Annotated in this window: 48 protein-coding genes and 1 tRNA gene; 31 read left to right on the top strand and 18 right to left on the bottom strand. The window is 60.8% G+C overall.

Annotated features, from left to right (window positions below; genetic code table 11):
- From H8S57_RS13290 to H8S57_RS13310, 5 genes are all read right to left on the bottom strand, one after another.
- The coding region (locus tag H8S57_RS13290) for a 3-keto-5-aminohexanoate cleavage protein (RefSeq protein ID WP_186908517.1) at positions 1 to 230 on the bottom strand (230 nt) is incomplete at its 3' end.
- 85 nt (positions 231 to 315) lie between these two features.
- A complete protein-coding gene (locus H8S57_RS13295) occupies positions 316 to 1,329 on the bottom strand; it encodes a cyclase family protein (protein ID WP_186908518.1) in 1,014 nt (337 codons plus the stop codon).
- A gap of 180 nt (positions 1,330 to 1,509) precedes the next feature.
- A complete protein-coding gene (locus H8S57_RS13300) occupies positions 1,510 to 2,439 on the bottom strand; it encodes a 3-hydroxyacyl-CoA dehydrogenase family protein (RefSeq protein ID WP_186908519.1) in 930 nt (309 codons plus the stop codon).
- 77 nt (positions 2,440 to 2,516) lie between these two features.
- The gene (locus H8S57_RS13305; protein WP_186908520.1) at positions 2,517 to 3,326 is read right to left on the bottom strand and encodes an SDR family NAD(P)-dependent oxidoreductase; all 810 of its coding nucleotides are present in this window, start codon (positions 3,324 to 3,326) and stop codon (positions 2,517 to 2,519) included.
- 40 nt (positions 3,327 to 3,366) lie between these two features.
- Positions 3,367 to 3,717 (bottom strand): cupin domain-containing protein, encoded by a 351-nt coding sequence (locus H8S57_RS13310; RefSeq protein WP_186908521.1) that lies wholly within the window; start codon positions 3,715 to 3,717, stop codon positions 3,367 to 3,369.
- A 382-nt stretch (positions 3,718 to 4,099) separates the two neighbouring features.
- Between H8S57_RS13310 and H8S57_RS13315 the strand changes: the two genes are divergently transcribed.
- From H8S57_RS13315 to H8S57_RS13335, 5 genes are all read left to right on the top strand, one after another.
- The gene (locus tag H8S57_RS13315) at positions 4,100 to 4,576 is read left to right on the top strand and encodes a winged helix-turn-helix transcriptional regulator (protein ID WP_186908522.1); all 477 of its coding nucleotides are present in this window, start codon (positions 4,100 to 4,102) and stop codon (positions 4,574 to 4,576) included.
- A 320-nt stretch (positions 4,577 to 4,896) separates the two neighbouring features.
- Positions 4,897 to 6,234 (top strand): MATE family efflux transporter, encoded by a 1,338-nt coding sequence (locus H8S57_RS13320; RefSeq protein ID WP_186908523.1) that lies wholly within the window; start codon positions 4,897 to 4,899, stop codon positions 6,232 to 6,234.
- 143 nt (positions 6,235 to 6,377) lie between these two features.
- Positions 6,378 to 7,223, top strand: coding sequence for a transketolase (locus H8S57_RS13325; RefSeq protein WP_186908524.1), 846 nt, complete (start codon positions 6,378 to 6,380; stop codon positions 7,221 to 7,223).
- Positions 7,224 to 7,226: 3 nt separating this feature from the next.
- Entirely contained in the window at positions 7,227 to 8,174 is a 948-nt protein-coding gene (locus H8S57_RS13330) for a transketolase family protein (protein ID WP_186908525.1), read from the top strand.
- Positions 8,171 to 8,998 carry an HAD family hydrolase gene (locus H8S57_RS13335; protein ID WP_186908526.1) on the top strand — a complete coding sequence of 276 codons (828 nt, stop codon included), beginning with the start codon at positions 8,171 to 8,173 and terminating at the stop codon, positions 8,996 to 8,998. The genes H8S57_RS13330 and H8S57_RS13335 overlap by 4 nt, the downstream gene beginning before the upstream one ends.
- 57 nt (positions 8,999 to 9,055) lie before the next feature.
- Here the strand turns inward: H8S57_RS13335 and H8S57_RS13340 are convergent, their stop codons facing one another.
- Positions 9,056 to 10,396 (bottom strand): MATE family efflux transporter, encoded by a 1,341-nt coding sequence (locus H8S57_RS13340; protein WP_243204829.1) that lies wholly within the window; start codon positions 10,394 to 10,396, stop codon positions 9,056 to 9,058.
- Between the two features lie 75 nt (positions 10,397 to 10,471).
- Between H8S57_RS13340 and H8S57_RS13345 the strand changes: the two genes are divergently transcribed.
- Both H8S57_RS13345 and H8S57_RS13350 read left to right on the top strand, forming a co-directional pair.
- Positions 10,472 to 11,272, top strand: a complete 801-nt coding sequence (locus H8S57_RS13345) for a MerR family transcriptional regulator (protein ID WP_186908527.1) — start codon at positions 10,472 to 10,474, stop codon at positions 11,270 to 11,272.
- Between the two features lie 81 nt (positions 11,273 to 11,353).
- Positions 11,354 to 12,925 carry a PucR family transcriptional regulator gene (locus H8S57_RS13350; protein ID WP_186908528.1) on the top strand — a complete coding sequence of 524 codons (1,572 nt, stop codon included), beginning with the start codon at positions 11,354 to 11,356 and terminating at the stop codon, positions 12,923 to 12,925.
- A 150-nt stretch (positions 12,926 to 13,075) separates the two neighbouring features.
- On the opposite strand, the gene H8S57_RS13355 is transcribed toward H8S57_RS13350, so the two are convergent.
- The 4 genes from H8S57_RS13355 to H8S57_RS13370 form a co-directional block, all read right to left on the bottom strand.
- Positions 13,076 to 14,068: an amidohydrolase family protein gene (locus H8S57_RS13355; protein WP_186908529.1), complete on the bottom strand. Its 993-nt coding sequence runs from the start codon at positions 14,066 to 14,068 to the stop codon at positions 13,076 to 13,078.
- 22 nt (positions 14,069 to 14,090) lie between these two features.
- A complete protein-coding gene (locus H8S57_RS13360; RefSeq protein ID WP_186908530.1) occupies positions 14,091 to 15,377 on the bottom strand; it encodes a TRAP transporter large permease in 1,287 nt (428 codons plus the stop codon).
- Positions 15,364 to 15,858, bottom strand: a complete 495-nt coding sequence (locus H8S57_RS13365) for a TRAP transporter small permease (RefSeq protein WP_186908531.1) — start codon at positions 15,856 to 15,858, stop codon at positions 15,364 to 15,366. The genes H8S57_RS13360 and H8S57_RS13365 overlap by 14 nt, the downstream gene beginning before the upstream one ends.
- Positions 15,859 to 15,925: 67 nt before the next feature.
- The gene (locus tag H8S57_RS13370; RefSeq protein ID WP_186908532.1) at positions 15,926 to 17,032 is read right to left on the bottom strand and encodes a TRAP transporter substrate-binding protein; all 1,107 of its coding nucleotides are present in this window, start codon (positions 17,030 to 17,032) and stop codon (positions 15,926 to 15,928) included.
- 431 nt (positions 17,033 to 17,463) lie between these two features.
- On the opposite strand from H8S57_RS13370, the gene H8S57_RS13375 reads away from it, so the two are divergent.
- From H8S57_RS13375 to tnpA, 10 genes are all read left to right on the top strand, one after another.
- Complete coding sequence (locus H8S57_RS13375; protein ID WP_186908533.1) at positions 17,464 to 18,165, top strand: ABC transporter ATP-binding protein; 702 nt, start codon at positions 17,464 to 17,466, stop codon at positions 18,163 to 18,165.
- A gap of 1 nt (position 18,166) precedes the next feature.
- Positions 18,167 to 20,476, top strand: a complete 2,310-nt coding sequence (locus H8S57_RS13380) for an ABC transporter permease (protein WP_186908534.1) — start codon at positions 18,167 to 18,169, stop codon at positions 20,474 to 20,476.
- A gap of 16 nt (positions 20,477 to 20,492) precedes the next feature.
- Complete coding sequence (locus tag H8S57_RS13385) at positions 20,493 to 21,923, top strand: RND family efflux transporter (RefSeq protein WP_186908535.1); 1,431 nt, start codon at positions 20,493 to 20,495, stop codon at positions 21,921 to 21,923.
- Between the two features lie 194 nt (positions 21,924 to 22,117).
- On the top strand, positions 22,118 to 22,756 hold the full coding sequence (locus H8S57_RS13390; RefSeq protein ID WP_186908536.1) for a corrinoid protein: 639 nt from the start codon (positions 22,118 to 22,120) through the stop codon (positions 22,754 to 22,756).
- 514 nt (positions 22,757 to 23,270) lie between these two features.
- Entirely contained in the window at positions 23,271 to 23,855 is a 585-nt protein-coding gene (locus H8S57_RS13395) for a TetR/AcrR family transcriptional regulator (RefSeq protein WP_186908537.1), read from the top strand.
- Between the two features lie 129 nt (positions 23,856 to 23,984).
- On the top strand, positions 23,985 to 25,760 hold the full coding sequence (locus tag H8S57_RS13400; protein ID WP_186908538.1) for an oleate hydratase: 1,776 nt from the start codon (positions 23,985 to 23,987) through the stop codon (positions 25,758 to 25,760).
- A 193-nt stretch (positions 25,761 to 25,953) separates the two neighbouring features.
- Entirely contained in the window at positions 25,954 to 27,084 is a 1,131-nt protein-coding gene (locus H8S57_RS13405) for an SLC13 family permease (RefSeq protein ID WP_186908539.1), read from the top strand.
- Between the two features lie 85 nt (positions 27,085 to 27,169).
- Positions 27,170 to 29,011, top strand: coding sequence for a TIGR03960 family B12-binding radical SAM protein (locus H8S57_RS13410; RefSeq protein ID WP_186908540.1), 1,842 nt, complete (start codon positions 27,170 to 27,172; stop codon positions 29,009 to 29,011).
- Positions 28,998 to 29,666 carry a TIGR03936 family radical SAM-associated protein gene (locus tag H8S57_RS13415; RefSeq protein ID WP_186908541.1) on the top strand — a complete coding sequence of 223 codons (669 nt, stop codon included), beginning with the start codon at positions 28,998 to 29,000 and terminating at the stop codon, positions 29,664 to 29,666. The genes H8S57_RS13410 and H8S57_RS13415 overlap by 14 nt, the downstream gene beginning before the upstream one ends.
- Before the next feature lie 369 nt (positions 29,667 to 30,035).
- Positions 30,036 to 30,491, top strand: coding sequence for an IS200/IS605 family transposase (gene tnpA, locus H8S57_RS13420; RefSeq protein WP_186908542.1), 456 nt, complete (start codon positions 30,036 to 30,038; stop codon positions 30,489 to 30,491).
- 384 nt (positions 30,492 to 30,875) lie between these two features.
- Here the strand turns inward: tnpA and H8S57_RS13425 are convergent, their stop codons facing one another.
- The 7 genes from H8S57_RS13425 to H8S57_RS13455 form a co-directional block, all read right to left on the bottom strand.
- A complete protein-coding gene (locus tag H8S57_RS13425; protein ID WP_186908543.1) occupies positions 30,876 to 31,457 on the bottom strand; it encodes an HdeD family acid-resistance protein in 582 nt (193 codons plus the stop codon).
- Between the two features lie 192 nt (positions 31,458 to 31,649).
- A complete protein-coding gene (locus H8S57_RS13430; protein WP_186908544.1) occupies positions 31,650 to 32,123 on the bottom strand; it encodes a YbaK/EbsC family protein in 474 nt (157 codons plus the stop codon).
- A 3-nt stretch (positions 32,124 to 32,126) separates the two neighbouring features.
- Positions 32,127 to 32,522, bottom strand: a complete 396-nt coding sequence (locus H8S57_RS13435; protein WP_186908545.1) for a thioesterase family protein — start codon at positions 32,520 to 32,522, stop codon at positions 32,127 to 32,129.
- A gap of 118 nt (positions 32,523 to 32,640) precedes the next feature.
- Positions 32,641 to 33,720 (bottom strand): ABC transporter substrate-binding protein, encoded by a 1,080-nt coding sequence (locus H8S57_RS13440; RefSeq protein WP_186908546.1) that lies wholly within the window; start codon positions 33,718 to 33,720, stop codon positions 32,641 to 32,643.
- A 71-nt stretch (positions 33,721 to 33,791) separates the two neighbouring features.
- Positions 33,792 to 34,658, bottom strand: a complete 867-nt coding sequence (locus H8S57_RS13445) for an ABC transporter permease (protein WP_186908547.1) — start codon at positions 34,656 to 34,658, stop codon at positions 33,792 to 33,794.
- Positions 34,655 to 35,503, bottom strand: coding sequence for an ABC transporter permease (locus tag H8S57_RS13450; protein WP_186908548.1), 849 nt, complete (start codon positions 35,501 to 35,503; stop codon positions 34,655 to 34,657). The genes H8S57_RS13445 and H8S57_RS13450 overlap by 4 nt, the downstream gene beginning before the upstream one ends.
- Positions 35,493 to 36,626 (bottom strand): ABC transporter ATP-binding protein, encoded by a 1,134-nt coding sequence (locus H8S57_RS13455; RefSeq protein ID WP_186908549.1) that lies wholly within the window; start codon positions 36,624 to 36,626, stop codon positions 35,493 to 35,495. Before H8S57_RS13455 ends, H8S57_RS13450 begins: the two co-directional genes overlap by 11 nt.
- A 197-nt stretch (positions 36,627 to 36,823) precedes the next feature.
- Between H8S57_RS13455 and H8S57_RS13460 the strand changes: the two genes are divergently transcribed.
- From H8S57_RS13460 to H8S57_RS13485, 6 genes are all read left to right on the top strand, one after another.
- Positions 36,824 to 37,387 carry an RNA polymerase sigma factor gene (locus tag H8S57_RS13460; RefSeq protein WP_186908550.1) on the top strand — a complete coding sequence of 188 codons (564 nt, stop codon included), beginning with the start codon at positions 36,824 to 36,826 and terminating at the stop codon, positions 37,385 to 37,387.
- Between the two features lie 66 nt (positions 37,388 to 37,453).
- Positions 37,454 to 38,245: a DUF4367 domain-containing protein gene (locus H8S57_RS13465; RefSeq protein WP_186908551.1), complete on the top strand. Its 792-nt coding sequence runs from the start codon at positions 37,454 to 37,456 to the stop codon at positions 38,243 to 38,245.
- 147 nt (positions 38,246 to 38,392) lie between these two features.
- Positions 38,393 to 38,908: a hypothetical protein gene (locus H8S57_RS13470; protein WP_186908552.1), complete on the top strand. Its 516-nt coding sequence runs from the start codon at positions 38,393 to 38,395 to the stop codon at positions 38,906 to 38,908.
- Between the two features lie 668 nt (positions 38,909 to 39,576).
- A complete protein-coding gene (locus H8S57_RS13475) occupies positions 39,577 to 40,194 on the top strand; it encodes a hypothetical protein (RefSeq protein WP_186908553.1) in 618 nt (205 codons plus the stop codon).
- A gap of 67 nt (positions 40,195 to 40,261) precedes the next feature.
- Positions 40,262 to 41,242 carry a stalk domain-containing protein gene (locus tag H8S57_RS17885; protein WP_186908554.1) on the top strand — a complete coding sequence of 327 codons (981 nt, stop codon included), beginning with the start codon at positions 40,262 to 40,264 and terminating at the stop codon, positions 41,240 to 41,242.
- Between the two features lie 70 nt (positions 41,243 to 41,312).
- Positions 41,313 to 41,597, top strand: a complete 285-nt coding sequence (locus H8S57_RS13485; RefSeq protein WP_186908555.1) for a hypothetical protein — start codon at positions 41,313 to 41,315, stop codon at positions 41,595 to 41,597.
- 223 nt (positions 41,598 to 41,820) lie between these two features.
- Here H8S57_RS13485 and H8S57_RS13490 read toward each other — a convergent pair whose 3' ends face one another.
- The gene (locus H8S57_RS13490; protein WP_186908556.1) at positions 41,821 to 42,783 is read right to left on the bottom strand and encodes an RluA family pseudouridine synthase; all 963 of its coding nucleotides are present in this window, start codon (positions 42,781 to 42,783) and stop codon (positions 41,821 to 41,823) included.
- 228 nt (positions 42,784 to 43,011) lie between these two features.
- On the opposite strand from H8S57_RS13490, the gene H8S57_RS13495 reads away from it, so the two are divergent.
- The 8 genes from H8S57_RS13495 (at position 43,012) to H8S57_RS13525 (ending at position 48,835) form a co-directional block, all read left to right on the top strand.
- Positions 43,012 to 43,512: a YceD family protein gene (locus tag H8S57_RS13495; protein ID WP_186908557.1), complete on the top strand. Its 501-nt coding sequence runs from the start codon at positions 43,012 to 43,014 to the stop codon at positions 43,510 to 43,512.
- Positions 43,513 to 43,555: 43 nt separating this feature from the next.
- Positions 43,556 to 43,747, top strand: a complete 192-nt coding sequence (rpmF, locus tag H8S57_RS13500) for a 50S ribosomal protein L32 (RefSeq protein WP_186908558.1) — start codon at positions 43,556 to 43,558, stop codon at positions 43,745 to 43,747.
- 107 nt (positions 43,748 to 43,854) lie between these two features.
- Positions 43,855 to 43,980: a hypothetical protein gene (locus tag H8S57_RS17735; RefSeq protein ID WP_256413631.1), complete on the top strand. Its 126-nt coding sequence runs from the start codon at positions 43,855 to 43,857 to the stop codon at positions 43,978 to 43,980.
- Between the two features lie 219 nt (positions 43,981 to 44,199).
- Entirely contained in the window at positions 44,200 to 45,576 is a 1,377-nt protein-coding gene (locus tag H8S57_RS13505; protein WP_186908559.1) for a DUF512 domain-containing protein, read from the top strand.
- Between the two features lie 40 nt (positions 45,577 to 45,616).
- Positions 45,617 to 46,942, top strand: a complete 1,326-nt coding sequence (der, locus tag H8S57_RS13510) for a ribosome biogenesis GTPase Der (RefSeq protein ID WP_186908560.1) — start codon at positions 45,617 to 45,619, stop codon at positions 46,940 to 46,942.
- 5 nt (positions 46,943 to 46,947) lie between these two features.
- Positions 46,948 to 47,670, top strand: a complete 723-nt coding sequence (locus tag H8S57_RS13515; protein WP_256176051.1) for a glycerol-3-phosphate acyltransferase — start codon at positions 46,948 to 46,950, stop codon at positions 47,668 to 47,670.
- The gene (locus tag H8S57_RS13520) at positions 47,667 to 48,668 is read left to right on the top strand and encodes an NAD(P)H-dependent glycerol-3-phosphate dehydrogenase (protein WP_186908561.1); all 1,002 of its coding nucleotides are present in this window, start codon (positions 47,667 to 47,669) and stop codon (positions 48,666 to 48,668) included. Before H8S57_RS13515 ends, H8S57_RS13520 begins: the two co-directional genes overlap by 4 nt.
- A 90-nt stretch (positions 48,669 to 48,758) precedes the next feature.
- Positions 48,759 to 48,835, top strand: a tRNA-Pro gene (locus H8S57_RS13525).
- The last annotated feature ends 213 nt before the right edge of the window (positions 48,836 to 49,048 follow it).

Raw genomic sequence — 49,048 nt, forward strand, 5'->3', positions numbered from 1 at the left:
TTGGCGCGGAGCAGCTCCACCGTCTTGGCAAAGCGGTCCTTGTCCATGGTGCCCTTGCCCTCGTCGTCGCGCATGTGCAGGTGGGCGACCGCGGCGCCCGCCTTCCAGCAGGCGTACACATCCTCGGCGATCTCCTCGGGCGTCATGGGGACATTGGGGTTATTGGCCTTGGTGGGCCAAGCGCCGGTCGTGGCGACGGTAATGATCGTCTTGTTCTTCAGATCAGCCATTTTGATGCATCCTCTCGTGAATGATAGATGGAAGATACCACGTAAAGCGGCGGGCTGACGCTCGCCGCTTTACGGTGTGGATTTCTTACTTGTTGCGGTTGAACAGCTTCTGCATGTACTCCAGGCCGCTGCCGCCGTGGCCGGACTCGTCGGCGTAGCCGGTACCGCCGTACTTGTAGGTGCGGTCAGCCACGCTCTTGTCGATCTCGTCCTCGTCGATCAGAGCGACGCAGCGGGACATGGCGCCGTCGCCCATGTACCAGCGCAGGGGGAAGCAGAAGAACTGGAACACCTTGCCGGCGGGGATCTTGTCCAGGTCGCCGCCCAGATTCTCCACGCCCACGATGCCGTGGCCCAGCATCTCCTTGTGGCAGGGCTCCCAAGTGCCCCAAACGCCCAGGTTTTCCAGTTCGCCGAACTTCTCGTCATAGGCGGCCTGGCCGTGGATGCGGATGTACTCGAACTTATCGAACTCGGCATAGGCCTCTTCACCGAACAGCTCCTTGTACTCCTCGGTGATGGGCTTGCCGGTGGCGCCCAGCAGGTTCATACGGGTCATGCCGTTGTTGCCCATAGCGGTGTGCAGGGGGTGATCCAGAGCCTGGCTGTCCATCGCCACGCACTTCACGCCGTGCTTGACGAACCACTTGCCGGCGTCGATGCCGGTGCCGATGGAGTAATGATAGTAGGCCTTGGAGTCGTCGAACAGGCGGTGCATGCCGGTGTTCAGGCACAGGACCTTGCCCTTCAGGTCGGCGGGGTTCAGGCCACACTTTTTGCAGGCCTCGTCCAGGTGCTTGTCGGTGATCAGGGTCCAGGGCTCCACGTCCAGCTTCAGCACAACGGCCTCGCCGGTGTAAGCGTCGATGGGCATCTCGTGGGTGTAGCGGGCGCGCTTGCCGTCGAACTCATACTCCATGACGTGGCGGGGCGCGTCGCAGTGGGTGCCGGTGTGCATGGTGCAGGTGATCTTGGAGGTCAGAACGCCGCCCTTGGCCATGGTGTGGGCGTTGGTGATCTCGGGCTTGTCAAAGTAGGGCCAGCGGGGGATCTCAGCGCTGAAGGGGTGGGTCAGGTCAACATAAACTTTCTTGCCCATAAGTAGTTCCTCCTTAAAATGCATGGTGTAGGCCCATCAAGAGCCACACGGGATTCTGCCGCTTTGCGGCAGGCGAACTTCAAAGAATGCGCGGCAGGACACACGGTGAGTGCCCAGGGGGACAGGGAGGACCCTCGGGCGGGCGCGCCTGCGCGGCACAGCTTAAACCGTTTTACGCGCTTACTTGCCGTAGAGCATTTTGATCAGATACTCGTTCAGATCGGCGTTGGATTTGGCTACCTGCTCCGGCGTCCACTTCTGGAAGCCCTCGCCGGTCTTAAAGCCGATCTTACCCTCGTCCCGCAGCTGCTTGAGCAGGGGGGAGGGCTCGTGGGAGTCCTCCAGATCCTTGAGGATATAGTCGTGGATATTGTAGGTCAGGTCGGTGCCGACCATGTCGGCGTTTTCCATGGGGCCCAACTGGGGCAGCCGCAGGCCAAAGGCGTATTTGACGGCTTTGTCCACGGTGGCAGCGTCGGCGATGCCGCGCTCCACGATGGAGATGGCCTCACGCCACAGGGCATGCTGCATCCGGTTGGCGATGAAGCCGGGCACGTCCTTCTTGCACAGGACGGGCTCCTTGCCCACGGAAAAAAGGACCTCCATCACGGTCTGCGCCACCTCGTCGGAGGAGGCGTCGGACTTGACCACCTCCACCAGGGGGATCAGGTGGCCGGGGTTCCAGAAATGAGTGCCCACGAAGCGCTCCCGATGCTTGAGCTCGGCGGAGATCTCGCTGGGGCTCATGACGGAGGAGTTGGTGCAGAAGATGGTGTCGGGACGGCAGCGCGCCTCCAGCTTGGCGAAGGTCTCGCGCTTGATCTTCATGTCCTCAAACACGGCCTCAATCACGAAGTCGGCGTTCTTGACCAGATCACTGTCCATATCGGTGGTGAAGCTGATACGGGAGAGCCGGTCGCTCAGCTCCTGCTCGGTAATGACGCCCTTATCCAGCAGCTGCTTGGTATTGGTGCGGATGCCGGCCTCTACGTCGGTGGGGTACAGATCGTACAGGCCGACCTGAAAGTCGGGGTTGGAGGCAAAGACATATCCGATGTTCTTGCCCATCATGCCCGCACCGCAGATCAGGATATGTTTGATGTTCTTCATATGTTTCACGTCTTCCTTCCCATCAAAAGGCTGTGCAGAAACCATTCTGCCTGCTGTTCCTTCCAGAGGAAATGGGATCAGACGGTCAGATAGCCGCCGGAGCAGTCGCAGTTGCTGCCGGTGATGAAGTTGGAAGCGTCGGAGGAGAGGAACAGGGAGTAACCCACGAAGTCATCGGGCTCGCCCAGACGGCCGATGGGCTCACGATTCAGGAAGTTCTTGTACACGGCGGACTCGGGATCGAACATCCACTCGGTCAGGTCGCTGCGGAACACAGTGGGGCAGATGGAGTTGACGTTGATGTGGTATTTGGCGCTCAGATCGCAGGCCAGGCAGGAGACCATCAGGTCGGCGCCGCCCTTGGAGGTGCAGTAGCCGGTGTAGCCGGCCATGCCGCGCTTGGAGCGCTGGGAGGTCACGATGACCATCTTGCTGCGCTTGGTGTTGTCGGCCTCGTACTGGGCCACCATCTGATGGGCGACGTACTTGGTGACGATGTAGACGCTCTTGCAGTCGGCGTCCATGATCTTCTGCCAGTCGGCCACGGACTGCTCCAGGACGTTCTGGGGCTTGTTGTAGCCGTGAGCCACGGCCAGAATGTCGATGCAGCCGTACTGGGCCACGCAGGCCTTGACCAGCGCGTCCACCTGCTCCTCGACGGCGGGGTCGGCCACATAGTAGGCGCAGTCGATCCCCTCGGCCTTGAACTCCTCTTCCAGAGCCTTCAGCTTGGCGTCGTTGCGGCCGGTCATAAAGACCTTGGCGCCGGCGTAGCCGTAAGCCTTTGCCAGAACGCAGCCCAGAGCGCCGGTAGCGCCGGTGACCAGGGCGACCTTGCCCTTGACGGAGAACATATTCTCAACAAAATCCTTCTTAATGGGAACCATAGTTCGCTTCCTCCTTTATTCAGCTCGAAGATACGGACGATCAGGCGTTGGGATAGTTGATGATGACCAGCATGCGGGCGGGGAGATTGCTCTCGTTCATCAGGCCGCGGCCCTCGTTGGGGGGGAAGGAGATGGACTCGTCCTTGTGCAGAACGTACTTCTTGCCGTCCTTGTCGGTCACGGTCATCTCGCCCTCAAGGATGTAGTAGACCTTCTCCAGCGGGTTGTCCTCATAGGCCCACTCAGCGCCGCCGCCGGGCAGGAAGGTGGAAACACCGATCCAGAACTTTTCGGCTCCGGTCTCTTCCTTGCCGTGGATCCGCATGGCGACCATGTTGAAATGACCGGGGGCGTTGTAAGGCTTCAAATCTGCAACAGTACGCTTGACCATGATAAAACCGCTCCTTTATGATAAAATTTTTTGGAAACGCTGCATATGAGGGATTTGACATCCTCATCTAGCCGTAGTATAGCGAAAAACAAAAATTTGTGCAACACATACAATTACGTAAGTAGATAACCTGGAAGTTTGCACCCACCAAATGGTAAGTATCTTTCGGTTGTGGAAAACGTCTAAAATGACCTGTTAAAATTTAAACAAGATGACGGCAGGCTAAGGGGCAACTCCGGCAGTTTGTCGGAATTGCACAGAAACGGTGCAAAATTTTTGGTAAAAGAAGTCTGAAACTTGTTTTTGTACTTGTGAGGGAAGCACAGGTGTGTTATAGTAAAAACAAGATTTATTTATTTAAATGTAGTAAGAGGTGAACGCCATGCGCGCCGATCATTTTGATCAGCCCACCAATCCTTATCACTATGTGCTGCACTGCATCGGCGGGAAGTGGAAAATGACCATACTCCACGAGATCTACACACACGGCAGCATCCGCTTCAACCAAACGTTGAAGATCCTGCCCATTTCGGAAAAGGTCTTCAGCCAGCAGCTGCGAGAACTGGTGGAATCGGGTCTGATCCGCCGCATCTCCTACGATACGGTGCCCCCCAAGGTGGAGTATGTGCTCACGCCCAGCGGCGAACAGCTGATCCCCGCGCTGGACATCCTGTATATCTGGAGTATCCGCCGCATGAACGACCTGGAGATCCCCATCGATGCAAACGCCTTTACGGTGCATAAGTCCGGCAAATACGTGGACGCCCTGCGCGACATCATGGAGGCCAACAACTTTTGGCCGGATATTGAGCATCAAAGCAGCGGGGAGGTAGGACAGGCCTCCGGGGAAGATCGCTAAGCGAACCTGCGGGCGCAGGCAGGCGCAAAAAATGGAACTATAGCTTCTCCAGCGGCACGTGCGTCGGAGAAGCTGCCCTTCGGCCCACGCGTACGCGAACGGTTGCCTTTGGCGGCCCCCCTCGTGTGCGCGGTGGGCCGAAGCCTTGCCGAACAGAGGCTTTGCCGCCTTTCGACCGTCTCGCAGAGGCCGGTATCCGGCCTCTGTTTTGCGTCCGGGTACCTTTTGGTCAGTCACTGACCAAAAGGTAGGGATTGCGGAAATCGCCGCCGGACAGTACTATACTACAGGAAACAGGAATCAAAATTAGGAGGTGCGTCATGCCCGCCATACAGAACGACCTGACCCAGGGCAGCGTGACCCGGAAGCTGATCCGCTATGCGCTGCCGCTGGTAGCGTCCAGTCTGCTGCAGGCCCTCTACAGTATTACGGACTTCGTCATCGCCGGACACTTTATCGGGGACGCGGGGATTTCCGCCATCAACAACGCCAGCATCATCATGAACATGCTCACGCAGGTGGCCATCGGGCTGACCGTGGGCGGCAATATCCTGGTGGGCCAGTTTTTTGGCCAGGGAGACGAGACGCGGCGGCGCAGGGCTTCCGGCTCCATGTTCACGCTGGGCCTCTGTGCCGGCGTTCTGTTTGCCGGTGTTTTTGAGCTGATCGGCCGGCCGTTCCTCCGCCTTCTGGGCGCGCCGGCGCTGGAGGAGGCCGCGGCCTACTTCAACATCTGTGCCCTCGGCCTGTTCTTTATCTTTGGGTATAACGCCCTGTCGGCCATTCTCCGGGGGGTGGGCAACTCCCGGATCCCCTTGTACTGTGTCATCGTCTCGGTGAGCGTCAACGTGGGGCTGGATCTCCTTTTTGTCGCGTTCTTCCGCTGGGGCGTGGAGGGGGCGGCGGCCGCCACCGTCATTGCGCAGGGGCTCGCCTTCCTCACCGCGCTGATCTTTGCGCTGCGGCACCGGGCGGATCTGGGCCTTACCCCAGGCTGCCTGCGGCCTGCCCGGGAGATGGTGGGACGCATCCTCAGGCTGGGTACTCCCACGGCCGTCCAATGGACCATTGCCAGCGTATCCTGGCTGGTGGTGGTGGCGCTCATCAATCAGTACGGCGTGAGCGTTTCCGCCGGGAACGGCGTGTCCAACAAGATCCGGGATTTCTGCCAGCTCTTTGTCACCGCCATGTGCACCGGCGCGGGCACCATGTGCGCCCAATGTCTGGGCGCGCAGCTCTATGACCGGGCCGAGCAGGTGATGAAGACCTGCATGCGGATCACCCTGATCATGGCGGGGGTCATCATCGCCGTGGCAGAGCTTTTCGCACCCCGGTTTGCCGCCATCTTTACGCCGGATCCCCAGGTTCAGCAGTGGGCGGTGCTCAACCTGCGCATCGAGATTGTCTGCCAGATCTTTTACGCGGGCATGTTCTCCTATAATACGCTGGCGACCGGATCGGGCCACACGATGTTCATCATGTGGAACTCGTTCCTCAATTGTATCGTGGTGCGGCTCATCCTGGCGCTGATCCTGGATCACTTGTTTGGTGTGGTGGGCGTCTATGTGGCCTGCGGGGTGGCCGTGGCCAGTTCCGTGCCGGTGGGGTACTGGTTCTACCGTTCCAGGCGGTGGATGCATCCGCTGAATGTGAAATAACCGCAAAAACAGGGGCCGAGGCCCCTGTTTTTTGCGGTTGGACGGTTGCAACCCCCGCTCTGCTGCGCTATACTAAAGGGCGAATCATACGGCCTGCTTCCGCGCGCCTGCGGCGGAAGCGGGGGAATGGAAAGGTGAATCGGATGGAACAGACGAAAAAGCAAGCGCTGGCCGTCACTGCGGCCCACGCCCGCCTGCTGGCGGTGGATATGGTGCACGCCGCCGCCTCCGGCCACATCGGCGGCTCCTTGTCCGCCATGGATATCCTCACGCTCCTGTATGGAGACGTGATGCATGTGGACCCGGCCGATCCGGCCGACCCGGACCGGGACCGCTTCGTGCTCTCCAAGGGGCACTGTACGCCGGGGCTCTACCCCACCCTGGCGCTGCGGGGTTTCTTCCCGGTGGAGGATCTGAAGATGTTCCGCCGCATTGACGGGCATATGTCCGGCCATGCGGAGATGCACCATGTCAAGGGCGTGGATATGTCTACCGGAAGTCTGGGCCAGGGCCTGTCGGCGGCCGTGGGCATGGCGCTGGCGGGGAAGATGGACCATAAGGATTACCGGGTGTATGCCCTGCTGGGGGACGGCGAGCTGGAGGAGGGCCAGGTTTGGGAGGCCGCCATGGCCGCAGCCAAATTCCGGCTGGACAACCTGTGCGCCATCGTGGATGTGAACGGGCTTCAGATTGACGGCAGGACCGCCGATGTGATGCCCTCCGAGCCTCTGGACAAGAAGTTTGAGGCCTTCAACTGGAACGTACAATCGGTGGACGGCCACGATTTCGACGCGCTGGAGCGCGCGTTTGCGGCTGCGGCGGCGTGCCGGGAGAAGCCCACCGTGCTCCTGGCCAGGACCGTCAAGGGCAAGGGCGTCTCCTTCATGGAGAACGACGCGGGCTGGCACGGCAAGGCGCCCAATGACGAGCAGTATGAAAAGGCCCATGCGGAGCTGGCCGCGACGCTGGCGGAACTGGAGGGGAAGTAAGCCATGAGTGAGAAGATCGCAACCCGCGCCGCCTACGGCGAGGCCCTGGTGGCTCTGGCGGAGGAGTATCCCGAGCTGGTGGTGCTGGACGCCGACCTGTCCGGTTCCACCATGACCAAGGGCTTTGCCAAGGCCCATCCCGACCGTTTTTTCAACATCGGCATTGCCGAAGCCAATATGACGGGTATCGCCGCCGGCCTGGCCGCCTGCGGCAAGAAGCCCTTTACCAACACATTTGCCATGTTTGCCGCCGGACGCGCGTTTGAGCAGGTGCGCAACTCCATCGCCTACCCCCGCCTGAATGTAAAGGTAGTGGGCTCTCACGGCGGCCTGTCCGTGGGTGAGGACGGCGCCACGCATCAGTGCATCGAGGATTACGCCATCATGCGCGCCATCCCCAACATGATGGTGCTCTCCCCCTGCGACGGCCCTGAGATGCGCCTGGCCGTCAAGGCCCTGCTGGACTATGACGGCCCGGCCTATCTGCGCCTGGGCCGCCTGGCGGTGGAGAGCGTCACCGATTCCATTCCCGGCTATTCCTTCCGGTTGGGCAAGGGCGCGGTACTGCGGGACGGAGCGGACGCCACGGTGATCGCCACCGGCATGATGGTGCAGATGGCCCTGCAGGCCGCCCGGACGCTGGCGGAGGAGGGCGTGTCGGTCCGGGTCGTCGACATGCACACCATCAAGCCGCTGGATTATGAGCTGGTGCTGAAGGCCGCGCTGGAGACCCGCTGCATCGTCACTGCCGAGGAACACACCGTCATCGGCGGCCTGGGCTCCGCTGTGGCGGAATTCCTTGCGGAGCACTGCCCGGTGCCTGTGCTGCGCCATGGCGTTCACGACGAATTCGGCCGCTCCGGCAAGGCGCAGGCCGTGCTGGAGGCCTACGGGCTCACCCCCGCCGGTATTGCAGATCAGGTGCGCCAGGCCCTGAAACGGAAGCCGTGACACAGATCCGGCTCATCGCCCTGGATATGGACGGCACCCTGCTGGACGATGACCATGCCACAGTGCCGGCGCGCAATGTGGCTGCGCTGCGCCGGGCGGCGGAGCGCGGCGCAGCGGTGGCCATCGCCAGCGGCCGGGCCTGGGACCTTCTGCACGAGGTGGCGGCCCAGCTGGACATGCTGCACTATGCCGTACTCTCCAACGGCGCTGCCGTGCTGGATGTGACGAGCGGGGAATGGCTCTGGCGGAAGGGGCTGCCCCGGGCGCAGAGCCGGCGCCTGATCGAGCTGCTGCTGGCGCGGGACGTGCCGTTTGAGGTCTATGCCGACGGAGAAAATTATATCCAGGCCGACCGGAGCGGGCGGGTGCTGGCGCGGGCGCTGTCGCCGGAATTTGCCTCGGTCCTGCGGCGGTATTCCCGCTTCCCGGAGGATCTGAACGCTGCCCTGGAGGGGCGCTGTGTGGAGAAGATCCACATCTTTCACGTCCCGCCGGAAGAGCGCGCCGCGCTTCAAGCCGCGCTGGAGGCCACCGGCCCCCTGGCCGTCACAGGCTCCTTCGGGACCAATATGGAGCTGACCGCCCGGGGCGTCAACAAGGCCGCGGCTGTCCAGGCCCTGTGCAGGCGCCTGGAGGTAACGGCGGAGCAGGTCATGGCGTTCGGCGACGCGGACAACGATTTGGAGCTGCTGCGCTGGGCGCGGTGGTCCTTCGCCATGGAGAACGGGGCGGCGTCGGCCAAGGCCGCCGCACGGTATGTCACCGGCGCCAACCGTGCGGGGGGCGTGGGCATGGCGTTGGAGCGGTATCTGGCAGCGCCTTGAACTCAAACGGCGCGGAGCCCCCGTTCAGGGGGCTCCGCGCCGCGGCATGTCCGGGACTCAGGCCGCATCCCGGACGGCCCGGGCGGTCTCCCGCCGCAGGGAGCGGAGGTAGCACAGGACGAACAGACCGGTCAGGACCAGGCAGCAAAGCTCGGCGGCCAGGGGGCTGAGCCACACGCCTGCCTCCCCCAACAGGCGGGGCAGTACCGCCAGGCACGCGCACAGCAGCACCAGACCCCGCCCGAAGGAGATGGGGAAGGAAAAGAAGGGCCGCTCGACCGCAGTAAAGAAGCCGGCCATGATCACGTTGAATCCCATCACCAGGAAGACCCAGGCGTATTGCCGCAGGGCATGGACCGAGTATGTGAAGAGCGCGCTGCCGCGCTCACCGGGCAGGAAGAGCCCTACGACGGCGGGCGCGCCCAGCTGGCCGATGGCAAAGGAGAGGACGGAAAACACCGCGATCAGCCCCAGGCCGCAGCGCAGCAGCTTGTGGCAGACGTCCCGCTCCCCGGCCCCCAGGTGGAAGCTGACCAGAGGCTGGATGCCCTGGGTGGTACCGATCATGGTCATAAGCACCAGGGTGTTCACATAACTGATGATGGTGTAGCTGATCACGCCGTCCTCCCCGATGACGCGGAGGATGGTCAGGTTGAACAGGAAGATGACGATGCCGTTGGACAGCTCGCTGAGCCCTTCGGAGAGACCCAGCGGGAGGATGCGCCGGTAAGCCCGCAGTTCAGGGACGAAGCGGCCCAGGCGCAGACGCTCCCGGTGGGTGAGAAAGTACACCACGAATACGGTGGTAGAGGTGACCTGGGCCAGCCCCGTGGCCAGCGCGGCGCCCCAAACGCCCCAGCCCAGGCGCATGACGAAGAGCCAGTCCAGAAATACGTTCATCAGCGCGCAGGAGAGCACGCCGATGGTGCTCACCTGGGGCGCGCCGTTGGCTTTCACCTGCACCTCCAGGTTGTAGGATACGGTGAAGAATACGGCGAAGCAGGCGATCACGCCCACGTACTGCTTCACATACTCCAGCGTGTCCGGATAGGCCCCCAGAAACAGAGCCACCCGCTCCAGATTGAAAAGCACCAGCAGGGAGAGGATCAGACTCATCGCCGCCGTTACGCAGATGTTCTGGTTAAAATAGGTTCGGGCCTTTTCCAGATCCTTCTGCCCCAGGGCGATGGAGATGACGGTGGATGTACCGGTGGCCAGCAGGATGCCCAGCGTAAAGATCACCGACGTGAAGGGCATGGACAGATTGACGGCCGCCAGCGCGTGTTCCCCCACGCCCCAGGAGACGAACATGCCGTCCACCATGGTGTACAGGGAGAAAATCCACATGGACACAATGGATGGGATCACGAATTGGAAGAAACGTTTGATCAGATTCAAGGGTATGACCTCCTTATTTCCCTTCTATCATAAACCCTCGTATCATACGAGAGTCAAGAGGCGGAGGCAAAAAAGATGAAAGAATTTTACCGCATCCACGAGTTGTCCGGGCTGTTCGGCCTATGCCCGGATACCCTGCGTTATTATGAAGAGAAGGGACTGCTTCACCCCGCGCGTGGAGAAAACCGCTATCGCATGTACGGAATTCAGGACGTGATCACCCTGAACATCGTCCGCTCCCTGCGGGAGCTTGGAATGACGGTGGAGGACATCCGCACCTATCTGGAGCGGCGCTCTGTGGAGGAGACCCTGGCCCTGCTGGAGGAGGAGGAGCGCCTGCTGCGGCGGCGGATGGAGGAGCTGGAGCGCACCCGCCGGCAGGCCCGGCGCCGGCAGGCTCGGCTGGAGCGGTACGCCGCTGTGGAAGCGGAGCGGGTGGAGTTTTTGTACGAGGAGGAACGTTCCTGCGTCTTTTTGCAGGAGGACATCATCCTGGAGGGGGAGATCGACTTCCTGCTGAAAAAGCTGGAACACCGGCATCAGGACTATATCAAGATCATAGGGGACCAGTGCATGGGGGCGGCGGTGGACGGCGAGAGCCTGAAACAAGGCGTGTACAACCACTTTTCCAGGGTCTTTTTCCTTACGGAACCGGGCCTGCCCAGCGACGGCGTCCTGCCTGCGGGGGAGTACGCGCGCCTTTTTTACCGGGGCGGCTACGGCGCGCTGCAGCGGCATTATCAAACGCTGCTCGCGCAGGTGGCGGCGGCGGGCCGCCGGCCGGCCGGGGAGCCGCTGGAGCTCTACCGGATCGACGCCCACGACACCAACCGGGAAGCGGAATATGTCACCGAACTGCAGGTGCCGGTGCGGTAAGATCAGGGGCTTGTTTTCCAACAGGATAAGATGATATAATAACAAATTAGAATAAACGTATGGAAAACGGGGGGAATCGCGGTGCTGGAGATCTCCATCAACATGATCCTGGACAGTCTGGCAGAGTATGGACCGGAACGTTTTTTTTCGGAGGAGGAGCAGCTTTCCTTCAGCGGCCTGCGCCTGTATGAGCTGGGGCAGGAGACGCTTTCCACGTCGAACATCTATATGTGTACCAGCCGTGAGCTTACCGCGGAGGCGGCGGAGAGCGGCTGCTGCTTTTTGTGTATCCACAAAATGGCGCCCGCGCTGAAAAAGAAGCTGCAGGGCAGACGGATCGTACTGCTGGAGGACGAGGGGATCGGCCTGGCGGAGGTGTTCAACACGGTCCAAAGCCTGTTCACCGACCTGCGGGAATGGCATCAGCACATGCACGTCTCCCTGATCCAGAGCAACGACGTGCAGGAGCTGCTGGACCTGAGCGAGAGCGCCATCGGCAATCCCATCGTCCTGGTGGACCTGAGCTTCAAGCTGCTGGCCTACACAAAAAATATCAAGACCGACGATGAGGTCTATAACGAGGTGGTCAGCCGGGGCTATCATACCAAGCAGACCATCGAGCGGCTGACCAATACCCGTCAGGTGGACAGCATCAAGAGGGCCAGCGTCATCGACATCGCCTTTCCGCTGCCGCAGATGACGCAGTATCAGACCATGACGAAGACCTTTTTCATCAAAGGCGTCCCATATGCCTACCTGCGGATGATCTGCAGCGCCCATGCCCCCTCCAAGAGCCTGGAGGAACGGTTCGCCCTTCTGGCGGAGAGCGTGGAATACTATCTGCATAACCACTACTCCGCCGGAAGCATCAACAAATATATGTATGAATACGTGCTGGTGGAGCTCATTGAGAATAAGATCAAGGACGAGGAGGACATCGAGGAGCGCATCAAGTGCGTGGGCCTTCAGCGGGACGCCGAATATCAGCTTTTGAAGATCATTTTCGAAGACGAGGACAATACTTCCCTGAACTACATGCTGGACCAGCTGCTGGCGATCTTTCCGGAATCCCGGCCGTTCATCTACGGCGATTACATCATGATCCTGATGAGCCGTGAGAGCAAATATCTGGGCGCGGAGGAGCGCAAACTGCGGCAGTTTGATCTGCTGCGGGAGCTGCTGGAATACCATAAGGCCCGCTGCGGCATGAGCGAGGTGTTCCGTACCATCCGGCTGGTCAGCGACGCCTACGTGCAGACCACGGTAGCGGTGGAGATCGGCAGGACGCTCCAGCAGAAAGGAATTTTGGTGGAGGAGACCGGCGGCGGAAGGGTCTTCGCCTATCGGGACTGCTACATCTATCACCTGATCACCGCCTGTTCCGAACAGGTACAGCTGCGCAGCCTGTGTGACGAGCAGCTGCTGGCCATCCGCGAACAGGATGAGCAGAAGAGCACCGATTATGCAAATTTGCTGTATACCTATCTCATCAACCAGTGCAGGCCGACGGATACCGCCAAGCTGCTGCATATGCACCGGAATAACGTCATCTATCATGTGGAGCGGCTCTCCGAGCAGCTGGGGGTGGACCTGAACGACCCGGAGACCCGCCTGCGCCTGCTGCTGTCGTATAAGGTCATGGATCTGCTGTAAGGCCGCCCTTCCGGGCGAAAGCGGAGGGAAACGAAAAAGTCATGGGCAATTGCGCGCGACGGCAATTGCCCATGACTTTTTTTCGAAGCTCAGAGAGTGCAAAACTCCCGGTTGCGGCCGGGCATCCTGCCGGCCGTGCGGAGAAACGCATTATACGTGCACGCCCAGAGCCTGCGCGTTTTTATAGTAGAGCATGGAACGCTCCTGTTCCCCCAGGGGGAGGTTCTTTACGTATTCCACCATGTCGGAGGCGTCCTCAAAGGGATAATCGCTGCCGAAGAGAATGCGCTCCAGGCCCAGGACCCGGCGGGTACACTCAAAGGCCTCGGGGGACATGTTGCCGCTGGTGGTGACGTAAATATTGCGGTGGAAGTAGGCGCTGAAATCCTGCTTGTTTTTGGCCTTGGGGTTGGGCAGGAACTTCAGGCGGTTGTCCATGCGGCCCAGCAGGAACGGCAGAGCCTCGCCGAGATGGCCCAGCATGACCTTCAGGTTGGGCAGCTCGTCGAACAGGCCGCCCACGATCATGCGGGTCAGAGTGGTGACCGTGTCCATGGTGAAGCCCAGGCCGGGGCCCGCCACGGGGAAGCCGCAGTCGTCTACCCGGGAGGCGTTGGCCAGCTGGGGGTGGAGGTAGACGTACACTCCCAGCTCGTCCGCCTTCTGGAAGATGGGGCGGTAACGGGGATCGTCCGGGGCGGTCTCGCCATAGTTGGAGTGGGTGTGCCAGGCCACAAAGCCAAGCTCCTTCACGCAGCGCTCCAGCTCCGCCACTGCGGCGGGCACGTCCTTCACCGGCAGGATGGCGCTGCCCAGATAGCGGCCGGGGAAGCGCTGGACCAGCTGGTAGAGAACGTCGTTGGTCCGGCGGCAGATCGCCGCGCTCTCAGCCGGGTCCAGCTGCTCGGCGCCGGGGGAGCAGCTGAGCACGGCACAGTCGATGCCAAGCGTATCCATCAGGGCGATCCGCTCTTCCCCCACCTGAAGCAGCTTCTCCAGCAGAGGCCCCTGGGGCATGGTGATCGCGTCGCTCCAGGTGATCAGGTCGGTGTCTTTGCGGTAATAGGGAGGCTCGGTGCGGGATTCCAGCGCGTCGATCAGGCACTGGTCGTAAAAGTGATTTTCAAAATCAATTAATTTCATATGCAGAACTCCAGAATCAGATTCAAGCGCCCATCAGAAGAGCAGGCAGCGCGGTGGAAAGGGCAGGGACGTACGTGATGATGAGGACCGAGACGATATAGAGGATGATATAGGGCACACAGGCCTTGGAGATCTGGCCCATGGGGCGCTTGAGCACGCTCTGGGCCACGAAGATGTTCAGGCCGAAGGGGGGCGTGAACAGGCCGATGGCCAGGTTGACCACGAAGACCATGCCCAGGTGCAGGGAGGGGATGCCCAGGGCGGCGGCGGTGGGCAGCAGCATGGGCGCCAGGATGAGGATGGCGGCGCTGGTGTCGAAGAAGCAGCCCACGATGAGCAGCAGCACGTTGAGCATCAGCAGGAACTGGATCTGTCCCATGCCGCCGAAGGCCTCGGTGACCGCGGCGGGAAGCTGTGCGATGGTGGCCGCCTGGGAGAACACCGTGCTGCCGGCGATGAGCAGGAAGACCTGGGCGGTCGTGCGCCCGGCATCCTTAAAGATGGGCAGCAGCTGTTTGAACTTGATGTCACGGGTGCCGAAGACCGCCACGATGAAGGAATAGGCCGCGGCCAGGGCGCCGGATTCGGTGGGGGTGCAGATGCCGGTGTAGACGCTGCCCAGGACCAGTACGGGGAGCACCAGCACGGGAAGGCCCTTCCACAGGGCTTTGCCAAAAGCGCGGGCGGAGAATTTCTCCTTCTCCACACCGGGTCTGGGCTTGCACATGATGATCAGGTAGACGCTGACGATGACCACGATCAGGATGCCGGGCAGGATGCCGGCCAGGAAGAGCTTGGTAATGGAGGTCTCAGTGGCTACGCCGTAGATGATCATGGTGATGCTGGGCGGAATGATGGTGGACAGGCAGGCGGAAGAGGTGATGATGCCCAGAGACATGCTCTCGCCATGGCGCTCCGAGAGGGGCTTGTGGACGATCTTGCCGAAGGTGGCGGTCGCGGCCGGACCGGAACCGGAGATGGCGCCGAAAATCGCATTGGCAATGACGCAGGCGATGGGCAGGCCGCCGCGGATGCTCTTCAGGGTCTCGATACATACATTGATCAGCCGGGTGCCCAGGCTGCTGGCGGCGATCAGGCTGCCGGCGACCATGAAGAAGGGCACGGCCAGCAGGGCATTCTTGGTCATGGCCTCAAAGAAGCCGGTAAATACATTGGTCAGGGACATGTGGTTGACAAAGATCTGCAGGTAGATCGCCGAGCAGAGGATGGAGATGTAGATGGGACACTTCAGCAGGGACAGTCCAATCAGAATGATCAGGACCGGAAGCAGAATCTCAAGCATTGTCATGGTCGAAGTCCCCCTTATTGCAAAGCATCAATACCACCCAGACAACCAGGGCGACGACGATACAAATCATAGCGATCGCATACAGGACGCCTTTGGGCATCTGCAGCACATAGGTGACCTGGTTGCGTTTGAAGGCTTTCATCATAACGTCCAGGCCATGGTAGCCCAGCACGACCATAATCACGCTGGTGATAATTCCGCGGATGTAGTTGAGAATGCGCTGACCGGTCTTGCCCTTGACCCAAAGATCAATGGCGGAGATACACAGCTGGTCGCCGGCGCCCTCCAGATAGGGAATGGCCAGATAGACCATGAGCACGATGCAGTAGCTGCACAGCTCCTCAGACCAGGTAAAGCCTTTTCCGGCAAAGCGGACGATGGCGTTGAGGGTGGCCAGGGCGGTAGCCACGGCAATCAGCAGCGCCGAAATCGAAAACAAAAACGTACGGACATAGCGCGTAATTTTAACACACACTTGCATAACCTGTTCTCCTTTTAAGAGGGCGGGGACGCAGCCGTCCCCGCCCGTTGAGGCTGTTGCAGCGAACTCAGGAATTGGCGATGAGTCCCACGAACTCGTCGTAGATGGCGGCACAGTCGGAATCGATGTTCTTAAAGTCTTCGTGCAGAGACTCGGTGGCGGCCTTCATCTCGGCAAGCAGCTCGTCGCTGGGCTCGTTCTTGGTGGCGCCCGCGTCCACCATGGCCTGCATGGCTTCCTCGGAGTACTGGGTCATGTAGGGCACCTCGAAATCGGCGACTACGGCCTTGGCAGTGGACAGGATCAGGTCCTGTACGTTCTGGGGCAGGGTGTCCATCCAGTCGGCGCTGAAGAAGAAGCAGTTGACGAACGCGCCCGCGGGGCAGAGGTTGATGTTCTTGGCGCTCTCATACAGGCCCTGGGTATACCAGAAGGTGCAGTCGTTGAGCACGCCGTCCACGGTGCCGTTCTGCAGGCCAACAGCCACGTCGCCGGGATCCAGGGAGGCGGGGGAAGCGCCGTAAGCGTTCAGGGAGCTGTGCAGGGTGGGAGAGGGCAGGGTCCAGATCTTGTGGCCGGACAGATCGCTCATCTTCTCAATGGGGAAGGTGGACAGGATATAGGAGTTGCCGCCCAGCAGCCAGCCGCCCACTTTGAAGCCATAGTCGTACAGGTAGTCGTCCAGGCTGGTGCCGGCGGAGAGGATGGCCTGGGCCTGGGCAGCGGCAGTGCCGTCCGCGTCAAAGAGGAAGGGCAGGTCCAGAATGGCGATGGCAGGGGCGTAGGAGGCAAAGTAGGAGGAAGGGATGAGCACGCCTTCAATGGTGCCGTTCTGCACGCCCTCGATCATCTGGGGAGCGGTGCCCAGCTGGCTGGTGGGATAGAGCTCCACCGTGATGGCGCCGCCGGAGGCCTCTTCGATGCGGGTCTTGAACTCCTCCATGGTCATGTTCTGCTGATGCTTGCCGCCGGTGGGCGTGCCCAGGCGGATGGTGTAGCTGCCGGTGATCTCGGTGTCGCCGCCGGTGGGTTCGGTGGTGGAAGGAGCGGTGGTCTCGGGAGCGGTGGTAGAGGGAGTTCCTCCAGAGGAGCTTCCGGAGTTTCCGCCGCAGGCGGACAGGATCAGGGACAGGGACAGGGCGATGCTCAGAACCAGAGAGAGTTTCTTTTTCATCGGTGCGTACCTTCCTTTCTTCTGCTTGGAATATTCTTCTTCTTGGAAGAAATGGGGAAAACAGGACAGCAAATAAGGCGATATGACGGAAACCGGGGTCCTGTTCCCGCTCTCTTCTGTATAAAAGACTATCATAAACTACCCGGAGATGCATTAGAGTGTTTGCCAAATTAATCACAAAGTCGGCCAAGCGAATTTTGTAGGAAGTGTAAAGAGAAAAAAGCGGCCGCCGTTTGAGGACACTTGGCCCGTCCCTGGAGCGGTCCCACCAGTTGTTCACGCTTTGTTTTCATTTACAACACAACATTTTTTGAAAAAGTGTTGTGTTTCCGTCAGGCGGTTTTAAGCTGTCGGTTGAAAAAAGCACGTCTGGTCTGTATGCTAAAGATATCCGCAGGGCCTGGAACGGGCTCTGGACTGAGGTGTGTGTTATGGCGGTCATTCAGGCGGAACATTTGGCCCGCGAATATGTTATGGGCAAAAACGTCATCCGGGCGGTGGACGATATCAGCTTTACCATTCAGGAGGGCACCTATACCATGATCCTGGGGGCCAGCGGAGCGGGAAAATCCACGGTGCTGAACCTGCTGGGCGGGATGGATTCCCCCACCTCCGGCAGCCTGAGGATCAACGGGCGGGATATCGCCCGGTTCAACAAGCGCCAGCTGGCGGAGTACCGGCGCAACAGCATCGGCTTCGTGTTCCAGTTTTACAACCTGATGCCCAACCTGACCATGCGGGAGAATGTGGAGCTGGCCAGCCAGATCTGCAAAGATCCCCTGGACGCCCAGGAGACCCTGGAACTGGTGGGCCTGGGGGAGCGCTCCTCCAATTTCCCGTCCCAGTGCTCGGGCGGCGAGCAGCAGCGTGGGGCCATCGCCCGGGCGCTGGCCAAAAATCCCGCCATCCTGCTCTGCGACGAACCCACCGGCGCGCTGGACTACAAGACCGGCAAGGCGATCCTGGCCCTGCTGTACGACTTATGCAAAAAAAGCGGCAAGACGGTCATCGTGGTGACCCACAACGGCGCGCTGGCTCCTACGGCCGATGTGCTCATCCGCATGAAAAGCGGCAGGATCGAGTCTTACGAGGAGAACCCCGCTCCCGTCCCGGTGCAGGAATTGGAGTGGTGATATGATTTGGCGCAACTTCCTGCGGGATCTGCGGCAGACGGCCCCACGCCTGATTTCGGTCATGGTCATTACCATGATCGCCGTGATGGTCTATACCGCGCTCAACGGCGTTTTGTATCATGTGCAGCAGGTCACCGCCGCCTACGGCCAAACGCAGAACGTGGCGGACTACTGGATCTCCGGCGCCGGTTTGGACCGGAGCGACTGCCGGGTGCTGGAACAGATCGACGGCGTCGCCGGCGTGCAGCCCCGCATTACCTGGGAGGCCCAGGAGCGGGGCAACGAGGATGTGCAGCTGCTGGTGTATGCCGTTGCGGATTGGGCGATCAACACGCCCTACCTGGTGGGCGGAGCACTGCCGGCCGACGAGAGGGAGATGGCGGTCAGCGATGTCTTTGCCGCCGCCAACGGCCTTTCCGTGGGGGACAGCTACGAGATGCTGCTGACCGGCACAGACCAGGTCCTGCGTCTGCGGATCAGCGGGCTGGTCAAAAGCCCGGAGTGCCTTTACCACGTCAATGCGACCACGCCGATGCCGGAGCTGGGGCGCTATGGCTTCGCCTATTGCAGCCAAGACGTTCTGAGCGGGCTGATGGGAAGCAATCGCTATAATCAGATCTGCATCACGACCTCGGACGAGGTCGACGACGCGGCGCTCCGGCGGGCCGTCGACGAACGCCTGGGCGACAAGGTGGTCAACGTCCTGGCCCGGGAGGACAACCTGGCGGCCGACCGCCTGCGGGGCATGACCGAGGATCTGACACCCATCCTTCGCCTGTTTCCCATTCTCTTCTTCCTGTGCGCGGTGCTGCTGATGGTCAGCAATATGAGCCGCCTGATCGAGAGCGGCCGCTCCGCCATCGGCACCTTCAAGGCCTTGGGCTATTCCGACCGGACGATCTTGTGGTATTACCTGCTCCACGCCGTTTTGGTGGTTTTGGTGGGGTTTCCGCTGGGCGTGGCGCCCAACGGGCTGATCGCCAGGCTGCTGGTCGAGACGCTGTCCACCGGCTGCGACCTGCCTGTCTATGGGCTGGCCAACGACTACCGGTCCTGGGGGCAGGCCCTGGCGCTGACGGTGCTCTGCTGCGTGGGCAGCGCATTTTTCGTGGCCCGCTCCTTATTGAAGGAGAGTCCGGCCCAGTGCATGCGCCCACAGCCCCCCAAAAGCACCAAGCCGGTGCTGCTGGAGAAGCTGCCCTTCCTCTGGCGGCGCTTGGGCTTCAATCAGAAATACATCATCCGCAACGCCCTGCGCAACAAGGCGCGGATGCTCACCTGCGTTGTAGGGATCGCCTTCTGCATGGGCCTGGTGCTGGCGGCCTTCGCCCTGCGGGACGCCGTGACCCACTATGCCGGAGCGCTGACCTCCAATCAGAACAAATACGACCTGATGGTAGATCTGGGCGCCGGCGTGACGGAGGGGCAGTACCGCAGGCTGGCCGCCTCCGCCAACACGGAGGGGGCGGAATTTGAGATGACCACCGCCGGTTGGTTCTATGCCCCCGGACGGATGACCACCGCCGCCCTGACGGTGGCCGAGGACCAGAGCTGGCTGCACCTGTACGATCCCTATGCTCAGGGGGTCCTGAACCTGCCGGAGGATGGGGCGGTCCTGTCCCAGAGCATGGCCGACGAGCTGAATGTGACGACAGGCGATACGGTGACGGTCCGCTTTACCGGTGATTCCCGTTATTACACCATGAAAGTCTCCCGTATCCTGCGGGGCGTCTCCGGAGCCTATGTGGGGCGCGGCTTCTGGCGGAGCCTGGGGCGGCCCTATGTGCCCACCACCGCCTATGCGGCCGCCGCGGACCGGACGGCCCTGGCCGCCGAACTGGACCGCTACGACTTCGTGGATGGCTGGCAGACCCGGGAGACGGTGACGGACGCCGCGGCAGAGCAGCTCTCCAGCGCTTCTCTGGTGGCGTATATCCTGATCGTATTCGGAGGAAGCCTGGCCTGCGTGGTGATCTATAACCTGGGGATCATGAGCTTTTTGGAGCAGATCCGCAGCCTGGCCACCCTGATGGTCCTGGGCTTTTACGACAAGGAGATCAAACGCCTGCAGCTGAGCGAAAATATCATTTTCGCGGCGGGCGGCATCTGCGCGGGTATCCCCATGGGCATCGGATTGAGTTACGTCATCATCGCCCTGCTCAGCGATATGCCGCTGCAGGTGAATACCCGGCCGGTTTCTTTCGTGCTCTCCTGCGCGGTGACCCTGCTGTTTGCCCTTCTGGTCAACTGGATGATCGGCCGGAAGATGCGGGAGATCGACATGCTTGGCGCGCTGAAAAGCGTGGAATAACGGAAGGGGAGTACATATGAAGCGGAAATGGATGGTTTTGCTCTGTGCGCTGAGTCTCCTGGCGGCGGCAGGCTGTCAGAAAGAGGCGGATTATCAAACGGTGACGCCCGAGGTGGGGACCATTGAGAACCGGGTGGAGGATACGGGCACGGTGGCGTGGCGGGACCCCACTTCGGTCATCCCGGTCGTCAGCGGAAAGGTCGTCTCCTGTGCCTTTGAGGAGGGGGATGCGGTAACGGCGGGACAGACCCTCTATGTCATCGATTCCGGCGATCTGGAGGATCAGATCACCCAGGCGCGGCTCTCCCTGAAGACCGCCCAGGCGGGCGCCGCCCAAAGCGAAGCCGCCTGCGCCGACCTGACGGTCTACGCCAGCGCCTCCGGCACCGTGACGGCCGTCTACTGCCACGTGGGGGACTACATCGGAGCGGGAACGGCGGTGGCGCAGATCCAGGACAGCGCCAACCTGACCCTGACGGTCCCCTTTGCCCCGGCCGACGCCGCCTCACTGGTCCCGGGCGCGGCCGCCGTCATCACGTTTCCTAATCAGAGCGGTACTGTGACCGGCGCGGTGGAGCGGATCTACGACACGCCGACCGCCCTCTCCGGCGGACGGGAGGGAGTGTATGTGGAACTCAGCTTCCAGAACCCGGGCACGCTGACCGACGCCGCCACGGCCACCGCCGCTGTGGGCGCCGCCGCCTGCATGGAGGCGGGCGCCGTGTGCTATGCCACACAGCAGTCCATTTATGCCGCCCAGTCGGGACAGGTCCTCACCCTGGACCTGGAGACGGGCAGCGCGGTGACGCAGGGGCAGGCCGTGCTGACCCTGAAAAACGACGCGCTGACCAACGCCGCGGTCAACGCGGGCCTGTCCGTGGAGACCGCCCGGACCAACCTGGAGCAGCTGGAGGCCAAGCGGTCGGACTACACCATCGCCGCCCCCATCGACGGCACCATCCTTACCCGCAGCGTCAAGGCCGGGGACTTTGCCTCCGCCGCGGCGCCCATGGCCACGCTGGCCCCTGCACACGCCCTGTGCGTCAATGCGGAGATCGACGAGATCTACATCGACCGTATCTGGCCCGGGCAGGAGGCCTGCGTGCAGTTTGCCGACGACAGCGGAGTGGAGCGGACCTACGCCGCTCAGGTGCGCCGGGTGGACGAAAACGGCGTTACGTCCGGCGGTGTGACCGACTATACCGTGGAGCTGGTCCTGGAGGATACCAGCCGGCTGAAGGCCGGGATGAACGTGTCGGTCTCCATCGTGACGCAGCGGAAGGAGGGCTGCCTTCGCCTTCCTTCCGAAGCCGTCAGCGGCAGCACGGTCCAGGTGCTGCGGGACGGCCAGGCCGTCTCCGTTTCGGTGACCACCGGCATCACGGGCGGCGGATATACGGAGATTACGGCGGGGCTGACCGGGGACGACGCCGTGATTCTGCCGTAAGGGCGGTGCATTCTGCGGCGGCACCGGTCCGGAGCAGAAACACAAAAAAGCACGATAATTCGCAAGAAAGTTATAGTAACTCCCTTCGCCATACCGTATGCTAAAAAGGAAAAGACAAAGGTGCTGCGGGCGTACGGCTTCTTCTGCCGGTCCCGCCGGCGAAACGGTGAATAACAGAAGGGAGCGGTCCACGTATGAGTACATTGAGCGAAATTTCCGAGGCCCTGCAAAAAGGACGGGCCAAGCTGGTCAAAACACTGGTCCCCCAAGCCCTGGAGGAAGGCGTCCCCGCTCAGCAGATCCTGGAGGAGGGATTGTTGGCGGGCATGAGCATCATCGGGGAGAAGTTCAAAAACAACGAGGTTTTTGTCCCCGAGGTGCTGGTGGCGGCCCGGGCGATGAACGCCGGCACGGAGCTGCTCAAGCCCCACCTGGCTGCGGCTGGGGCCGAGTCCAAGGGGAAGGTCTGCCTCGGCACCGTCAAGGGCGACCTGCACGATATCGGCAAGAATCTGGTACGCATGATGTTCGAGGGCAAGGGACTGGAAGTGGTGGACCTGGGTGTGGACGTAGCCCCGGAGACCTTTGTTCAGGCTGCCATCGACAACGACTGCAGGATCATTGCCTGCTCCGCCCTGCTGACCACCACCATGCCCGTCATGGGAGAAGTGGTGGAACAGGTGAAGTCCGCCGGTATTCGGGACAAGGTAAAGATCATGGTGGGCGGCGCGCCGGTTACGGACAAGTTTGCCCAGACCATCGGCGCGGACGCTTATACCGCGGACGCCGCCACTGCGGCGGAAAAAGCCGTGGAGCTGCTGTCCTGCGGCTGACGCACCTCGGCGCCGGAAAGGCGTCCGCTCTCTCAGTGGAATGGGACCGCAGGATAAGAAAAACTCCCGAACGGATGCGCCTGACCGGCTTCCCTTTGGGGGGACGGTGAACGAAAAGGCGCCGTTCTTTCAAAAAAACCGGTCAGGCGGCCGATAAAGATCGTATGGAAGAACGGTTCCAACGAAGGATAAATTCCGGTTTGCAGGGCAGTCTCGAAATCGGGACTGCCTTTTTCCTTCGAAGCCGCGAGCGGTTTTCCGGATAGGCTTGTGGCAGCACAAAAGGGAAAAGGGAGCGGAAACGAAGCGGCAAGCGTCTGCCGCGTTGGGCTCCGTCCGGATCCCCGCAGGAAGATGACTTGCCGGCGGCCCCTCCCCCTCGCCACCGGGGCTTCTCCCGGGCCATGTTTCTGCAGCTTTACACCGTGGGCCTGCCTGTGGTATCATCAGCATAGCCCCCTGTATTACGAAAAGCAGACGGAATGGCTTCCCGTTTTCGGAAAGGAGCGCACCCATGTCGCAGATCACCAAGCGGGCGCTGGCGGAGTCGCTGAAAAAGCTGCTGCTGGAAAAACCCCTGGACCGGATCACCGTGTCCGATATTACCGAGGACTGCGGCGTCAGCCGCATGACGTTCTACTATCACTTTAAGGATGTCTACGACCTGATCGAGTGGACCTGGCTTCAGGAGGCGGAGCGCGCCCTGGACGGCCAGAAGACCTACGATACCTGGCAGCAGGGGTTCTTGCAGATATTCCAGCTGGTGCAGGAGAACCGGGCGTTTGTGATGAACCTGTATCACTCCATCAGCCGGGAGCAGGTGGAGCGCTATCTCTATAGGCTGACCTATCAGCTGCTCATCGGCGTGGTGGAGGAAAAGTCGGCGGGTATGAGCGTCCGGGATGAGGATAAAAAATTCATCGCGGATTTTTACAAGTACGCCTTTGTGGGACTGATGCTGGACTGGATTCGGGGCGGGATGAAGGGGGAGCCGCAGGTCCTCATCGACCGCCTGAGCGTGCTGATCCGCGGGGATGTGGAGAAAGCGCTCAACCACTATCGGGCCGATCAAATGAAACAAAGTGGCCCAAATGATTAAAAACAATACAAAAACGCCCCAGTGCCCAAAATTCTGGCACCGGGGCGTTTTTGCTGATTGCGGCGGGAAGGAGAAGGGCATATTCTATGGGCAGATCAAAAAAAGAACTGCTGACAGGAGGAACACAGTATGTATTATTCCAGCGGTAACTATGAAGCGTTTGCCCGTCCGGAAAAGCCGGAGGGCGTGGAGCGCAAGTCTGCCTATATCGTGGGCTCCGGCCTGGCGGCCCTGACCGCCGCCTGCTATCTGGTCCGGGACGGCCGGATGAAGGGCGAACGGGTGCACATTCTGGAGAAGGACGCGCTTCCCGGCGGCGCCTGCGACGGCTATCACTACGATAACGTGGGCTATGTCATGCGGGGCGGCCGCGAGATGGACAACCATTTTGAGGTCATGTGGGATCTCTTCCGCTCGATCCCCTCCATTGAGACCGAGGGGATCAGCGTGCTGGACGAGTACTACTGGCTCAACAAGCACGACCCCAACTACTCCCTTATGCGGGCTACCATCAACCGGGGCATGGACGCCCACACCGATGGAATGTTTGCCCTGTCCGACAAGGGCGCCCTGGAGATCATGAAGCTGTTTTTTACCCCGGATGAGAAGCTGTATGACCTGCGCATCGACGAGGTCTTCGACGAGGAGGTGCTGAACTCCAACTTCTGGATGTACTGGCGGACCATGTTCGCGTTTGAAAACTGGCACAGCGCCCTGGAGATGAAGCTCTACCTCAAGCGTTTCATCCACCACGTGGGCGGCCTTCCGGACTTCAAGGCCCTGCGCTTTACCAAGTACAACCAGTATGAGTCCATGATCCTGCCCATGATCCAGTATCTGCAGGATCACAACGTCCAGTTCCACTACCACACCCAGGTGGTCAATGTGGAGTTTGAGATCCGGCCCGGCCGCAAGCAGGCCAAGCGCATCTGCGTGCTGCGGGAGGGCCAGGAGGACGCCATTGACCTGACGGAGGATGATTTGGTATTCATCACCAACGGCGGCTGCGTGGAAAATTCCGCCCTCGGCGACCAGAATCACCCTGCCCCCTTCCGCACCGAACTCAAGCCCGGCGGCGGCTGGGATATGTGGAAGAAGATCGCTGCGCAGGACCCCGCGTTCGGCCATCCGGACAAGTTCTGCAGCCATCCGGAGATGAGCAACTGGATGTCAGCTACCGTGACCACGCTGGATGAGCGCATCGTACCCTATCTCAAGAACATCTGCAAGCGGGACCCCTTCAGCGGCAAGGTGGTCACGGGCGGTATCGTCACGGTGCGGGATTCCGGCTGGCTCATGAGCTGGACCTTCAATCGCCAGCCCCAGTTCCGCGATCAGCCCAAGGGGCAGCTGGTGGGCTGGATCTACGGGCTGTTCAGCGACCGGAGCGGCAACTATGTCCACAAGGCCATGCGGGAGTGTACCGGCAAGGAGATCTGCATGGAGTGGCTCTATCACCTGGGGGTGCCCGAGGACCAGATCGAGGATCTGGCCGAGCACAGCGCCAACACCGTGCCCTGTATGATGCCCTATATCACCGCCTTTTTCATGCCGCGCGCCGCCGGGGACCGGCCGGACGTGGTGCCTGAGGGCAGCGTGAACTTTGCATTCCTGGGGCAGTTCGCAGAGACGAAGCGGGACACCATCTTCACCACCGAATACTCCATGCGTACCGGAATGGAGGCGGTGTACACGCTGCTGAACATCGACCGGGGCGTGCCTGAGGTCTGGGGGAGCACCTATGACGTGCGGGATCTGCTCAACGCTACCGTACAGCTGCGGGACGGGAAAAAACTGACCGATCTGGACCTGGGCTTCAAGGAGCGCATCGCGCTGAAGGAGGTCCTGAAGAAGCTGGAGGGGACCGACCTGGAGAAGCTGTTGAAGGAATACAACGTAATCTGAATCGGAGGAACGGCCGCCGCAGGATCCTGCGGCGGCCGTTCCGCGCCGGAAAAACGCCGAAACCTTCGTATAAGGCTTGACCATACCGCCGGAATCAGGTAAACTTAGAGACCAAGGTAAGGCGGAACATCGGGAGAAAAGCCACCCGCCGGGGTGGCTTTTTGCCTGCCTGGGGCGGGAAGGAGAGAGGGACATGAGGCAAACGGGACTCCGGATGCTGTCCTGGCTGCGGCGGGAGCCGGTGCTGTGTATTTCCGCCGTATGTGCGGCGCTTTCCATGCTGCTTACGCCGCCCTCGGCCGCTTATCTCAATTATGTGGACTGGCGCGTCATCTCCCTGCTGTTCTGCCTGATGGCGGTGGTGGCGGGGCTGCAGGACTGCGGGGTGTTCGCCGTGCTGGCCCAGCGGCTGCTGGCGGGAGAGAAGCGCCTGCGCTTTGTCACGCTGGTACTGGTGCTGCTGCCGTTTTTTACCTCCATGCTGGTAACCAACGATGTGGCCCTCATCACCTTTGTTCCCTTTTCCATTCTGGTACTGGGCCTCATCGGGCGCACGGAGCGGCTGGCCTATGTGGTGGTCCTGCAGACCATCGCCGCTAACCTGGGCAGCATGGCCACGCCGGTGGGCAATCCTCAGAATCTCTATCTGTACGCCACCTATGAACTCACGCCGGGGCAGTTTTTTACCGCAGTGCTCCCGCTGGTGCTGGCGAGCCTGGCAGGGCTGACCGCGGCGGCGGTATGGGGCCGGCCGGAGAGCATCCGGGTGGCTTTTCCGCAGCCGGTTCGGGTCCGCCGGCCGGGCCGGCTGGGACTGATGTGCCTTTTGTTCGTTTTGTGCCTGCTCTGCGTATGCCGCCTTCTGCCCTATCCGGCTCTGGTGGCCGTGGTGCTTTCAGCGCTGGTGATTTTTGGACGGGATTTGTTCCGGCGGCTGGATTACGCTTTGCTGCTCACCTTTGTCTGCTTCTTCCTCTTCGCCGGGAACGTCGGCGCCAACCCGGCGGTAAGGGAGGTCCTGACGGCGGTGCTTGCCCGGAATACCGCTCTGGCCTCGGGGATCGCCAGCCAGGTCATCAGCAACGTGCCCGCGGCGGTGCTGCTGTCCGGCTTCACAGCGGACTGGCGTGGGCTGCTGATCGGAGTGAATGTGGGGGGGCTGGGCACGCCCATCGCCTCTTTGGCCAGCCTGATTTCCCTCAAGGCCTATCTGCGCAGCGCGGGTGCGCGGCCGGGGCGCTACCTGGCGGTGTTTCTGCTGGCCAACGGGATCGCGCTGGCCGTCCTGTGCGCCTGCGCCTGGCTGCTGGGGCGGCTGCAGTGAATTTGGTCTTGCCAGTGCGGCGCGGCTGGGATATAATAATACGGCTTTTTTATCCTGAAGAATGATCGTCTGAGAGGCTTCGTCTATGAATCGTACGTTAGAGCACATCCTCCCCCGGGTACAAAAGCCGGCGCGGTATACCGGCGGGGAGTACAACGCGGTGGTGAAGGACCGGCATAGGGTGGATACCCGCTATGCCCTTTGCTTTCCGGATACCTATGAGATCGGGATGTCCAATTTGGGGATGCGCATCCTCTACGGGGTGATGAACCAGATGGAGGGCGTCTGGTGCGAGCGGGTATTCGCCCCCTGGGGCGACATGGAGGAGGAGATGCGCCGGGAGGGCGTTTCCCTCTACGGCCTGGAGAGCGGAGACCCCATCGCCGATTTCGACCTGATCGGCTTCTCCCTGGGCTATGAGATGGCCTACTCCAATGTGCTCAACATGCTGGATCTGGCAGGACTGCCCCTGCGTTCGGAGGAGCGCCGGGGCCTTTCCCCCATTGTAGTGGCGGGGGGTACCTGCGCCTTCAATCCGGAGCCGCTCTCCCCCTTTGTGGACGTTTTCGCCCTGGGCGAGGGGGAGGATGTGAGTGTGGAACTCATCCAGCTCTACCGCCGGGCCCGCGAGGAGTGCTGGAGCAAGGAGGAGTTCCTGTCTGCCGCCGCCCAGGTGCCGGGATTGTACGTACCTTCCCTCTATGAGGTGCGCTATCAGCCCGACGGTACCGTGGCGCAGATCGAGCCGCTGGAGGGCGCGCCCCTCCCGGTGACCAAACGCATCGTACAGGACTTCAACAAGAGTTATTTCCCGGTGAAGACCATCGTGCCCTCCACCGAGATCGTCCACGACCGGGTGATGCTGGAGGTGTTCCGCGGCTGCATCCGCGGCTGCCGTTTCTGCCAGGCGGGGTACGCCTACCGGCCCGTGCGGCCCAGAGACCCCAAGCTCCTGCTGGAGCAGGGCATTGCCGCCTGCAAGGATTCCGGCTACCAGGAGATGACCCTCTCCAGTCTGTCCACCAGCGATTACCGTCCGCTGGAGCAGCTGTGCGACGGGCTGCTGGACTGGTGCGAGCCCAACCGGGTCTCCCTGTCGCTGCCCTCGCTCCGGGCGGACAATTTCTCACTGGGGCTGATGGAGCGGGTGCAGCACGTGCGCAAGTCGGGGCTCACCTTCGCGCCCGAGGCGGGCACCCAGCGCCTGAGGGACGCCATCAATAAAAATGTAACGGAGGAGGAGATCCTCCGCTCCTGCCGTACCGCCTTCTCCGGCGGGTGGAGCAGCGTGAAGCTCTACTTCATGCTGGGCCTGCCCACCGAGACCGACGAGGACGTGCTGGGCATCGCCGACCTGGCGGAAAAGATCTATCAGGCCTGGAAAGAGACCACCCCCAATCCCCGCCGGGGGGTGAACATCACCGTTTCCACCGCCTTTTTCGTGCCCAAGCCCCACACCGCCTTCCAGTGGGAGGGACAGATCAGCATGGAAGAGTACCACCGCCGGGTCAAGCTGCTGCGGGAGCACATGCGGGGGCGCTCCATCAAGTACAACTGGCACGATCCGGAGACCAGTTTTTTGGAGGCGGTCTTCTCCCGGGGCGACCGACGGCTGGCCGGCGTGCTGGAGGAGGCTTGGCGGCAGGGAGCCAAATTCGACGCGTGGAGCGAATATTTCGACTTCCAGCGCTGGATGCAGGCGTTCCGGACCTGCGGCGTGGACCCCAATTTCTACGCCGGGCGCGTCCGGGACCGGGAAGAGGTGCTCCCCTGGAGCGTGACCGCGACCGGCGTCTCCCAAGCGTTCCTGTGGCGGGAGCGGGAGCGGGCCTATCAGGCGGTCATCACCCCCGACTGCCGGGTGCAGTGCACCGGCTGCGGGGCGGACAAGCTCTATCCGGGAGGTGTTTGCGATGCCGAAGCATAGGCTGGCCTTTTCCAAGGCGGACACTGCCAAATATATCTCCCACCTGGATCTGATGCGCACCTTCCAGCGCGCCTTTCTCCGGGCGGGACTGCCCATCAAGCATACCGAGGGCTTCAACCCACACGCGTTTGTTTCCATCCCGCTTCCCTTGTCGGTGGGATACTCCAGCGCCTGCGAGGTGCTGGAGTGCGAGCTGCTGGGCGAGGTGGACCGGGATACAGTCCCCGCCCGCATGACGGCAGCCCTGCCCGCGGGCATCACGGTGCACCGCTGCTACGAGGCCGCGCGGCCCGTGAAGGAGCTGTGCTGGGTCAACTACATCGTCACCCTGGAGTATGAGGCGGGCGCGCCCTTCGGGGCGGAACGGGCCATCCAGGAGCTGCTGGCGCGCGCGTCTCTGGTGGTGGCCAAGCGCTCCAAAAAGGCCAAGAGCGGCCAGACCGAGGTGGATCTGATTCCCCTCATCGCCCGCTCCACCGTGGAGGAGCGGCGGGACACCATCGGCCTGGACCTCGTTATCCGGGCCCAGAATCCCGGCCTTAACCCGGAGCTGGTCGTCTCCGCCATTCGCAGCGAATGCCCCGATATGGCGCCTGATTTCGTTTCCTTTCACCGCCGCGCGGTGCTGGACGGGGATTTTCAGCCCTGGGAGTGACCGGCCCTTCCGTCTGCTGAAAAGCCGAAAGCGTATGCGGAAAGGCAACCCTTTTTGCACAAGAGAAGGTCCTCGTCAGCGGTTCGCCGCCGCCCCTGCGCTGAAGCCGGCCCTGCGGGCGTGCTGCAGCGCTGCGAAACAATGCCCGTATGTTTGAAACACGTGTGGAACGCGTTTGATATGCGGAAGGGCCCCGGCCGCTCAGAGAGCGGCCGGGGCCCTCAGACTCGCTTAAGCGAGTTCCGCGGGAGGCGGAACAAATAGCCACCCGCTCTGCGGGTGAGGTTAAAAATTTAAATAGAGCCGCACCGATGGTAAACTGATGGATGTTCAGGCCATCAAAAAAACCAAGAAAGACGGTGAAGCTCTATGGCAAACAGTCTAGCACACAGCAAATGGGTGTGCAAGTATCATGTGGTATTCACACCAAAGTACCGGAGGAAGATGGACTATTGGGGGATGCGGGAAGACATCCGAGACATTATCCGGGATCTATGCAAGCGGAAAGGAGTAGCAATTATAGAAGGAAAAGTGATGCCGGACCACATCCATCTGCTATTATCGATACCGCCGAAGTATTCAGTATCCAGCTTCATGGGATATCGAAAAGGGAAAAACGCAATGATGATATACGAGCGGCACGCAAATTTAAAGTACAAATATGGCAACCGGCATTTCTGGGCAACCGGGTACTACGTCAGTACAGTAGGGTTACAGGAGAAGGCCCTGAGGAAGTATATCCAGGAGCAAGAGAAACAGGATCAGATAGAAGATAAGGTAAGCACCAAGGAATACGAAAACCCTTTTAAGGGTCAAGCGAGGTAATCAATCCACAATGGCCTGAACATAGTGAAGGCCAGCGTCTTTTAGGCGCTGGCCGTACTATGCCCTTATAGGGCTTTTTCAAGCCACCCCTTTCAGGGGTGGTCTTGACTCTCGAAAAACCCTCCTGAGGAAGGGCCTGGCAGAGTTGAGTCGTCCGCAGACGACGGAAGGAAAGGAAGCTCCGTCATTTCCGGCGACATGCGCGTCGGAAATGACACCTCTCATGACGGACAGGGCGACTTTTCTGCAAGAATCGAGCCCTGTCCGTCATGCATCCCTCTGTCGAAAAAGGCCAAGAAGGGCCTTTTTCGACAAGCCAAGGGCCCCGGCCGCTCAGAGAGCGGCCGGGGCCCTTGGCACAGGCGGGGAGCGGAAGCGCTGGCCTCATTCCACATCGATGGGGTCTACCTCCACGGGCATGCGCTTGCGCAGCTCCTTTGTCAGGCGGGTCACCTTGACGATGGCCCAAAGATCGGAGAGCCCTTCATAGATGAAGACCACGCCGATGAGCATGATCAGCGCTTCCGCAGCCAGATAGGGCTGGAAGACCACCAAAAGACCCAGCGCCACAGAGACCAGGGAGAGAATGAGCGTGATGAACCAACGGCCATACTCCAGACGGTGCAGTTCGAAGGCGCGCTTCAGGTTCAACAGGCCGTCGATGACGATAAAAATGCCCATGATGACGGGCAGAATGGAGGCCACGACCTTGGGCTGCAGCAGGAAAAAGGCGCCGATGCCGGCGGCCACGATCCCCAGGAACAGTTCAAAGGCGAAGCCGCCCTTCCGGCTGACGAAAAAGCTGATGATGGCGACCAGACCATAGATGGCCAGAACGGCGCCGAAGGCGTAGCAGATCACGGTGGTGGCGGTGCCCGGCCAAATGAGCAGCACCAGGCCCAGCGCAAGGTAGAGAATGGAGGCCAGAAGGAAGCTGAGCTTCCTGTTTTTCAGGTATTCGTTCACGTCAAATCACCTTTCCCGACGGTTTCGTCAAAGAAGTGGGATGGAAGGAAGGCGTCTCCGGCGGCGGAGTTTGTCCGCCGGCAAACACGCCGCGCACTTCCAACGGATCGTCACATGGTTTGGGCGCCGTTTGAGGATAGTATACCGCTTTGCGGAGAAAAAATCATTAGACAGATGGGATGGAACGTCCAATCACTGCCAGTTTTTACACACGTCGATCCAGCCCAGCGCGTTGGAGAGGGAAAACAGTTCCGCACAGCTCAGACGCACGGCGGAAGCGGCGTTGCCCGCGGCGGGGTAGACGGTCTCGAAGCGCCGGAGGGAGACGTCCAGATAGGTCTTTACGTCTGCACGTTCGATGGCGAAGGGGCAAACGCCACCCACCGCATGACCGGTGAACGAGAGCACCTGCTCCGGGGTGAGCATGGTGGCCTTGGTATGGAATTGGGCCTTAAACTTCGGATTGTCGATCTTTGCGTCTCCTGCGCAGACGATGAGTACGCAGCCCCCGTCCACCGCAAAGGAGAGGGTCTTGGCGATGTGTGCGCTCTCACAGCCCACGGCCTGAGCGGCCAGCTCCACCGTGGCGCTGGATACGCCGAACTCCTGGATGCGCGCTTCATAGCCGCGCGCACGCAGATAGTCCCGGCATGTTTCAATGGACACGGCTCACCGACCGCCCTTCTTGGCTTCCGCCCTGGAGAGAAAACGGTCCGTGTCGATGACGAAACGCTCGTGGACGCCGCCGCCGATGGGGCCGGCCTCGTCGTAGGCCTTCACGCTCAGGGTGATCTTTTTGCGGTCGACGGCGGTGACCTCGGCCTCGGCCCAGACCTTCATGCCGATGGGCGTGGCGGCGTCATGGGTCACGTCCAGGCGGGTGCCTACGGTGCCCTGGCCCTGCTCCAGCGCCCCCTGTACGGCGTTGACGGCGGCGTTCTCCATCAGGGCGACCATATATGGAGTCGCAAAAACGGGCACCAGCCCGCTGCCCACGGCGCAGGCGGTGTTGTGCTCGGTGACGACGCTCTCCGAGCGCCCCTTGCTTCCTACGGTAACTGACATGTCAAATTGGCTCCTTTCCGGGAATGGTATGTCCTATTTTACACCCGGAAAGTAGGGGTGACAAGAGGATGCGGGCAGAAAAAACCGCCGTGCAGCAGCCCTGCACGGCGGTTTTGCTTCAGTTTGCGGCCAGCTTAAGCCGGGTCCACTCGGAGTCGTAAAGAGCGAGGATGTCCTCGGGCAGGTTCCGGAAGCTCTCACACTGTTCCAGAACGGCGTCGTCCGGATAGGCGTAGGGATCTTCGGATACCTCGGGGTCCAGCTCCTCCCGCACGGACAGCAGGGGAGAGGAGTACCAGGTCTCCTCCACGTTGGCCAGGCCCACGGAGGTGGAGCACATGAAGTTGATGAAGGCCTCGGCGTTGGCTTTGTTCTCCGCCCCCTTGGGGATGCACATGGCATCCACATAGAGGTTGGTGCCCTCCTTGGGCAGGCAGAAGGCCAGGTCGGGATTCACGTCGGCCATAGTCAGATAGTCGCCGTAATAGTAGGCGCCGATCGCGGCGGAGTTGCCCTGCATCTTTTCAAAGATCTCGTCCATCACATAACTCTGCACCAGGGGCTTCTGCTGGATGAGCAGGTCGGTGGCGGCGGTGATCTGGGCGGGATCGGTGGTATTGTAGGAATAGCCCAGGTATTTCAGCGCCACGCCCAGGGCGTCCCGGGAGTTGTTGAACATCAGGATCTGCCCGGAGTAGTTTTCGTCGAACAGAATGCTCCAGCTGTCGGGGGCGCCGTCCACCATCGCGGTATTATAGATCACGCCCAGCAGGCCCCACATGTAGGGCACGCTGTACTGGTTCTCCGGGTCGTAATCCGGGTTTTTCAGGTTGGGATCGATATCGGAAAAATTCGGAATATTGTCAAAGTCCAGCGGCTCCAGCATATCCTCTTCGATCATACGGGAGATCATATAGTCGGAAGGGATGACCACATCGTAGCTGGCACCGTCGTTTTTCAGGACACCGTACATCGACTCGTTGCTCTCATAGGTGTCGTAGTTGACCTTGATGCCGGTCTGCGCCGTGAATTCGTCCAGAACGGATTCGTCGATATAGACGCCCCAGTTGTAGACGTTGACCACACCGCGGTCGGCCGCGCCGGGCTGAGATGCGGTACCGCTTCCGCCGGAGCAGCCGGCCAGCGCCAGGCTCAGCCCCAGAACGGTGGCCAGAAGGAGTGCGAGAGACTTTTTCAATTGCTTTCTTTATCCCCTTTCGGATGAAATTCTTTTATAACAGGCCTTCGCAGGCAGGCCGTGTTACCGCTTCAGCTCTGCGCGTCGGGCATGAGGGCGGCCTTGCGTTTTTCACTGGCCGTCTCCTGCCGCGCCTGCCGCACGTTGACGACGAGCAGCAGGGCGAACACGCATACGAACATCAGGGTGGACAGCGCGTTGATTTCAGGCGTGACGGGCTTTTTGACCATGGTATAGATCTCCACGGCCAGGGTGGTCACGCCGGAACCCTTGGTAAAATAGCTGATGACAAAATCGTCGATGGACATGGTAAAGGCGATGATCATGCCGTTGAGCACGCCGGGCAGGATCTCCGGCAGGATGACCCGCCGGAAGGCGTACAGGCCGGAGGCCCCCAGGTCCTGGGCGGCCTCGTAGATATTGGGGTCCAGCTGACGCAGCTTGGGCATCACCGACAGGATCACATAGGGCGCGTCAAAGGTGATATGGGCGATGAGCAGCGTGCCGAAGCCCATCCGCCAGCGCAGGCCCAGGGCCTGACTGATGGGACTGGCGTTGAACAGGCCGATGGCGAAGACGAACAGGAGCATCATCGACACGCCGGTAATGATATCCGCGTTGGTCAGGGGGATGTTGTTCACGGCCAGGCAGACCCCCCGGCTCCGGCGGCGCATGCTGTAAAAACCGATGGCGGCGGCGGTGCCCAGCAGGGTGGCGATGACCGCAGCCAGCACCGAGAGGATCAGGGTGGTGCGCAGAGCCCCCAGCAGGCGGGTATCCTGAAAGAACTCCAGATACCACTGGAGGGAAAAGCCCTCCCAGACCCGGTTGCTCCGCCCGGAGTTAAAGGAGAAGATGATGAGCAGGGCGATGGGGGCGTAGAGGAACAGGTATACCAGAACGGTAAAGACCCGGGACGGAATCCGGCGCTTGCTCACAGGACCGCCACCCCCTCTTCCCCCTCGCCGAAGCGGTTCATGACCGCCATGCACACCAGAACGATGACCATCATCACCAGGGCGATGGCCGAGCCCAGGTGGGGATTATAGGCGTTGCCCAGGAACTGCATTTCGATCAGATCGCCCAGCAGCAGGGTCTTGCCGCCGCCCAGCAGGCGGGACAGGGCAAAGGTGGACACCGAGGGGATGAATACCATGGTCACCCCGGAGAGCACCCCGGGCAGGGACAGGGGGAAGATCACCTTGCGGAAGACCATGGCGCTGTTGGCCCCCAGGTCCTGGGCCGCCTCAATGACCTTGGGGTCGATCTTGTCGATGACCGAGAAGATGGGCATGATCATGAAGGGCAGAAAATTATAGACCATCCCCAGCACGATGGCCCCCTGGGTGTTGATCATGTGGAAGCAGGTCAGATCCGTGCCGAAGAGGGTGTTGATAAGGCGGAAAAAGCCGATGCCGCTCAAGAACTGGTTGATCAGCCCGTTGTCGTCCAGCAGGGACATCCAGGCATAGGTCCGCAGCAGGAAGTTCATCCACATGGGCAGCATGATGAGCATCATGGCCACCTTGCGCACCAGCACGCCCTCCTTGGACAAAAAATAGGCCAGGGGGTAGCCGATGAGGATGCAGATGACGGTGGCCGTGACGGCCAGCACAAAGGAGTGCCGGAAGGCGGGGAAATACTGCCCCATATTGCTGAAATTGGACAGCGTGACGCCGCCGTCCTTGGCGGTGAAGGCGTACACCACGATCAAAAGCAGCGGCGCGATGACGAAGACGGCCATCCAGACCACATAGGGGATGGCAAGCGACCTATTCCGCATCCTCGTCCTCCCCCTCGTCCGGGCCCTCGTTGAGCTCGTCGTACTCGGCGGAGTAGGAGCTGTAATCTCCGAACATGCCGGAGTACGGGCTCTTCTTCATGATGTGGAAGCCGTCCGGGTCGATCTTCACCCCGATGCGGGAGCCCACCTCGGAATAGTCGGTGGTCTGGATGAGCCATTTAAAGCCGCGGAAGTCCACGATGGTATCATAGTGGACGCCCTTGAAGGTGACCTCGGTAACGGTGCCGGTGAGCTGGCCCTGCGCCTCGGGCACGATATCGATATCCTCGGGCCGGATGACTACGTCCACCGGCTCGCCGGGCGCAAAGCCCTTGTCCAGGCACTGGAAGCGGCGGCCGTACATACCCACGACATAGTCCTCGTGCATCACGCCGTCGATGATGTTGCTCTCTCCGATAAAGTCGGCCACGAAGGCGTTTTTGGGCTCGTTATAAATGTCCTCAGGGGTGCCGATCTGCTGGATCTTGCCCTGATTCATCACCACGATGGTATCGCTCATGGTCAGGGCCTCTTCCTGATCGTGGGTCACGTAGATAAAGGTGATGCCCACCTGCTGCTGGATGCGCTTGAGTTCGATCTGCATGTCCTTGCGCAGCTTCAGGTCCAGCGCGCCCAGCGGCTCGTCCAGCAGCAGCACCTGGGGCCGGTTGACGATGGCGCGGGCGATGGCCACCCGCTGCTGCTGGCCGCCGGAGAGGGAGTTGACCGAGCGCTTGCCGTAGCCGGCCAGGTTGACCAGGGTCAGGGCCTCCTCGACCCGGCGGCGGAGCTCGTCCTCCGGCGTCTTGGCGATGCGCAGACCGAAGGCCACGTTTTCAAAAATATTCATATGGGTAAACAGGGCGTACTTCTGGAAGACCGTGTTGACCTTCCGCTTATGGGGCGGCACGTCGTTGATCCGCGCGCCGTCAAAGAACACGTCGCCCGAGGTGGGCTTCTGAAAGCCGCCGATGATGCGCAGCATGGTGGTCTTGCCGCACCCGGAGGGGCCCAGCAGCGTGAGAAATTCCTTATCGTTGATATACAGGTTAATGTGGTCCAGAATGACGTCCTCGTCAAACCTCATCACGCAATCCGACAGGCGGATCAGCTCCTTGGACATGTATCCTCCCCCGTTTCGTTTGGAATCATGACGTAAGAAAAGGCGTACCCCACCGGCGGTTGGGTACGCCCTTTTGACGAAACAAATCATATATGGTATTGCGGGAAAAGTCAATAAAAAACTACAAGGTTTTGCAGGGATTTTACAGGGGGCGCCTGTCCGGCGAAGGGGGGTTTCCCCGGCGGGAGATTTTTGGTATGATAAAAAAACAGGAGGAAGGAGGCGGAGCGGGGATGACGCGGAAGGAGGAACGGGAGTGGGCGTGGTTTGACGGACAGTTCCGGCGGCATTATTCCACCATGCTCCGCCTGACGGCCCGGCAGCTGCGGGACCCGGCGCGGGCGGAGGAGCTGGTGCAGGACGCGTTCGAGCTGTTTTGGCAGAAGCGCGCGCAGCTGCGGGAGCACCCTAACCCCGGGGGCTGGCTGATGAAGACGCTGCAATTCCTGATCCGGAACGAGGCCCGCTCTGCCGGGGAGCGGCTGACGCAGCCCCTGGACGGCATGGCGCTGGAGCGCGCCGCGGCCCCGCCGGAGCGGCGGGAGCCGCTGGCGGAGGCGCTGCCGCCGGGCTTGGCGGAGGGGGAGCGGGCGCTTTTGATCTGGTTTTACGAGGAAGAGCGGAGCTGCGGGGAGATCGCCGCCCGGCTGGGGATCTCCGAGTCCCTGTGCCGCATGCGCCTGACCCGCGCCCGGCGGCGCTGCCGGGAGCTGTGGGAGGCGCAGGGCGGCCCCGACGGATCAGGGGCCAAAATTTTTTAAATAAGTTTTGATTTTTCTGTTGCGAAATCCGCAGCTGAATACATAAACGCTTAGGAGGTGTGAACGATGGCGGAAGACCGGCGGGACCTTTTTGGCGCGGGCGGACCCGATGCGGCTCCCAATCCCAGCCATCTGCGGGAGAAGACGGCGGAAGAGCTGCTGAACGAGCTGGAGGTGGAGTTAGATGATATGAGCGAAGCGGACTATGACCAGGCGTGGGTGGACGCCTACTTGGACGAGCTGGACCGGCGGGAGCCGCCGGGGGCGGACGCTGCGGCGGAACCCGCGCTGGAGCGCTTTCACGCCGCCCACGCCGCAGCGTCCCATATGGCCCGCCGCCAGAGGGGGCGGGCCATGAAAACCGCTGCCTGCCTGATTCTGGTCTGCGGACTGTCGCTGGGCGGACTGCTGGCCGTCAGCCCCGGTGTGCGGGCGTGGACAAAAAATGTATTTGTCCAGTGGTTTGAGGACTATTTCTATATCGCATACGCCGGGCAGCAGGCGGAAGGAGTCAAAGCGTCCGATTGGCGGCCCGCCTATGTGCCGGATGGATTTGAGACCGTGGATACGCAGGACGAGGCGTTCTCAATTACCTATGAGAACAGTGACGGGGTCTGGATTAAGTTCCGCTGCACAACGGTTGCCGTGGCCGGGGACAGCGAGCGTGGGACCTTTTCTGAGATTACGGTTCAGGGGAAGCCGGCTATGCTGATGCTTGCCGATGCGCCGGGTGATTGGAACGCCGTGACCTGGGCGGATGAGGAGTACGGATTTTTGTTCGACATTACCTCTTCCTACGACTACAAGGAACTGATTCGCATGGCGGAGAGCGTGGAGCTGGTTTTAGAGCCGGAATAGGAGGCGGGCGAGGAGGGCGCAGAAGAAATGAAAAAGGCCGTTATGAAATCGTGTGCTGCTGCGTTATGGTAAGGGAAGGGTGCGTATGAAGCGGAACAGGGGCGCATTGACGCCTCAAAACCAAACGAAAGAAAGGAAGCAGAAACAATGAAGAAAAAGCGGTATCTTTTGGCCGCGGTAGTGGTCGCGCTGTTTGCGCTTGCCTGTACGGCGGCTGCGGCCGAGCCGGAGGTGGAAGCGCCGGAGCAGAGCGCATACCTGGGGGATGTGGAGGTGATGTACGTTCCGGAGTGGGATTGCTATGTCATCACAACGGAGACCGGCTCGCCTGCGCATGAGTATGTTTCCACCCAGGTGAGCGCGGCGAACGCCACACGAGCCAATCCGGAGAAAGAGACGAGCAAGGACTTTACCCATACGATGGTGGACAGCGCAGGGAATCTGATTGCCACGCTGGATGTGAAGGTGTATGGGATCTACTCTCAGGCGGATGGAGAGGCGCAGATCACCAATATCACCTGGAGGACGACGCCCACCGTGTCCGGGATGACCTTCCGCAAGGTACTCAATGGGGAAACGGGCACTCTGTACGTGAAGTACAATCAGAAGGAAATCGGGTTTACCTATCGTATTTACACGAACGGGACGATCTCCAGAGACTAAGGGCCCAGCGGGTATGGCTGGGTACGGGGAATGACGGGATCCGCCTGGCGCAGTAAGCGGCGGCCTTCCCATTGCAGATGCGCAAACGTTCTGCATCTCTCTGGCCCGGGTGCGGGTTAGACCAAGCCCTATCTGACGGATCTTGTGACGGCAAGAAGCTGAAGACTCCAACGCTCCCGGCGGAAGCAGCCCGCCGGCTTCACCAACAAAATCGATGCGCCGCCCCGGAGGAGGGGCGGCGCATTTTTAAGGCATCACCGCACAATTCCCCGCGCACGTCTTGACGGCCAATTTGCCCCACAAATGCGTTGTAAAACCTTGCAATACGCAAAGTATTCCTGCGGTTTTGCGCCTTTTTGCGGCACAAATTTTCGCGCCAATCCGCACGCGTTGAATGATGCGGTGATGCCTTGCATTTTTTAAAAAATTTTCAAAAAGCACGTAATGAAAACGCTCGCTGAAACGTTATTGGAATGAGGGCGTCCGGCAGGGCGGAAAAAAATTCTGAAAAAAGATGAGATTCTTGTTGCGAAACGCTCATCCTGATACATATAAACAGTGAGAGCGACAAAAGGGAGTCCTCTTCGCTTTCAAATATGTACGATAAAGGAGGTCGTTCGCATCCAGGTCTCCCTAAGACAACAAGATAGTTTAGGAAGGAAGGTTTCATGGTGAAACTGCGTAAACTGGTCAGTACCCTGTGCGCCTTCGCCCTGCTTCTCTCTGCTCTACTGTGTTCCGCCGCCGCCGCTGATGTACGAGGCACTCAACGCTCAGCCTTTGCGGGGCAGACCATTGACTGTAAAATCGTTGATGCAACGACGGGTGAAGAGCAGGTAGTTTATCTTGCAATTCCCACACATGCAACGGCAGACGAGCAGCAGGCTATTATCGATGCGGCAATCAAGGATGCACTTGGAATTCCAACACTGTTTTATGACCCGGACACGACTGGGGCATTCCCCATTAGTAAAAAGTATAACCTTGGGATTTCCGCTAACGCTTCCGTATCTTTGGGAAGCGGCACTTTGGATGGCAACATGAGCATTAGCTACTGTGAATTCGTCAATCACAACGCCTCTTCCGGCACGAATGTGACTGTGACTTTCCGCAACAGAACGCAGAGTGGCATTTCCAATGTTTCTGCTAATATCAGCGGCACACGGGTCACTGTCTTTGTCACTCGTTTGCAGGATGGCTTCCCTATGTCCAGCGGAGACAGCATTTCGGTGACCGGTGTGTCGAACAAGACCTTTACCAGCAACGTTTACATTTCTTCCATCTAACATCGGTAGACTGATGTGGCGTGGGACGGCTGAGGCCGTCCTACCCCAAAATAAAAGGAGGTAAGCTATGAGGCATCCATTTCGGGCGCGCCTGTCCGCCCTGCTTTTCACCGCCGCCTTGCTGGCGGGCTTCTGCGTCTCCTACGCCGCCCCGGCGGCGCAGAGCGTCCACGTCCCGGTCTGGCGGGGAAGCGTCTACGTCGACAGCGCCGTAGCGGCGATTTTAGACGAGGAAGACAACATGCAGGAGCTGTTCAGCTACAACGGCACGATTTACATCCCCCTGCGTCAGGCGGGGGCCTGGATGGGCAAGCAGGTGGACTGGGATCAGCAGGGCAAAACGGTACTCCTGTCCGGCCGGACCACGGCCCGCGTCCTGGCCGCAGAGGAGGCGACCGGGAACCAGCAGACCCCCAGTGAGCGGGCCGAGAAGGAGGAGCGGGAGAAAAACGGCATCGACATCCAGATCTGCCCCGACATCACCGTGACCATGGATGGGGTAGAACAGCGCTTCCACAACGTCAAGGGCGAGCGGGTGTACCCCGCCGTCTATGACCAGCGGGTCTATCTGCCGGTGCGCAGCATTGGGACGTTGATGGGGATGGAAGTCACCTATTACAGTGCCCCCGACCGGGGAGACGGCTGCGTATTTTTAAAGACCCCCTGGGCCGAAGGGGAGCGGGCCGTCCTGGAGGCCTATCTGGAGGAGGTAAGACCCATCCTGGCGGAGCTGGAGGGCGGCTTTCTGCGGGCGGTGGAGGAGCCGGACAAGGCCCAGGCCAAGGCCGCTCTCCCTCTGGTGGAGGCGCTGGCGGCTCTGGAAATTCCCCAATCTGAGTTTGCCCAATACCGCTTGGAGCAGTGTATCCGCCCCCTCATTGAGCAGGTACGCGCCGCGCTGGAGCGCTATCTTGCCGACGGAGCGGTGGGGGACTATGACGCTGCGGTGAGTGACGGCACCCAGCTTTCCAGCTATTATGTCAACTTGCACAACGTTATGCTGCAGGACATGGCCCGATACGACTGGCCCGTAGTCCCCACTGCGTAGGAACCGCATGCGCAGCCGGTCCGGCGGCGCGATTTTAAAAATTTTTATGGCCAAAGGAAGGGAACCGAATATGAAACGAAGCAGTTTGATCCGAAGCCTGTGCGCCTGCCTGTGCGCGGGGCTGCTGGCGGGTTCCTGCACGGCCTACGCCGCCGGGATGCAGGAGCAGGCCCGGACCGTCCGCGTGCCCGTCCCCTATGCGATGGAGGGGCAGGACGAGGGACCTTCCTTATACCTATCTGAGCGGGCGGGTTTACCTGCGCAAGCCCCTGGCGGCGGAGGGGCGCGCTGCGCTGCTGCAAATCCTGCCCGGCAGCGACCGCTGGCCGCTGGAATAGGCCGGGCCTGCGTATAAGCTATGAATATTGTTGTAGGAATCTGCCTATTTGTGTTTCCCTTTTTGTTTGCGAAATTGATGATCTCCATTCACAAGCTGGAGGAGACAGAGAAGGGCCTCGGGCCGGTACCGTATTGCTTTGTGATGGGGATTATGCTGATTATCATCTGGCTGTATGGATGAAGGAAAACGGCCGGGAGCGGGCGCGGCACGCGCCAAAACAAAGCCTGCCCGCTCCCGCTTACTCGCCCGGGAAATACGCTTCCACGAAATCCACGTGTTCCACGGTGAAGGCCCTGCCCTTCAGATACTCCAGCATCCCGGCGTCGGTGGAAAAGGAAAAGACCAGCTTGTAGGAGTACAGCGCCTGAAAGGCGCGGCCATAGCGCTTGTTGTCCCGTTCCCGGCCGTATTTGCCGTCTCCCAGCAGAGGGTGGCCCGCCGCGGCGAACTGGGCGCGGATCTGATGGGTGCGGCCGGTGAGCAGCTCGCACTCCACCAGAGAGAGCCCGTCCGCCGTTTTCAGGGTCTTATATAAGGTGGCGGCGCTCTTCCCCCCGGGCACCGGCTTGCGGTATACCGTCACCCGCGCCTTATCTTCGTCCTTGAGCAGAAAGCCCTCCAGCTTTCCCGCAGGGGGGCTCATACGCCCGTGGAGGACTGCCAGATAAAATTTTCCGATCTCGCGGTCCCGGATCTTCTGGTTGAGGATGCGCAGGGTCTCGGCATTTTTGGCGGCCAGGACGATCCCGCCGGTATTGCGGTCGATGCGGTTGCACAGGGCGGGGGCGAAGGAGTGCTCGTCCCGGGGGTTCCACTCCTTTTTTTGATAAAGGTAGGCCTGGATATGGGTGATCAGGGTGTTGACCTTTTCCTGTTCGTCGGCGTGGCACAGCAGGCCCGGCCGTTTGTTGAGCAGCAGCAGGTTTTCATCCTCATACACGATGTCCAGCCGGGGCTGGAAGACCGAGAGAAAGGCGTTGTCCTCCCGGGGGGCGTCAAAAAACTCATCGTTGATGTATAATTGCAGCCGGTCCCCTTCCTGCAGGCGCACGTCCCGCTGGGAGCCTTTCCCGTTGACCTTGACCCGCTTGAGGCGGATATACTTCTGGGCCAGGGGCGCGGGGAGCAGGGGGAGGGTCTTGGCCAGCCAGCGGTCCAGCCGCTGGCCGGCGTCATTTTTTCCGATCACAAACTCCTTCATGGGGCGATTCTCCTAAAACGTCTTACTTGGGGAACGATCCCCTCGGCGGACAGGGGGCAGCACGCCGTCCTCCGCTTCCTCGCCGGCGCCGGTTTTTGCCGCGAAAAACCGTGTTATCCCTGTTTCCCTGAAAATAGTATACCATATTTTATGGAAAAGGGAAAAAGTATTTGACATCATCCGAAATTTTGAGTATAATGTCCGCTGTACCATTGTGAGAGGTGTGCCATGCGACTGAATCTCCGCGACATCATCCATACGCCCGGCGCGGCGCTGCCCTTTGCGTTTGCGCTGGATCTGTCCGGGCTGGATTTTTACGGAGAGCGCCCGTTCACCCAGCCGGCGCAGGTGTCCGGCAGCGTGCGCAATATGGCCGACGCACTGCTGCTCACCGGCACGGCGCAGACCGTTCTGGACCTGAAGTGCGACCGCTGCCTCAGGCCCTTCCGGCAGGAGCTGTCCCTCCCGGTAGAGACTCTTCTGGCGGAGACGCTGGAGGATGAGGAGAACGACGCGATCGTCCTTCTGGAGAACGGCGAAGTCGATTTGGACGAACTGTTCACCACGGCGCTGGTGCTGGCCATGGATTCCAAGCATGTCTGCCGCGCGGACTGCAAGGGACTGTGTCCCCGCTGCGGGGCCGACCTGAACGAAGGCCCCTGCGCCTGCAGGCCCGAAACCGATCCACGTTTGGCTGCGCTTGCGCAGCTGTTGGATAAAGAAGACTGAGTCATTTGCCCGGCCAGGGCATGAACCTAAGGAGGTGTCATAGATGGCAGTCCCTAAGAGTAAAGTGTCCAAGCAGCGCCGGAACAAGCGCCGCAGCTCCGTTTGGAAGCTGGAGACGCCCGGCGTCACCACCTGCCCCAAGTGCGGTGCGTTCCGCCTTCCCCATCGGATGTGCAAGAGCTGCATGAGCTATAATGGCCATGAGTTCGGCAGCGCCGAGGCCGCGGCGAAGTAAATAGCCTGCAAAAAGCAAGAGGGGGAGGCCCCTCTTTCTTTTTGCGCGAAAATCCGACGCGCGGCCGTCCGGCCGCCCCTTCCTTGATTTTGCCAAATGCCTGTGATATGATAGCGGAACAAGAGAGGCCGCTCCCAAATGCAGCGGGCAGCGACCCCAACGGCAGGCGGAAGGGGCAATGGCCGGCCCGGATGCGCCGGGAGCACGGCGCGTCGCTGCGCCATGATCTGTAAGGACGGGCCGCCGATCAGAGCGTCTGCTGGTCGGCGGCTCGTAGAGCAAGTATCCCTTTTGCGGCAAATGGGATACACGGATCCCGGGATGGATCCGCGCGGGCGGCGGGGCGCCCGCCCCAAAAGGCCGGAGCCCGGCCGGGGGAGCGCGCGGTCCCCTGCCGCAGCAGTACGCAGAACGCAAGGCATCACGCCGGAGAGGGAGGCGACGCGCAAGACATGAGCATGACACGCATACAGTCGGTCGATCCCCACAGCCCGGCCAAGCGGGCCGGGGTACGGCCGGGGGAGACCCTGACCCATGTGAACGGCCGCCCCATTGTGGATGTGCTGGATTATAAATTTTATACCTACGATCCGCGCCTGAGTCTGACCCTGTGCGGGTCGGACGGGCGGGAGCGTACCGTACGGGTGCGCAAGGAGGAGGGGGAGGACCTGGGGCTCAACTTCCAGACCTATCTGATGGACAAGGCCCGCTCCTGCGCCAACCGCTGTATCTTCTGTTTTGTGGACCAGATGCCCCCCGGCATGCGTGAGACCCTTTATTTTAAGGACGACGACGCCCGGCTCTCCTTTCTGCTGGGCAACTATATCACGCTGACCAATCTCTCGCAGCGGGAGGTGGAACGGATCGCCGCGCTGCGCATCAGTCCCATCAACATCTCCGTCCACGCCACAGAGCCGGAGCTGCGGCAGGCTATGCTCAAGCACCGCCGGGCCGGGGAGTGCTTGGCGATCATGGAGCGCTTTGCGCGGGCGGGCATCACCATGAACGCGCAGGTGGTGGCCTGCCCCGGCATCAACGACGGGCCGGCCCTGGACCGCACGCTGAACGATCTGGGCGGGCTCTGGCCTGCGGTCAGCAGCGTGGCGGTGGTGCCGGTCGGGGTGACCCGCTTCCGGGAGGGCCTGTGCAGGATCGACCCCTATACCCCGCAGCAGGCCGCCGCCGTCATCGATCAGGTGGAGGCCTTTGCCGCCGCCTTCGCTGAGGCGCATGATACCGCAATGGCCTGGTGTTCCGACGAGTTTTACCTGATCGCCGGGCGGGCGCTGCCGGAGAAGGCCTACTATGAAGGCATGGCGCAGCTGGAAAACGGCGTGGGGATGCTGCGCCTGCTCACCAGTCAGGCGGCCATGGCGCTGGACGGCGCCCGGGCCGGCGCGGAGTGCACGCCCTTTTCCATTGCCACCGGGGTATCCGCCGCCCCTTTTTTACAGGAAATCATTGACATGGCCCGGAAAACGTGCGGTAATATAAGGGGGACGGTCTACCCGGTGCGCAACCGCTTTTTTGGGGAGACCATTACGGTATCCGGCCTCATCACCGGCCGGGATTTGATGGAACAGCTCCGGGGCCGGGCGCTGGGAGAGCGGCTGCTGATCCCCGCAAACATGCTGCGTACCGGGGAGCGGGTCTTTCTGGACGACGTGACGGTAGCACAGTTGGAGCAGGCGCTGGGCGTGCCGGTGATCCCGGTGCCCGCGGAAAGCGGGTTTGACCTGGTGGACGCCATCCTGGGGCTGGAGGTGGAGGCGCCCGCCTACGCCCTGCCGCCGGAGGACGAATACTACCGGTATAATCCGGGAACTTAAGGACCAAAATGACCGTGATAACAGGAATGAGAGGGATAGGATGAAACCCTTAGTCGCCATTGTGGGCCGGCCCAATGTGGGCAAGTCCATGCTTTTTAACAAACTGGTGGGCCAGCGGTTATCCATCGTGGAGGACACTCCGGGCGTGACCCGGGACCGGCTGTATGCCGAGGCGGAGTGGCTCAACCGGAAATTTGACCTGGTGGATACCGGCGGGATCGAGCCCTCCGCCGACAGCGAGATCCTGGCTTTTATGCGGGAGCAGGCGGAGATCGCCATTCAGAACGCCACGGTCATCGTGTTCCTCTGCGATATCAAGACCGGCCTGACCGCCTCCGATCAGGAGGTGGCCAACCTGCTGCTGCGCTCGGGCAAGCCGGTGGTGCTGGCGGTAAACAAAATGGACCAGGTGGGACAGACCAACCCGGACATCTATGAATTTTATAATCTGGGCCTGGGCGACCCCATTCCGGTCTCCGCCGTCCACGGCCACGGGACCGGAGAGCTGTTGGACGAGTGTATGAAATACTTCCCCCCCGAGGAGGCGGAAGCACCGGAGGACGACGTGATCAAGGTAGCCGTCATCGGCAAGCCCAACGTGGGCAAGTCCTCTCTCATCAACCGCATCCTGGGGGAGCAGCGGGTCATTGTCAGCGATGTGGCAGGTACGACCCGGGACGCGGTAGACAGCTATTTTGAGAATCAGAAGGGCAAATACCGCCTGATCGACACGGCGGGCATGCGCAAAAAGTCCAAGGTGGACGACCGCATTGAGAAGTTTTCCGTCCTCCGTTCCACCATGGCCATTGAGCGCTGTGACGTGTGCCTGATCCTCATCGACGCTCAGGAGGGCGTTACCGAGCAGGATACCAAGGTGGCCGGCCTGGCCCATGAGGCAGGCAAGGCCTGTATCATTGTGGTCAACAAATGGGATGCGGTGGAAAAGGACGACAAGACCATGGACCGGATGCGCCAGGACGTGCGCCGGGATCTGAGCTATATGACCTACGCGCCCGTCGTGTTCATCTCCGCCCTGACGGGCCAGCGGGTGGACCGGCTGTTCGATCTGATCAACTACGTCAACGATCAGGCGTCCCTGCGCATCACCACCGGCATGCTCAACACGGTCCTGGCCGACGCCACCGCCCGGGTGCAGCCGCCTACGGATAAGGGACGCCGGCTGAAGATCTACTATATGACCCAAATCGGCGTCAAGCCGCCCCACTTCGTCTGTTTCTGCAACGACGCAAAGCTGTTTCATTTTTCCTATCAGCGCTATCTGGAAAATCAGATCCGTTCCACCTTTGGCCTGGAGGGTACGCCGATCAGGCTGACCATCCGGCAGAAGGGCGACAAGGAGGGGTGACAGGCGTGGGCAACGAATCGTCGCTGGGCTTTTTCGGACTGATGTACTGGCTTCACCACGAGGGCGGAGGCATTACGGTAGCGCTGGCGCTGCTGCTGATGCTGGCGGCCGCGGCGGCGGCCTATTTTCTGGGCTGCTTCAACGGGGCGGTCATCGTTTCCAAATATATCCTGCGGGACGACGTACGCAAGCATGGCAGCGGCAACGCGGGACTGACCAACTTTTATCGTACGTTCGGCGGACCGCTGACGGTTGTGGTCATCCTGACCGACGTGCTCAAGGCTGTTGCGGCCGTGCTTGTCGGCATGGTCCTCTTCCGCGTCATTGGAACTCAGGCGATGGAGACCGCGGGAAAGTATTGGGCGGGCACCTTCTGCCTGTTGGGTCACATGTTTCCCTGCATGTTCAAATTCAAGGGCGGTAAGGGTATCCTGTCCGGGGGCACCATCGCTCTGATGGTCGACTGGCGGATCGCCCTGGTGGTCTGGGGAGGCTTTCTGGTGCTGGCCATCCTGACCAAGTGGGTCTCTCTGGGGTCCATCTGGGCGGGCGCATCCTTCCCCTTTGCCACTTGGTTTGTCTATCATGACTTGTTTACGCTGCTGTTGGCCGCCGCTTGCGGCGCGCTGGTGGTATGGAAGCACCGGGGCAACCTGAAGCGCATCCTGGCTGGAACGGAGTCCAAATTCAGTTTTCATCGCAAGAAGGAAGGGGAGCGGAAACCATGAAGATCGCGGTTATGGGCAGCGGGGGCTGGGGGACGGCCCTGGCTATGGTCTTGCTGGAAAACGGCCATGACGTGACCCTGTGGTCGTATACGCAGGAGGAGTCCGCTGTTCTGCGTGAGAAGCGGGAAAACCCCATGCTGAAGGGAGTGCCGCTGCCGGAGAAGCTCCATTTGACCTGGGATGCAGGCTGTGTGCGGGACTGCGGGATCGTGGTGCTGGCGACCCCCTCCTTCGCTGTGCGGACGACCGCGCGGTCGATCGCGCCGCTGCTGGATCCCGGCGCGGTGCTGGTCTCCGTGTCGAAGGGCATTGAAAAGGATACGTCCCTGACCCTGACTGCCGCCATCGCGGAGGAAGTGGGAGAAGGGCATCCCATCGTGGCGCTGTCCGGCCCTTCCCATGCGGAGGAGGTGGGCCGGCAGGTGCCTACCGTGGTCGTTTCCGCCTCACGGGACCGGGCGGCTGCCGAGCAGGTCCAGGACCTGTTTATGAACGAACGGTTCCGGGTATATGCCTCCGATGATGTGGTGGGCGTAGAACTGGGCGCGGCGCTGAAAAATGTCATCGCCCTGTGTGCCGGGATCTGTGATGGAATGGGCTTTGGAGACAATACCAAAGCGGCGCTGATGACCCGCGGATTGACCGAGATCGCCCGGCTGGGCGTGGCGATGGGCGGACGCAGGGAGACCTTTGCGGGACTCTCCGGGGTGGGGGACCTGATCGTCACCTGTACTTCCATGCACTCCCGAAATCGCCGCTGCGGGATCCTGATCGGACAGGGTACGCCGACCCGGCAGGCGGTCCAGGAGATCGGCGCGGTAGTGGAGGGTTACTATGCCGCCGCCACTGCCAAAGCGCTGGCAGAAAAGGCGCAGGTGGAGATGCCCATCACGGAGGCGGCCTACCAGGTGCTTTATCAGGGGAAGGACCCGCATGCGGTCATACATGAACTGATGACCCGCGACCGGAAACACGAGCTGGAGGACAGCTGGGTGTAGTGAAAAAAGCAGGGAAAAATGAAAAAAGTACTTGCATCGAGCACTAAAGTATGTTAATATAATCAAGCCGTCTGAATCAGGCGGCAATTTCCGGGTGTGGCGAAGTTTGGTATCGCGCTTGAATGGGGTTCAAGAGGCCGCTGGTTCGAATCCAGTCACTCGGACCAAGGGTAAGTCCTTATGGGACTTACCCTTTTTTATTTTATAAGTTTTATTTTTTGTTGCATGGAAACGTGCAATTTTTTGTTATTTGCACCCTGCCGATAAGGTAAAATAAGTTGCGCAAATATAAAAGAGGATAAAAAGAGACATGGTTTGCAGAACTCTGGTAGAATGAAGTTGCGACACACCATTCTGAAAGGAGTCTGTAAACCATGTCC

Origin of the sequence: Lawsonibacter hominis, from assembly GCF_014287895.1 — a bacterium.
In the GTDB taxonomy this organism is placed as follows: domain Bacteria; phylum Bacillota; class Clostridia; order Oscillospirales; family Oscillospiraceae; genus Lawsonibacter_A; species Lawsonibacter_A hominis.

Bases quoted from the DNA above. Each gene is read 5' to 3' on its own strand.
- H8S57_RS13295 (WP_186908518.1), bottom strand. From the start codon at position 1,329: ATGGGCAAGAAAGTTTATGTTGACCTGACCCACCCCTTCAGCGCTGAG.
- H8S57_RS13300 (WP_186908519.1), bottom strand. From the start codon at position 2,439: ATGAAGAACATCAAACATATCCTGATCTGCGGTGCGGGCATGATGGGC.
- H8S57_RS13305 (WP_186908520.1), bottom strand. From the start codon at position 3,326: ATGGTTCCCATTAAGAAGGATTTTGTTGAGAATATGTTCTCCGTCAAG.
- H8S57_RS13310 (WP_186908521.1), bottom strand. From the start codon at position 3,717: ATGGTCAAGCGTACTGTTGCAGATTTGAAGCCTTACAACGCCCCCGGT.
- H8S57_RS13315 (WP_186908522.1), top strand. From the start codon at position 4,100: ATGCGCGCCGATCATTTTGATCAGCCCACCAATCCTTATCACTATGTG.
- H8S57_RS13320 (WP_186908523.1), top strand. From the start codon at position 4,897: ATGCCCGCCATACAGAACGACCTGACCCAGGGCAGCGTGACCCGGAAG.
- H8S57_RS13325 (WP_186908524.1), top strand. From the start codon at position 6,378: ATGGAACAGACGAAAAAGCAAGCGCTGGCCGTCACTGCGGCCCACGCC.
- H8S57_RS13330 (WP_186908525.1), top strand. From the start codon at position 7,227: ATGAGTGAGAAGATCGCAACCCGCGCCGCCTACGGCGAGGCCCTGGTG.
- H8S57_RS13345 (WP_186908527.1), top strand. From the start codon at position 10,472: ATGAAAGAATTTTACCGCATCCACGAGTTGTCCGGGCTGTTCGGCCTA.
- H8S57_RS13355 (WP_186908529.1), bottom strand. From the start codon at position 14,068: ATGAAATTAATTGATTTTGAAAATCACTTTTACGACCAGTGCCTGATC.
- H8S57_RS13360 (WP_186908530.1), bottom strand. From the start codon at position 15,377: ATGACAATGCTTGAGATTCTGCTTCCGGTCCTGATCATTCTGATTGGA.
- H8S57_RS13365 (WP_186908531.1), bottom strand. From the start codon at position 15,858: ATGCAAGTGTGTGTTAAAATTACGCGCTATGTCCGTACGTTTTTGTTT.
- H8S57_RS13370 (WP_186908532.1), bottom strand. From the start codon at position 17,032: ATGAAAAAGAAACTCTCTCTGGTTCTGAGCATCGCCCTGTCCCTGTCC.
- H8S57_RS13375 (WP_186908533.1), top strand. From the start codon at position 17,464: ATGGCGGTCATTCAGGCGGAACATTTGGCCCGCGAATATGTTATGGGC.
- H8S57_RS13380 (WP_186908534.1), top strand. From the start codon at position 18,167: ATGATTTGGCGCAACTTCCTGCGGGATCTGCGGCAGACGGCCCCACGC.
- H8S57_RS13385 (WP_186908535.1), top strand. From the start codon at position 20,493: ATGAAGCGGAAATGGATGGTTTTGCTCTGTGCGCTGAGTCTCCTGGCG.
- H8S57_RS13390 (WP_186908536.1), top strand. From the start codon at position 22,118: ATGAGTACATTGAGCGAAATTTCCGAGGCCCTGCAAAAAGGACGGGCC.
- H8S57_RS13395 (WP_186908537.1), top strand. From the start codon at position 23,271: ATGTCGCAGATCACCAAGCGGGCGCTGGCGGAGTCGCTGAAAAAGCTG.
- H8S57_RS13400 (WP_186908538.1), top strand. From the start codon at position 23,985: ATGTATTATTCCAGCGGTAACTATGAAGCGTTTGCCCGTCCGGAAAAG.
- H8S57_RS13405 (WP_186908539.1), top strand. From the start codon at position 25,954: ATGAGGCAAACGGGACTCCGGATGCTGTCCTGGCTGCGGCGGGAGCCG.
- H8S57_RS13410 (WP_186908540.1), top strand. From the start codon at position 27,170: ATGAATCGTACGTTAGAGCACATCCTCCCCCGGGTACAAAAGCCGGCG.
- H8S57_RS13415 (WP_186908541.1), top strand. From the start codon at position 28,998: ATGCCGAAGCATAGGCTGGCCTTTTCCAAGGCGGACACTGCCAAATAT.
- tnpA (WP_186908542.1), top strand. From the start codon at position 30,036: ATGGCAAACAGTCTAGCACACAGCAAATGGGTGTGCAAGTATCATGTG.
- H8S57_RS13435 (WP_186908545.1), bottom strand. From the start codon at position 32,522: ATGTCAGTTACCGTAGGAAGCAAGGGGCGCTCGGAGAGCGTCGTCACC.
- H8S57_RS13450 (WP_186908548.1), bottom strand. From the start codon at position 35,503: ATGCGGAATAGGTCGCTTGCCATCCCCTATGTGGTCTGGATGGCCGTC.
- H8S57_RS13455 (WP_186908549.1), bottom strand. From the start codon at position 36,626: ATGTCCAAGGAGCTGATCCGCCTGTCGGATTGCGTGATGAGGTTTGAC.
- H8S57_RS13460 (WP_186908550.1), top strand. From the start codon at position 36,824: ATGATAAAAAAACAGGAGGAAGGAGGCGGAGCGGGGATGACGCGGAAG.
- H8S57_RS13465 (WP_186908551.1), top strand. From the start codon at position 37,454: ATGGCGGAAGACCGGCGGGACCTTTTTGGCGCGGGCGGACCCGATGCG.
- H8S57_RS13470 (WP_186908552.1), top strand. From the start codon at position 38,393: ATGAAGAAAAAGCGGTATCTTTTGGCCGCGGTAGTGGTCGCGCTGTTT.
- H8S57_RS13475 (WP_186908553.1), top strand. From the start codon at position 39,577: ATGGTGAAACTGCGTAAACTGGTCAGTACCCTGTGCGCCTTCGCCCTG.
- H8S57_RS17885 (WP_186908554.1), top strand. From the start codon at position 40,262: ATGAGGCATCCATTTCGGGCGCGCCTGTCCGCCCTGCTTTTCACCGCC.
- H8S57_RS13485 (WP_186908555.1), top strand. From the start codon at position 41,313: ATGAAACGAAGCAGTTTGATCCGAAGCCTGTGCGCCTGCCTGTGCGCG.
- H8S57_RS13490 (WP_186908556.1), bottom strand. From the start codon at position 42,783: ATGAAGGAGTTTGTGATCGGAAAAAATGACGCCGGCCAGCGGCTGGAC.
- H8S57_RS13495 (WP_186908557.1), top strand. From the start codon at position 43,012: ATGCGACTGAATCTCCGCGACATCATCCATACGCCCGGCGCGGCGCTG.
- rpmF (WP_186908558.1), top strand. From the start codon at position 43,556: ATGGCAGTCCCTAAGAGTAAAGTGTCCAAGCAGCGCCGGAACAAGCGC.
- H8S57_RS17735 (WP_256413631.1), top strand. From the start codon at position 43,855: ATGATAGCGGAACAAGAGAGGCCGCTCCCAAATGCAGCGGGCAGCGAC.
- H8S57_RS13505 (WP_186908559.1), top strand. From the start codon at position 44,200: ATGAGCATGACACGCATACAGTCGGTCGATCCCCACAGCCCGGCCAAG.
- der (WP_186908560.1), top strand. From the start codon at position 45,617: ATGAAACCCTTAGTCGCCATTGTGGGCCGGCCCAATGTGGGCAAGTCC.
- H8S57_RS13520 (WP_186908561.1), top strand. From the start codon at position 47,667: ATGAAGATCGCGGTTATGGGCAGCGGGGGCTGGGGGACGGCCCTGGCT.